The organism is Pseudomonas putida (genome assembly GCF_028682475.1).
Classification (GTDB): Bacteria; Pseudomonadota; Gammaproteobacteria; order Pseudomonadales; family Pseudomonadaceae; genus Aquipseudomonas; species Aquipseudomonas putida_AG.
Window position 1 is genome coordinate 55,913 of the sequence record NZ_JANHLE010000015.1, and the last position, 57,671, is coordinate 113,583.

At 59.4% G+C, this 57,671-nt stretch carries 50 protein-coding genes, 1 tRNA gene and 1 pseudogene (1 of these 52 cut by a window edge); 41 read left to right on the forward strand and 11 right to left on the reverse strand.

Features of this window, described 5'->3' with window-relative positions; genetic code table 11:
* Positions 1–275: 275 nt before the first annotated feature.
* The 4 genes from NPS47_RS14385 (at position 276) to arsH (ending at position 2,039) form a co-directional block, all read left to right on the forward strand.
* Positions 276–352, forward strand: a tRNA-Arg gene (locus NPS47_RS14385).
* Positions 353–484: 132 nt separating this feature from the next.
* Positions 485–832, forward strand: a complete 348-nt coding sequence (locus tag NPS47_RS14390) for a metalloregulator ArsR/SmtB family transcription factor (protein ID WP_274295551.1) — start codon at positions 485–487, stop codon at positions 830–832.
* A 22-nt stretch (positions 833–854) separates the two neighbouring features.
* Positions 855–1,325: an arsenate reductase ArsC gene (locus NPS47_RS14395; RefSeq protein WP_274295603.1), complete on the forward strand. Its 471-nt coding sequence runs from the start codon at positions 855–857 to the stop codon at positions 1,323–1,325.
* A 12-nt stretch (positions 1,326–1,337) separates the two neighbouring features.
* Positions 1,338–2,039, forward strand: coding sequence for an arsenical resistance protein ArsH (gene arsH, locus NPS47_RS14400; RefSeq protein ID WP_274295552.1), 702 nt, complete (start codon positions 1,338–1,340; stop codon positions 2,037–2,039).
* A gap of 81 nt (positions 2,040–2,120) precedes the next feature.
* Here the strand turns inward: arsH and NPS47_RS14405 are convergent, their stop codons facing one another.
* Positions 2,121–2,702, reverse strand: a complete 582-nt coding sequence (locus tag NPS47_RS14405; protein WP_274295553.1) for a hypothetical protein — start codon at positions 2,700–2,702, stop codon at positions 2,121–2,123.
* Positions 2,703–2,939: 237 nt separating this feature from the next.
* Here NPS47_RS14405 and NPS47_RS14410 point away from each other — a divergent pair, with 237 nt between their 5' ends.
* Entirely contained in the window at positions 2,940–3,953 is a 1,014-nt protein-coding gene (locus NPS47_RS14410) for a sensor domain-containing diguanylate cyclase (protein WP_274295554.1), read from the forward strand.
* 40 nt (positions 3,954–3,993) lie between these two features.
* On the opposite strand, the pseudogene NPS47_RS14415 reads toward NPS47_RS14410, so the two are convergent.
* Both NPS47_RS14415 and NPS47_RS14420 read right to left on the reverse strand, forming a co-directional pair.
* Positions 3,994–5,040 (reverse strand): annotated as a pseudogene (locus NPS47_RS14415) (LLM class oxidoreductase).
* 24 nt (positions 5,041–5,064) lie between these two features.
* Positions 5,065–5,700: a glutathione S-transferase family protein gene (locus NPS47_RS14420; RefSeq protein ID WP_274295555.1), complete on the reverse strand. Its 636-nt coding sequence runs from the start codon at positions 5,698–5,700 to the stop codon at positions 5,065–5,067.
* Between the two features lie 132 nt (positions 5,701–5,832).
* Between NPS47_RS14420 and NPS47_RS14425 the strand changes: the two genes are divergently transcribed.
* Complete coding sequence (locus NPS47_RS14425) at positions 5,833–6,732, forward strand: LysR substrate-binding domain-containing protein (protein ID WP_274295556.1); 900 nt, start codon at positions 5,833–5,835, stop codon at positions 6,730–6,732.
* A gap of 89 nt (positions 6,733–6,821) precedes the next feature.
* Here the strand turns inward: NPS47_RS14425 and lpdA are convergent, their stop codons facing one another.
* From lpdA to NPS47_RS14445, 4 genes are read right to left on the reverse strand one after another with little or no spacing between them, the layout of a single operon-like run.
* Positions 6,822–8,207, reverse strand: a complete 1,386-nt coding sequence (gene lpdA, locus NPS47_RS14430; RefSeq protein ID WP_274295557.1) for a dihydrolipoyl dehydrogenase — start codon at positions 8,205–8,207, stop codon at positions 6,822–6,824.
* A gap of 2 nt (positions 8,208–8,209) precedes the next feature.
* Complete coding sequence (locus tag NPS47_RS14435; RefSeq protein ID WP_274295558.1) at positions 8,210–9,490, reverse strand: dihydrolipoamide acetyltransferase family protein; 1,281 nt, start codon at positions 9,488–9,490, stop codon at positions 8,210–8,212.
* On the reverse strand, positions 9,491–10,549 hold the full coding sequence (locus NPS47_RS14440; protein WP_191833297.1) for an alpha-ketoacid dehydrogenase subunit beta: 1,059 nt from the start codon (positions 10,547–10,549) through the stop codon (positions 9,491–9,493).
* 1 nt (position 10,550) lies between these two features.
* Positions 10,551–11,783 carry a 3-methyl-2-oxobutanoate dehydrogenase (2-methylpropanoyl-transferring) subunit alpha gene (locus NPS47_RS14445; protein WP_045189128.1) on the reverse strand — a complete coding sequence of 411 codons (1,233 nt, stop codon included), beginning with the start codon at positions 11,781–11,783 and terminating at the stop codon, positions 10,551–10,553.
* A 202-nt stretch (positions 11,784–11,985) separates the two neighbouring features.
* On the opposite strand from NPS47_RS14445, the gene bkdR reads away from it, so the two are divergent.
* The 3 genes from bkdR (at position 11,986) to NPS47_RS14460 (ending at position 15,441) form a co-directional block, all read left to right on the forward strand.
* Positions 11,986–12,471, forward strand: a complete 486-nt coding sequence (gene bkdR / locus NPS47_RS14450) for a Bkd operon transcriptional regulator BkdR (protein ID WP_038613431.1) — start codon at positions 11,986–11,988, stop codon at positions 12,469–12,471.
* Positions 12,472–12,765: 294 nt separating this feature from the next.
* Entirely contained in the window at positions 12,766–14,007 is a 1,242-nt protein-coding gene (locus NPS47_RS14455; protein WP_274295604.1) for a glutamine synthetase family protein, read from the forward strand.
* 93 nt (positions 14,008–14,100) lie between these two features.
* Positions 14,101–15,441 (forward strand): MFS transporter, encoded by a 1,341-nt coding sequence (locus tag NPS47_RS14460; RefSeq protein WP_274295559.1) that lies wholly within the window; start codon positions 14,101–14,103, stop codon positions 15,439–15,441.
* A gap of 125 nt (positions 15,442–15,566) precedes the next feature.
* Here the strand turns inward: NPS47_RS14460 and NPS47_RS14465 are convergent, their stop codons facing one another.
* The 4 genes from NPS47_RS14465 to flgA form a co-directional block, all read right to left on the reverse strand.
* Positions 15,567–16,310 carry a flagellar brake protein gene (locus NPS47_RS14465; protein WP_274295560.1) on the reverse strand — a complete coding sequence of 248 codons (744 nt, stop codon included), beginning with the start codon at positions 16,308–16,310 and terminating at the stop codon, positions 15,567–15,569.
* Positions 16,311–16,390: 80 nt separating this feature from the next.
* Complete coding sequence (locus NPS47_RS14470) at positions 16,391–16,858, reverse strand: flagella synthesis protein FlgN (RefSeq protein ID WP_274295561.1); 468 nt, start codon at positions 16,856–16,858, stop codon at positions 16,391–16,393.
* A 45-nt stretch (positions 16,859–16,903) separates the two neighbouring features.
* Entirely contained in the window at positions 16,904–17,218 is a 315-nt protein-coding gene (gene flgM / locus NPS47_RS14475) for a flagellar biosynthesis anti-sigma factor FlgM (RefSeq protein WP_274295562.1), read from the reverse strand.
* 168 nt (positions 17,219–17,386) lie between these two features.
* Positions 17,387–18,139, reverse strand: a complete 753-nt coding sequence (gene flgA / locus NPS47_RS14480) for a flagellar basal body P-ring formation chaperone FlgA (protein ID WP_274295563.1) — start codon at positions 18,137–18,139, stop codon at positions 17,387–17,389.
* A 70-nt stretch (positions 18,140–18,209) separates the two neighbouring features.
* Here flgA and NPS47_RS14485 point away from each other — a divergent pair, with 70 nt between their 5' ends.
* The 32 genes from NPS47_RS14485 to NPS47_RS14640 form a co-directional block, all read left to right on the forward strand.
* Positions 18,210–19,139 carry a chemotaxis protein CheV gene (locus tag NPS47_RS14485; protein WP_038613417.1) on the forward strand — a complete coding sequence of 310 codons (930 nt, stop codon included), beginning with the start codon at positions 18,210–18,212 and terminating at the stop codon, positions 19,137–19,139.
* Positions 19,140–19,190: 51 nt separating this feature from the next.
* Positions 19,191–20,018, forward strand: coding sequence for a protein-glutamate O-methyltransferase CheR (cheR, locus tag NPS47_RS14490; RefSeq protein ID WP_274295564.1), 828 nt, complete (start codon positions 19,191–19,193; stop codon positions 20,016–20,018).
* A 172-nt stretch (positions 20,019–20,190) separates the two neighbouring features.
* Positions 20,191–20,598 carry a flagellar basal body rod protein FlgB gene (gene flgB / locus NPS47_RS14495; protein ID WP_107025154.1) on the forward strand — a complete coding sequence of 136 codons (408 nt, stop codon included), beginning with the start codon at positions 20,191–20,193 and terminating at the stop codon, positions 20,596–20,598.
* A gap of 3 nt (positions 20,599–20,601) precedes the next feature.
* Entirely contained in the window at positions 20,602–21,045 is a 444-nt protein-coding gene (gene flgC / locus NPS47_RS14500; protein WP_028945514.1) for a flagellar basal body rod protein FlgC, read from the forward strand.
* Between the two features lie 15 nt (positions 21,046–21,060).
* The gene (flgD, locus tag NPS47_RS14505; RefSeq protein ID WP_274295565.1) at positions 21,061–21,789 is read left to right on the forward strand and encodes a flagellar hook assembly protein FlgD; all 729 of its coding nucleotides are present in this window, start codon (positions 21,061–21,063) and stop codon (positions 21,787–21,789) included.
* A gap of 30 nt (positions 21,790–21,819) precedes the next feature.
* Positions 21,820–23,145: a flagellar hook protein FlgE gene (flgE, locus tag NPS47_RS14510; protein WP_274295566.1), complete on the forward strand. Its 1,326-nt coding sequence runs from the start codon at positions 21,820–21,822 to the stop codon at positions 23,143–23,145.
* Between the two features lie 72 nt (positions 23,146–23,217).
* On the forward strand, positions 23,218–23,406 hold the full coding sequence (locus NPS47_RS14515; protein ID WP_274295567.1) for a hypothetical protein: 189 nt from the start codon (positions 23,218–23,220) through the stop codon (positions 23,404–23,406).
* 190 nt (positions 23,407–23,596) lie between these two features.
* The gene (locus tag NPS47_RS14520; protein ID WP_274295568.1) at positions 23,597–24,337 is read left to right on the forward strand and encodes a flagellar basal body rod protein FlgF; all 741 of its coding nucleotides are present in this window, start codon (positions 23,597–23,599) and stop codon (positions 24,335–24,337) included.
* 45 nt (positions 24,338–24,382) lie between these two features.
* Positions 24,383–25,168, forward strand: a complete 786-nt coding sequence (gene flgG, locus NPS47_RS14525; RefSeq protein ID WP_274071168.1) for a flagellar basal-body rod protein FlgG — start codon at positions 24,383–24,385, stop codon at positions 25,166–25,168.
* Positions 25,169–25,222: 54 nt separating this feature from the next.
* Positions 25,223–25,918, forward strand: coding sequence for a flagellar basal body L-ring protein FlgH (gene flgH, locus NPS47_RS14530; RefSeq protein WP_274295569.1), 696 nt, complete (start codon positions 25,223–25,225; stop codon positions 25,916–25,918).
* Positions 25,919–25,930: 12 nt separating this feature from the next.
* Positions 25,931–27,040, forward strand: a complete 1,110-nt coding sequence (locus NPS47_RS14535) for a flagellar basal body P-ring protein FlgI (RefSeq protein WP_274295570.1) — start codon at positions 25,931–25,933, stop codon at positions 27,038–27,040.
* Positions 27,041–27,050: 10 nt separating this feature from the next.
* Entirely contained in the window at positions 27,051–28,253 is a 1,203-nt protein-coding gene (flgJ, locus tag NPS47_RS14540) for a flagellar assembly peptidoglycan hydrolase FlgJ (protein ID WP_274295571.1), read from the forward strand.
* A gap of 10 nt (positions 28,254–28,263) precedes the next feature.
* The gene (gene flgK, locus NPS47_RS14545) at positions 28,264–30,300 is read left to right on the forward strand and encodes a flagellar hook-associated protein FlgK (RefSeq protein WP_274295572.1); all 2,037 of its coding nucleotides are present in this window, start codon (positions 28,264–28,266) and stop codon (positions 30,298–30,300) included.
* Positions 30,301–30,313: 13 nt separating this feature from the next.
* Positions 30,314–31,882: a flagellar hook-associated protein 3 gene (locus NPS47_RS14550; protein ID WP_274295573.1), complete on the forward strand. Its 1,569-nt coding sequence runs from the start codon at positions 30,314–30,316 to the stop codon at positions 31,880–31,882.
* A 65-nt stretch (positions 31,883–31,947) separates the two neighbouring features.
* The gene (locus NPS47_RS14555) at positions 31,948–35,514 is read left to right on the forward strand and encodes a glycosyltransferase (RefSeq protein ID WP_274295574.1); all 3,567 of its coding nucleotides are present in this window, start codon (positions 31,948–31,950) and stop codon (positions 35,512–35,514) included.
* A gap of 241 nt (positions 35,515–35,755) precedes the next feature.
* Positions 35,756–38,368: a glycosyltransferase gene (locus NPS47_RS14560; protein WP_274295575.1), complete on the forward strand. Its 2,613-nt coding sequence runs from the start codon at positions 35,756–35,758 to the stop codon at positions 38,366–38,368.
* 203 nt (positions 38,369–38,571) lie between these two features.
* On the forward strand, positions 38,572–39,342 hold the full coding sequence (gene rfbF, locus NPS47_RS14565; protein WP_157193515.1) for a glucose-1-phosphate cytidylyltransferase: 771 nt from the start codon (positions 38,572–38,574) through the stop codon (positions 39,340–39,342).
* Positions 39,333–40,397: a CDP-glucose 4,6-dehydratase gene (rfbG, locus tag NPS47_RS14570; protein ID WP_274295576.1), complete on the forward strand. Its 1,065-nt coding sequence runs from the start codon at positions 39,333–39,335 to the stop codon at positions 40,395–40,397. Before rfbF ends, rfbG begins: the two co-directional genes overlap by 10 nt.
* A complete protein-coding gene (gene rfbH / locus NPS47_RS14575) occupies positions 40,394–41,716 on the forward strand; it encodes a lipopolysaccharide biosynthesis protein RfbH (protein ID WP_274295577.1) in 1,323 nt (440 codons plus the stop codon). Before rfbG ends, rfbH begins: the two co-directional genes overlap by 4 nt.
* Positions 41,717–41,828: 112 nt before the next feature.
* Positions 41,829–45,413, forward strand: coding sequence for a glycosyltransferase (locus NPS47_RS14580; protein WP_274295578.1), 3,585 nt, complete (start codon positions 41,829–41,831; stop codon positions 45,411–45,413).
* 166 nt (positions 45,414–45,579) lie between these two features.
* A complete protein-coding gene (locus NPS47_RS14585; RefSeq protein ID WP_274295579.1) occupies positions 45,580–46,689 on the forward strand; it encodes an N-acetylneuraminate synthase family protein in 1,110 nt (369 codons plus the stop codon).
* Between the two features lie 2 nt (positions 46,690–46,691).
* The gene (locus NPS47_RS14590) at positions 46,692–48,536 is read left to right on the forward strand and encodes a thiamine pyrophosphate-binding protein (RefSeq protein WP_274295580.1); all 1,845 of its coding nucleotides are present in this window, start codon (positions 46,692–46,694) and stop codon (positions 48,534–48,536) included.
* Positions 48,529–49,665 carry an FkbM family methyltransferase gene (locus NPS47_RS14595; protein WP_274295581.1) on the forward strand — a complete coding sequence of 379 codons (1,137 nt, stop codon included), beginning with the start codon at positions 48,529–48,531 and terminating at the stop codon, positions 49,663–49,665. The genes NPS47_RS14590 and NPS47_RS14595 overlap by 8 nt, the downstream gene beginning before the upstream one ends.
* Entirely contained in the window at positions 49,662–50,633 is a 972-nt protein-coding gene (locus tag NPS47_RS14600) for an NAD-dependent epimerase/dehydratase family protein (protein ID WP_274295582.1), read from the forward strand. The genes NPS47_RS14595 and NPS47_RS14600 overlap by 4 nt, the downstream gene beginning before the upstream one ends.
* Positions 50,634–50,693: 60 nt before the next feature.
* On the forward strand, positions 50,694–51,611 hold the full coding sequence (locus NPS47_RS14605) for a class I SAM-dependent methyltransferase (protein ID WP_274295583.1): 918 nt from the start codon (positions 50,694–50,696) through the stop codon (positions 51,609–51,611).
* 234 nt (positions 51,612–51,845) lie between these two features.
* Entirely contained in the window at positions 51,846–52,781 is a 936-nt protein-coding gene (locus NPS47_RS14610; RefSeq protein WP_274295584.1) for a ketoacyl-ACP synthase III, read from the forward strand.
* A 260-nt stretch (positions 52,782–53,041) separates the two neighbouring features.
* Positions 53,042–53,890: a flagellin domain-containing protein gene (locus NPS47_RS14615; protein WP_274295585.1), complete on the forward strand. Its 849-nt coding sequence runs from the start codon at positions 53,042–53,044 to the stop codon at positions 53,888–53,890.
* Between the two features lie 72 nt (positions 53,891–53,962).
* A complete protein-coding gene (locus NPS47_RS14620; protein WP_274295586.1) occupies positions 53,963–54,319 on the forward strand; it encodes a flagellar protein FlaG in 357 nt (118 codons plus the stop codon).
* 69 nt (positions 54,320–54,388) lie between these two features.
* A complete protein-coding gene (fliD, locus tag NPS47_RS14625; protein WP_274295587.1) occupies positions 54,389–55,774 on the forward strand; it encodes a flagellar filament capping protein FliD in 1,386 nt (461 codons plus the stop codon).
* A 126-nt stretch (positions 55,775–55,900) separates the two neighbouring features.
* Positions 55,901–56,296, forward strand: coding sequence for a flagellar export chaperone FliS (fliS, locus tag NPS47_RS14630; protein ID WP_274295588.1), 396 nt, complete (start codon positions 55,901–55,903; stop codon positions 56,294–56,296).
* A gap of 9 nt (positions 56,297–56,305) precedes the next feature.
* Complete coding sequence (locus NPS47_RS14635) at positions 56,306–56,602, forward strand: flagellar protein FliT (protein ID WP_274295589.1); 297 nt, start codon at positions 56,306–56,308, stop codon at positions 56,600–56,602.
* A gap of 170 nt (positions 56,603–56,772) precedes the next feature.
* A protein-coding gene (locus NPS47_RS14640; RefSeq protein WP_274295590.1) for a sigma-54 dependent transcriptional regulator crosses the window boundary here: on the forward strand, positions 56,773–57,671 show its 5' portion. The gene runs 577 nt beyond the window's last position; only the first 899 of its 1,476 coding nucleotides appear in the window; its start codon is at positions 56,773–56,775; its stop codon lies beyond the right edge, outside the window.

Below are 57,671 nucleotides of genomic sequence, written 5' to 3' on the forward strand. Positions count from 1 at the left end.
CGGTTGCCGGGCGCTTTTTTATCGAATTGCACGCTGCATGCCAGCCGTTTTCTGGTTTTTTATTTTTTAAAATCAATTACTTATGTGGCTTTTGATGTGCGGTTTCCGTGCATTTTGCAATAATGGCTCACTGCCTTGTTGCAAAATGCACGATCCTCATCGCCAGCGCGCTAAAAGCTACAGCTAAAAAGCCCCACGGATGACATGACAAATGCCGGTATGCTGGTTAACATGCACGCCGTCCTCCGTCGTGCAACGCTCGTTGCCGGCTCTGTGTCTCAGTAGCTCAATTGGATAGAGCATCCCCCTCCTAAGGGGAAGGTTGGCAGTTCGAACCTGCCCTGGGACACCATCTTGATCAAAACCTCTTCGCCTTTGTGCTGGTGTCGGCAGACCGCAATGGATCAGCTCGAAATAAAACCTGTTGCCTTTAATATATGGATATCCGTATATTCGATTATCCATATATTAAAAGGTGTGCCGAATGCTCACTCCTCCCGAGGTCTTCAAAAGCCTGGCTGATGAGACCCGTGTCCGCGCCACTCTGCTGATCGCCAGTCAGGGCGAACTTTGTGTCTGCGAACTGATGTGCGCTCTCGATGACAGCCAGCCGAAGATCAGCCGTCACCTCGCTCAATTGCGCAGCAGCGGACTGCTGCTGGATCGCCGTCAAGGGCAATGGGTCTATTACCGCCTCAACCCCGATCTTCCTGGCTGGGTGCACGAAGTCCTGCAGGTGACATCCCAGGCCAACACCGACTGGCTGCAAAGCAACGCTTGCCGTCTGCAGAACATGGATGGACGTCCTGTGCGCGATGCGGTCTGTTGCTGAACCCCTACTGAGTGAATTTTCCATGCGAGTCCTGTTCATGTGCACGGCCAATAGCTGCCGCAGCATTCTTTCAGAAGCCATGTTCAATCACCTGGCGCCGGAAGGGTTTGAGGCGGTGAGTTCCGGCAGCTTTCCCAAGGGCGTGGTACACCCGCTCAGTCTGGCCACGCTGCAGCAGGCCGGCATTGCCATTGAAGGCTTGCGTAGCAAAGGCAACGATTGTTTCGAGGAAAACCCTGTGGATATCGTCATCACCGTCTGTGACAAGGCGGCGGGCGAAGCCTGCCCGGCGTACTTCGGCCCCGCGCTGAAATCCCATTGGGGTCTGGAAGACCCGTCCGATGTGAGCGGGGACAATGCTGTGGTTGCTGCCGCGTTTCGCGCCACCCTGGGCCACATCGAACAACGCTGCAAAGCCTTCTTCGAGCTTCCCTTTAGCAGCCTCAGCCGCGATCAGCTCAAGCGCGAGCTGGATCGAATCGGCACTCTCTGAGCAGGAGGACACATGTCAGAGCAACTACCCAATCTGGACCTTTCCCTGTTCGATGGTGCACCGGGCGCAACCTGTGCAAGCGATCACAAGCCGCGCATTCTGCTGTTGTATGGGTCAACCCGTGAGCGCTCGTTCAGCCGGCTGTTGGTGGAGGAGGCTGCACGACTCCTGGAGCATTTCGGTGCAGAGACCCGCATTTTCAATCCTTGCGGGTTGCCGCTGCCCGACGATGCTCCGGTAGAGCATCCCAAGGTGCAGGAGCTGCGTGACCTGGTGTTGTGGTCAGAAGGCCAGGTCTGGTGTTCGCCGGAACGCCATGGTGCGATGTCGGCAGTGTTCAAGGCACAGATCGACTGGATTCCCCTGGCGCTGGGCGCCATCCGACCCAGCCAGGGCAAGACGCTGGCAGTCATGCAGGTCTGTGGCGGTTCACAGTCGTTCAACGTGGTGAATCAGCTCCGGGTGTTGGGGCGCTGGATGCGGATGTTCACCATCCCCAATCAGTCCTCGGTGCCCAAGGCGTTCATGGAATTCGACGAAGCAGGCCGGATGAAACCGTCGGCGTACTACGACCGGGTCGTCGACGTGATGGAAGAGTTGGTGAAATTTACCCTGCTGCTACGCGATCGGCAGGAGTACCTGGTGGACCGCTACTCGGAACGCAAAGAGACCGCCGAGCAACTCACGGCCCGTGTAAACCAGCGCTCGATCTGAGGCTGACGCTGCCTTCACTACCATTGAAAGGCCCGCCTAACCGGCGGGTCTTCAGCTGGCTGATCGCTTTCCGATTTCCGCTCAAAGAAGGGGATCTTTATCCTGCGGATTGTCGGCGGTACCGGTCTGTGCCGAGTCCGTCGCCGCCAGCTTCGCCATCAGATTCGCCGACAATTCAGGCCCCTGAATATGAGCGTTGAGCGCGGCCAGCGATTGCAGTTCAGTTTCCTTCTTCTTCTGCTCGGCAATTTTCAGCTCGATCTTCTCCTGCTCTTCCGGTGGCATGGCATCGAATTCTTCTTGCGTGATGCCCAGTTCGTTCAGCAGTTTGAGTTTGATCTTCTCGGCAGGCGAGAGGGCCATGTAATCGCGAAACTCCTGGGCGACACTCGTGGTCGGGGTATCAGCGGCGCCGGCACTGGCCTGTTCACGGCGGGCAACGTCCGGGTTCTGCAGCTGCACCTTGAGCTTGGCGAAGGCTTCTTCGCGGGCATCCTCGGCGTTCTGCTGTGCGGTATTGCCGCGGTTTTGCTGTTGTGCGGCCGCGCCGCTGGTGGCAACCGGGGCGCGGAACTGTGCCTGCAGCTCGGCGCTTGCCTCAGACGTGCCGCGTAGCGGATTGATTACCTGCTGTTGCCAGCCGACTCCATTGACGATGTTCACCCGATCGATCTCCTTGAACGAATGCAGGAATACGATCCATCAAGGGCAAATCCTGTGCCAGCTGGTCAACGTCCCGCCAGGCTCTACTATATTAGGGGGTGCGCAGTGGTGCGGCCGACGCACCCTTGGAGCCTGTTTGCCGTGAAGGGGAAATTCCTTGCCGCCAACGGCAAACAATCAGCGAGACAGTGATAAGGCAAGACTGGGACGACGACGTCCGGACAAGGGAGAAAGTCCATGAGTCAAGCATCTGAATCGGCAGCATCCAGGGTTCCACCTGTAGCCTTTGAGGGCGTTCAGTTGCAAACCCTGCTGGACCTGATCAGTGACGGTATCTGGGATTGGAATGCCAACACCGGGTACGTATACCGCAATCCGGGTTGGTACAAGATGCTTGGCTATGCCAGCCACTCACTGGATAACACGGTGTTCACCTGGGAGAGTGTCATCCATCCCGACGACTATCCGCGGGTGATGGAGCATTTTGAGGCCTATATCACCCAGCGCGCTGAACAGTATCGGGTGCAGTACCGCTGCAAATGTCAGGACGGCAGCTACCTGTGGATTGAAGACAGCGGCCATGTCATTGCGCGTAACCCGGATGGTTCAGTGGCGCGGATGCTGGGCGCGCATCGCAACATCGACGCCAGCAAGCGTTTGTTGCAGCAACTGGAGCAGCAGAATCATTCACTCGAAGCGCTGGTCGCCGAGCGTACGCGCGAGCTGTCGTGGGTGAATCAGCAGTTGCAGCGCCAACTGGACGAGAACCGCGACCTGGCTGAACGTGATGCCCTGACCCTGATTGCCAACCGTTATCGCCTGGAAAAAGTCCTGCAGCAAGAATGTGAGCGCGCCCGGCGTTTTCGTCAGCCACTGTCGCTGATCGTTATGGATCTGGATGACTTCAAGCCAATCAACGATCGCTACGGTCACGCGCGCGGTGACAGCGCCCTGGTCGACCTGGTGGGGCTGATCAGACGCTGCCTGCGTGAGTCGCAGATGCTGGCCCGTTGGGGCGGCGATGAGTTTGTCGTGGTGCTGGTTGATGCGTCGCTTGACGATGCGCGCAGGTTGGCGATGACCATTCGCCAGGCGCTGGAGCAGGCGCCGCCGATAGGCGAGTGCCAACTGACCATGAGCTATGGCGTGGTGCAGCGCCTGGAAGGAGAGGGTCAGGCGCAAATGCTGGCGCGGGCTGATCAAGCCCTGTATCGGGCCAAGGCGGCGGGCAAGGACCGGGTGGGTGAGTGAAAGCCCACTGCGATGTGCGCAGTGGGGCTCCGGTCTGTGATTACCAGTGTTGCGCCAGCGGCTGGGGCCCGTCGTGAGCGGGGAACAAGGGCAGGACGTCTTCGCCCAGCTCTTGAATGATGTCTAGCGCAGGGCGTCGCGCCAGTTGGATGCCCAGCGCTGCGTGATTCACCCCGGCAGCGCGCCACTCACCGAGCAACTCGATCAGGCCCTTGCGACCGGTCTTGAGCACATAGCCGCCGCGCAGCGCGGTACGGGGATAGTTCGGATCCTCGTCCAGGTCAATCCACTCGTTGGTCACATGGGGACGGAATCCTCGGTCTGGAATATGGCTGCGCCAGGCGCGGATTTTCTCGGCCAGCTGTCGCGGGCCGATGCTGGTTTGCGTTGATTGCGGGTAGGTCAGCCAGCCATCGGCATGATCTCCCAATCACTGCATCGATTGGCGCGACGAGCCGGTGACCAGCAATGGAATCTTGCCAGTGGCGGGCTTTGGCAGTAATTGAGCTCCGCTCAGGTGGCCGAGCGGGGAGGCGATCGAATGCTCTCCCTCCTGCAGTAGCTGACGAAAATAGCTCACTGCTTCGGCAAAGCGCTCGCCGCGTTCACTGTGCTCCAGGCCATACGCCGGAAACTCCACAGGACGGTCACCGGAAGCGATGCCCATGACCAGACGTGCGCCAGACAGTCGGTCGATGGTCGCAGCCGCTTTGGCCAGGTCGATCGGATGGCGCAGGGAAAAAATCGCGCTGCCGGCGGCCAGGCTGATGCGTTGCGTCCTGGCGGCCAGATAGGCCAGGTAGGTGAAGGGGTCGAAGACTTGCCCGGCATCGCCGAAGTACGGATCGAACAACGGCACGTCCCTGACCCAGACAGCAGCGAAACCGAGGCGGTCGATCTCGCTGACAAGCTCGGCCTGTCCGGCCAGGATGTTCATATCGCCTTGATAGAAGCGCAGAGGCAGAAAGATGCCCAGCGTCAGTTGATCTGCCGCGAACATCCGGTTGTAGCCAGGGTGCCCGGCAAACGCGGGTGCGCTGGCGCCTCGGGTGGTTGCGTGGGCGGTGCGTATCACAGTCTCGTTCATGCCGATTCTCTTCTGCGTCAGGTGTCAGGGGCCGGTCGCCGGTTGCGGCAGGTTGATGCCGCGTTGCACCGCGGGGCGCTGGCTGACCCGGTCAAACCAGGTGCTCAGGTGGCTGAAATCGTTGAAATCGAAATCGATGATGCGGGCGATGTGCATCCAGCCGAAGGTGGCAATGTCGGCGATGCTGTACTCCGGGCCAGCCAGCCAGTGGCTGTCTTTCAGGTGGCTGTCCAGCGTGGCGAAGGTGTCTTCGGTGAGGCCTCGAAAGCGTTCGGTAACCGCTGTGTTGGGTGGGCTTTCGAACAGTTCGTAATGCACCCGTTGACCAAGGATCGGTCCCATGCTCGAGGTGTGAAACATCAACCACTTGATGGCTGACCAACGCATGTGCGGATTGTCTGGCAGCAGGCGGCCGGTTTTTTCCGCCAGGTACAGGAGGATGGCCGCAGACTCGAACAGCGTGATGCCTGTGGTTTCATCGACCAAGACGGGAATGCGCCCATGGGGATTGAGCTTGAGGAACTGCGCGCGACGGTGGTCGCCCTGCTCGATACGGACATGCCTCAGGGTATACGGTATGCCCAGCTCTTCCAGGGCGATGGTGATCTTGAATCCATTAGGAGAGCTATCGGTGTAAAGGATCAGTCCAGGGTCGTTCATATTTCGCATCCTGCGTGGCTAAAGCTGCTTTGTAGTTGACGCTCTGCCAACTATCCTAGAGCGCTGCAATGACCTTGAGAAACGATGATTTCTCTCTTATGGATTTAGAATTACTAAACTGAGGTTGGGCCTGTGGGAGCCGTTTTACCGTTGCTGGCGTTGCGCGCCTTTACCGAGACAGGACGCCTGGGCAGTTTGAAGGCGGCGGCCGAACGGCTGGGGGTCACGCCTGGCGCGGTTAGCCAACAGATACGTTTGCTGGAGGAGCGGGTGGGCGTTGCGCTGTTTGTGCGTGGGCATCATGGGGTGTACCTCACTGAAGCCGGTGCGCGGGTGCACGCCAGTTTGCTGCGCGGTTTTGACCTGATCGAAAAATCCTATTCAACGCTGGAAAACCTGACCCTGGAAAAAAGCCTCACCATCAGCACGGTCCCTTCGTTTGCTGCGGCTTGGCTGGTACCGAGGATCGGTCGTTTCAGTGCATTGCATCCACAGATCGAGGTGCGCGTCGAAGCTTCGGCGACGCTGGTGGACTTCAAGCGCGATCGGGTTGACGTGGCCCTGCGCCATGGCCTGGGCACTTATCCTGGGCTGGAGTCGATTCGGCTGATGGCGCCGGTGTTGTTGCCGGTAGTCAGCCCAGCGTTACTGGCCCAGGGTCCGCTCATTGATGAGCCGGCCGATTGCCTCAAGTACCCCTTGTTGCAAGATGGCGATCGCGCTGACTGGGTGCTCTGGTTACAGGCCCATGGTGTACAGGTGGGGGACGAGGGGCGGCGCGGGATGAGTTTCGAAGAGGACCTGCTGCTGTTGCGTGCCGCGGCAGCGGGGCAGGGTATTGCCCTGGTTCAGGATACGCATGCGCAGGAGGATATCGACGCCGGAAAGCTGGTCGTGGCCCTGGATAAACCCTGGCCTTCACGATTCGCCTACTACCTGGTCAGTCGTCCTGAGACGGTGCAGCGTCCCGAGGTGCAGGCGTTCATTGATTGGATCAGGGCCGAAGCCGAGAGCAGCCTGCCGGTACGTTGAGTCCTGTCCAGTTGTGCCGGCCCGAGGCAAAAAAAGACCCGCTGCACTTGCGCGCAGCGGGTCAAATCGGCCGCAGCCGCTTCAGTGTGTTACAGGTGCAGGGCGTGACCGAGTGCCCGCAATGCCGCTTCCTGGACCGCCTCACCGAGGGTCGGGTGAGCATGGATGGTGCCGGCCACATCTTCCAGGCGAGCGCCCATTTCCAGGGACTGGGCGAACGCCGTCGACAATTCCGAGACGCCAACGCCAACGGCCTGCCAGCCGAGGATCAGGTGATTGTCGCGACGCGCGACCACGCGCACGAAACCGCTTTTTGATTCCAGGGTCATGGCCCGGCCATTGGCGGCGAACGGGAACTGCGCAACGATGCAGTCCAGGCCTTCCTGTTCGACGTGCTCCGGGGTCTTGCCGACCACCACCAGTTCCGGGTCGGTGAAGCACACCGCGGCAATGGCCGTGGGTTCGAAGCGCCGGGTTTTGCCGGCGATGATTTCAGCGACCATTTCGCCCTGGGCCATGGCCCGGTGGGCGAGCATCGGCTCACCGCTGAGATCGCCGATCGCCCAGACGTTGCGCATGCTGGTCTGGCAACGTTCGTCGATGGCGATCGCCGCGCCGTTCATCTTCAGCGCCAGGCTTTCCAGGTTGAAGCCCTGGGTGCGCGGTTTGCGACCCACGGCGACCAGGACCTGGTCGGTGTCCAGTTGCAGTAACTCGCCGTCCGGGTTGCGTACCTGCAGGCGCTGGCTGCCGGCATCAAAGCCTTCGACGCTGTGTTTGAGGTAAAGCTTGATCCCGAGCTTTTTGATCGACTCGGCTACCGGTGCGGTCAGCTCGCTGTCATAAGTCGGCAGCACCCGCTCACGGGCTTCGACCACGCTGACCTCGACGCCGAGCTTGCGGTAGGCAATACCCAGCTCCAGGCCAATGTAGCCGCCGCCAACCACTGTCAGGTGCTTGGGCAGGGCCTTGGGCGCCAGCGCTTCGGTGGACGAAATGATCGCGCCGCCGAGCGGCAGCATCGGCAGTTCGACGCTGCTGGAGCCGGTGGCCAGCAGCAGGTGTTCGCACTGGATGCGTTGGCCATCGACCTCGACGCTTTTGCCATCGAGGATCTTCGCCCAGCCATGGATCACCTTGACCCCGTGCTTTTTCAGCAAGGCGGCGACTCCGCTGGTCAGGCGATCAACGATGCCGTCTTTCCAGGCCACGCTCTGGCCGATGTCCAGGCTCGGTGGCGAGACCTTGATGCCCAGGTTCGACTGCTGGCTGTGCAACTGGGTCTGGTGGAACTGTTCGGCGACATGGATCAGTGCCTTGGACGGAATGCAGCCGATGTTCAGGCAGGTGCCGCCCAGCGCCTGGCCTTCGACCAGCACGGTGGGAATGCCCAGCTGGCCGGCGCGAATCGCCGCGACATAACCGCCAGGGCCGCCACCAATGATCAGCAGGGTGGTGTTGAGAGTCGCTTGCATGGTCACTCCACAAACAGGCTGGCAGGTTGTTCGAGCAGGCCGCGGATGGCCTGGATGAAGAGTGCCGCGTCCATACCGTCGACCACCCGGTGATCGAACGAGCTGGACAGGTTCATCATCTTGCGGATGACGATCTGGCCGTTGATCACCATCGGCCGTTCAACCATGCGGTTGACGCCGACGATGGCCACTTCCGGGGTGTTGACCACCGGTGTGGAAACGATGCCGCCCAAGGCGCCGAGGCTGGTCAGGGTAATGGTCGAGCCCGACAGCTCTTCACGGCTGGCCTTGTTGCCGCGCGCGGCGTTGGCCAGGCGCACGATTTCGCCAGCGTTGCTCCACAGGCTGCCGGCTTCGGCATGACGCAGTACCGGCACCATCAGGCCGTTGTCGCCCTGGGTAGCGATGCCGACATGCACCGCACCGTGGCGGGTGATGACCTGGGCTTCGTCGTCGTAGGTGGCGTTGATCTGCGGGAATTCGCGCAAGGCCACGACCATGGCGCGCACCAGAAACGGCAGCAGGGTCAGCTTGCCGCGGCTGTCGCCCCACTTTTTGTTCAGGTGCAGGCGCAGTTCTTCCAGGGCGGTGACGTCGATCTCTTCGACATAACTGAAGTGGGCGACGCGGCGCTTGGCATCCTGCATGCGCTGGGCGATTTTGCGGCGCAGGCCGATGACCGGGATCTGCTCGCTGTCGCTGCGCTTGGCGTAACCGCCCGGTGCGCTTTGGCTGCTGAGGGTCGGCTGGGTCAGGAAGGCATCCAGGTCTTCATGCAGGATGCGCCCGGCCGGGCCGCTGCCGTGTACGTAACGCAATTCGATACCGGCATCCAGGGCGCGCTTGCGCACGGCCGGGGAGGCCAGCGGGCGCTCGTTGGCTTCGCGCGGGACGATTGCGGCGGGTTGGTGTGTGGAAGGGACAGGTGTGGTGGGTTTGCTGGCCTCTTCGCGGGGCAAGCCCGCTCCCACAGTCGGTTCTGCAGCAGGTGCTGGGGTGGGTTCGGCAGCTTTGCTGGTGCTTTCCTGGAGGTTGCCGGTGCCTTCGACTTCGATGCGGATCAGTTCGCTGCCCACGGCCATGACTTCGCCCGGTTGGCCGCCCAGCGCGAGCACTTTACCGCTGACCGGTGAGGGGATTTCCACCGTGGCTTTGTCGGTCATGACATCGGCCACGACCTGGTCTTCGGTGACGGTGTCGCCGACTTTGACGAACCATTCCACCAGTTCAACTTGTGCGATGCCTTCACCGATATCCGGCATCTTGATAACGTGCGTGCCCATTCAGACCTCCATGACCCGTTTCAATGCCGCGCCCACCCGTGAAGGACCGGGGAAATACGCCCATTCCTGCGCGTGCGGGTAGGGGGTGTCCCAACCGGTAACGCGTTCGATCGGGGCTTCGAGGTGATGGAAGCAATGTTCCTGAACCAGCGAGATCAGCTCGGCGCCGAAACCGCAGGTGCGGGTGGCTTCGTGGACGACCACGCAGCGCCCGGTCTTTTTCACCGAGGCGACGATGGTTTCCAGGTCCAGCGGCCACAGGCTGCGCAGGTCGATGACTTCGGCGTCGACACCGGTTTCCTCGGCCGCCACCTGGGATACGTACACGGTGGTGCCATAGGTCAGCACGGTGACGTCATTGCCCGGGCGGGTGATGGCGGCCTTGTCCAGCGGCACGGTGTAGTAGCCGTCCGGCACGGCGCTGGCCGGGTGTTTCGACCACGGCGTTACCGGGCGGTCGTGGTGGCCGTCGAACGGGCCGTTGTACAGGCGTTTGGGTTCGAGGAAGATCACCGGGTCGTCGTTTTCGATCGAGGCGATCAGCAGGCCTTTGGCGTCATACGGGTTGGACGGCATGACGGTACGCAGGCCACAGACCTGGGTGAACATCGCCTCAGGGCTCTGGCTATGCGTCTGGCCGCCGTAGATGCCGCCGCCGCAAGGCATGCGCAGGGTCAGCGGGGCGACGAACTCGCCCGCTGAGCGATAACGCAGACGGGCCATCTCGGAAACGATCTGGTCGGAGGCCGGGTAGAAGTAGTCGGCGAACTGAATCTCGACCACCGGACGCAGGCCGTAGGCACCCATGCCCACGGCGGTGCCGACGATGCCGCTTTCGGAGATCGGCGCATCGAAGACCCGTGATTTGCCGTACTTGGTCTGCAGGCCTTCGGTGCAACGGAACACGCCGCCGAAGTAGCCAACGTCCTGGCCATAGACGACCACGTTGTCATCGCGCTCAAGCATGATGTCCATGGCCGAGCGCAGGGCCTGGATCATGGTCATGGTGGTAGTCGCCATGGCGGTTTCCAACTGGATAGTGGTGGTGTGATCGTTCATGTCAGATCCCCAGTTCCTGGCGCTGCCGGCGCAGGTGCTCCGGCATCTCCTTGTAGACATCCTCGAACATGGACGCTGGGCTTGGCATCTGGCCGCCGGCCAGGGTGCCGTACTGCTCGGCTTCTTTCTGCGCCTTGATGATCTCGGCCTCAAGCTCGGCGGTGACCGCCTGGTGCTCTTCCTCGGACCAGTGGCCGATGGCGATCAGGTGCTGTTTCAGGCGGGCGATCGGGTCGCCGAGCGGGAAGTGGCTCCAGTCGTCGGCGGGGCGGTACTTGGACGGATCGTCGGACGTCGAGTGCGGGCCGGCGCGGTAGGTGACCCACTCGATCAGGCTTGGGCCCAGGCCGCGGCGGGCGCGTTCGGCAGCCCAGCGCGAAGCGGCGTAGACGGCGATGAAGTCGTTGCCATCAACCCGTAGCGAAGCGATGCCGCAACCGACGCCGCGACCGGCGAAGGTGGTCGACTCACCACCGGCGATGGCCTGGAAGGTGGAAATCGCCCACTGGTTGTTGACCACGTTGAGGATCACCGGCGCGCGGTATACGTGGGCGAAGGTCAGGGCGGTGTGGAAGTCGGATTCGGCGGTAGCGCCGTCACCGATCCAGGCCGAGGCGATCTTGGTATCGCCTTTGATCGCCGAGGCCATGGCCCAGCCGACGGCCTGGACGAACTGGGTTGCGAGGTTACCGCTGATGGTGAAGAAGCCGGCTTCGCGCACCGAATACATGATCGGCAGCTGGCGGCCTTTGAGTGGATCGCGCTCGTTGGACAGCAACTGGCAGATCATCTCTACCAGCGACACGTCGCGGGCCATGAGAATGCTTTGCTGGCGGTAGGTGGGGAAGCACATGTCCGTACGGTTCAGGGCCATGGCCTGGCCGCTGCCGATGGCTTCCTCGCCCAGGCTCTGCATATAGAAGGACATCTTCTTCTGGCGCTGGGCGACCACCATGCGGCTGTCGAACAGCCGGGTCTTGAGCATGGTGCGCATGCCCTGGCGCAGGATCTCCGGGCTGATGTCCTCGGCCCATGGGCCCAGGGCATTGCCTTTATCGTCCAGCACGCGGATCAGGCTATAGGCGATATCCGCGGTATCGGCGGCTTCTACATCGACGGGAGGTTTACGGACCTTGCCAGCATCGTTCAGACGCAGGTAGGAAAAATCAGTCTGGCAGCCTGGCCGGCCGGTAGGCTCGGGCACATGCAGACGCAGGGGGGCGTACTCGTTCATGCTTTTTTACGCTCGCTCTGTCTTGTGTTTTTGTTGAGCTTTGAAGCGGTCGCTGCTGACACCCCGGCTTGTGACCAGGGAGTCAGTCTTGTCCTACATGATATTCGGGCGCCTGAAGAATATTTCTCTCAAGTTGATTGCCTTTGTTCGGGCTTGCGGATAAACATTCTTTATAAAGACAAAAAACAGGTGAAATTTTCTCATGCGCAAACTGGATCGCACGGACATCGGTATTCTCAACAGCCTTCAGGAAAACGCGCGGATCACCAATGCCGAGCTGGCGCGTTCGGTCAACCTGTCGCCGACGCCCTGTTTCAACCGGGTCAAGGCCATGGAAGAGCTGGGGGTGATTCGCCAGCAGGTGACCTTGCTGGCGCCGGAAGTACTGGGGCTGGACGTCAATGTGTTCATTCATGTCAGCCTCGAAAAGCAGGTGGAGCAATCCCTGCACCGTTTTGAAGAAGAAATTGCCGAACGCCCGGAGGTCATGGAGTGCTACCTGATGACCGGGGATCCGGATTACCTGTTGCGGGTGTTGCTGCCGAGCATTCAAGCGCTGGAGCGCTTTCTTGATTACCTGACGCGCCTGCCGGGTGTGGCCAACATCCGCTCCAGCTTTGCCTTGAAGCAGGTGCGATACAAGACTGCCTTGCCGTTGCCAGCCAATGGCATGACCTTGCCGGGGTAACCGGTAAGGGCATCGCGGGGCAAGCCCGCTCCCACAGGAAAGTTGCTCACCGGTGGGAGCGGGCTTGTCCCGCGATCAGGCCTGTAGAAAATTTCGATCATGCCGCGCCTGGGTGCTTGAAATTCCGAACGCCTGGTGCCTATGTTGTAGCTATCGCCTTTCACGGCATGCGAAAACAATAAGGATAGTGTCATGACCACCAGTGGCCAGTGTGCGCTCGCGGAGCGATTGAGCGGCATTGATGAGATCGAGTGCGTTACGCCGGATCTCAACGGCGTACCGCGCGGCAAAGTAATGACCGCTGCGGGATTTCTCGAAGGCCGGCGCTTGCAGATGGCCCGTGGGGTGCTGTTGCAGTGCATCATGGGTGGCTATCCGCCGGCGCGCTTTTACGGCAGCGACGATGGCGACCTGGCCCTGGTGGCTGATCAGCAGCAGATCCATCGCCTGCCCTGGAGCGACGAGCCGCGTGCCCTGGCTATTTGTGATGCGGTCGAGCTCAGTGGCGCAAGCTCCGGTCTGTCCACCCGCGGTCTGCTTAAATCGGTGATTGCACGCTATGCGGCCCGCGGCCTGGCACCGGTCGTGGCGACCGAACTTGAGTTTTTTGTCTTCGCGCCGAACACCGACCCGCACCAGCCGTTCCTGCCGCCGCTGGGCAAGGATGGTCGCCGCGAAGAAGGGCATTCGGCGTTCAGCGTCAGTTCCAACAATGGCCTGCGACCATTCTTCAGCGAGGTCTATCGCTGCATGGAGGCCCTGGGCTTGCCGCGCGACACCTTCATGCATGAAATGGGTGTCAGCCAGTTCGAGATCAACCTGCTGCACGGCGATCCTTTGTTACTGGCCGACCAGACCCTGCTGTTCAAGCATCTGCTCAAAGAGGTTGCGCTCGAGCATGGCCTGACCGTGGTGTGCATGGCCAAGCCCTTGGCGCATACACCGGGCAGCTCGATGCATATTCACCAGAGCCTGGTAGAGATCAACGGTGGGCGCAACGTGTTCAGCGACGCCGACGGCAAGCCGACTGCGACTTTCCATCATTTCATCGGTGGCCTGCAGGCCTGCATGGCCGACTTCACTGCGCTGTTCGCGCCGAACGTCAATTCCTACCAGCGCCTGTGCCATCCTTACGCCTCGCCCAACAATGCCTGCTGGTCAGAAGACAACCGCGCTGCCGGCTTGCGTATCCCGGCCAGTTCTCCTGTGGCGCGGCGGGTCGAGAACCGTTTGCCCGGTGCCGACACCAACCCTTATCTGGCCATCGCCGCCAGCCTCGCCGCCGGTCTGTATGGTATCGAGCAACAGCTCGAACCTGCGCCAGCGATCCAGGGTGAGTTCGAGGTGCCGGAACATTTGAGCCTGCCATGTACCTTGCATGCGGCCCTTGAGCGTCTGAAGCACAGTGCGCTTGCACGGGAGTTGTTCGGTAGCGAGTTCATCGAAGGCTACATCGCCACCAAAACCCTGGAGCTGACCAGCTTCTTCGATGAAATCACCCCGTGGGAGCGTCGCGTGCTGGCGGCTCAAGCCTAGTGTTTTTTTAGTCCCAGGACCTGCAGTACGGTTATTTTCACTTATGCTTTCAAGCAGTTTTTTCACCTGCTCAAGGGGCCGTTCGGGACGCTGATGCGACAGATCTGGAAGTCTTTTCGCTCGCTGTATTTTGCGGCGCTGATGATGTTGATTGGTTCCGGCTTGTTGAGTACTTACCTGGCCTTGCGCCTGGCTGCCGATCATGTCGACAGCCTCTGGGTCGGTGCGCTGATGGCGGCCAACTATTTCGGTCTGGCCCTGGGCGGCAAGATCGGTCACCGGCTGATTGCCCGGGTCGGCCATATCCGTGCCTACGCCACTTGCGCCGGGATTGTCGGTGCAGCGGTACTTGGGCATGGCCTGGTCAGTTGGCTACCGGCGTGGGTGGTGCTGCGGGTGATTGTCGGTCTGGGGATGATGTGCCAGTACATGGTCATCGAAAGCTGGCTCAACGAGCAGGCCGATGCCAAGCAGCGCGGGGCGGTGTTCAGCGGCTATATGATCGCTTCCTACCTGGGACTGGTGCTCGGTCAGCTGATCCTGGTCGCGCATCCGCAGCTGGGGCCGGAGCTGTTGATGCTGGTGGCTATGTGCTTTGCCTTGTGCCTGGTGCCAGTGGCGATGACCCGGCGCATTCACCCGGCACCGTTGCGGCCGGCACCGATGGAGCCGCGCTTCTTCATCAAGCGGGTACCCCAGTCGTTGAGTACGGTGCTGGGCTCGGGACTGATCGTTGGCTCCTTCTATGGCCTGGCACCTTTGTACGCTTCCAAGCAAGGGTTGAGCACCGAATACATCGGTCTGTTCATGGGCTGCTGCATCTTTGCCGGCCTGCTGGTGCAGTGGCCGCTGGGCTGGCTCTCGGATCGCTACGATCGTGCGGTGTTGATCCGCAGTGTGGCCGTGGGCCTGGCGATTGCCGCGTTGCCCCTGGCGATCATGCCGACAGTGCCGCTGGTAGTCCTGTTCGTTGCCGGCTTTGCCGTGTCGTTGCTGCAGTTCTGCCTGTATCCGCTGGCGGTGGCATTCTCCAACGACCATGTGGAAAGCGAGCGACGGGTGTCGCTGACCGCCATGCTGTTGGTGACCTATGGTGTCGGCGCCAGTATCGGGCCGTTAGTGGCGGGGGTGCTGATGAAGATGTTCGGCACCCAGATGCTCTATGCCTTCTTTGTGTTCTTTGCCCTGGTGCTGGTCTGGCGGATTCGTCCGAAGGCCGTTACCGGATTGCATCAGGTTGAGGATGCGCCGCTCAATCACGTGGCCATGCCGGCGGCGGGCTCGCCCTTGTCGGCAGCGCTCGATCCGCGGGTTGACGAGCAGAGCGTGCAGGATCAGATGCAGGCGCCGGTGGCGGCTGAGGATACCGAGGAGGATAGCGATCAGGAGGGGGGTGAAGCGGCGGGGTCGGAGGAGAAGCCGGCGTCGGTGTAAATCAGTGCCGCTTTTCGGCCCTTTCGCCGGCAACGCCGGCTCCCACAGGAATCAGGGTAATCGAGGTCATTGTGGGAGCTGGCTTTGCCGGCGATTGGGCTGCAGGGCAGCCCCAGGCGTTCAACTCAATAATCGTCTTTATCGAAGCGTCGCGCTTCACGCTGCAGCTGGTAGACGAAGGTTTCAATCTTGCGCTGCATCTGTCCGTTCAGGTTGTGAAAGCGTACGCCTGCAAAAGTGGTGTTAACCCGCTCTTCGAAATGCAGATGACGCAGCTCCACCTCGACCTGGGACAAGCCCAGCGGTGCGCCGGAGGCGAATTTTTCGTAGACCTGGCCCAGTTGCAGGCGCTCCTCGATATTGCCTTCGAAGCGCAGCTTGCAGCCGGTAGCCGAGATGTCCAGCAATTTGCCGCGCAATTCACCATTGCCCTTGAGCTTGTCGCCGTCGAGCTTGATGTCGACCAGTTGCGACAGTTTCAGTGCGGCGCGAAACGCATTGCGCCGCTGATGGTAGGCCACTGCGCTCGGCAGTACGCCGCGGTAGCAGCGATGACCGTCAACTTCGCTGATGCTCAGCGGGGTATTGCACTCCCAGGCGATACGCACACCCTCATGAAAGCCCTCGACCCGGAACGGCTCGCCGTTCTCCAGGTAGCGCTCACCGTCGCGCGGGACCATTTCATCAAGCGCCAGGCGATTGCTTTCGCGGTCGACCTCGACCACATAGCTCTGGAAGCGCTGGCTGCGTTCGTGGAAGGTGATGATCAGCGGGTCATGGCTCTCTTGCAGCGACCGCAAGTTGGCGGCGATTTCCAAAGGCGTGGTGAGCACCTTTGGCGGCTGCGGAGCTTCTGCTTCATTGAACACGGGTAATCAATCTCCAGGCAAAAACGACACACGCAAGTAACGGCATTTTGCCAGTATGTTCCGTGCCTTGATACAGGGAATCAAGCCTGGCTGAGCGCCCGTGGCTTGGCAAGGGGCGAGGTCGACCCCCGGGCGTCATACAGCGACGGTGATTCGCCGCCCATGAGGATTCTGATCTGATTGGCTGTGGTGCTTTGCTGAAGCTGGATCGAGCGGCCATTGCGCTCGTTGACGGTCTGGCAGTCGGCAAGCAGTTTGCCCAGTACGTCCAGCTGTTGCAGCAGCAACTCGCCCAGCGACGACTGGCTGGCCAGTTGTGCGACGCCTTCGCGGTCCTGGCTCAGGCCAAGGCTTGCCAGCAGTTCACTGCGCCGCCGACCTTGCTGATCAAGAAGGATTACCAGCGATTGCTTGCGCGCCAGAATGTCTTCCAGCAGCGGCATGTCACGGCCGTGCAGGGCGACCGCTTCGGTCTGCAGCAATTCAAGCAATTGTTGCGCTGGAGCAAAATCATCTTCGATCAATTGCAGCAAGGTAGTGTCGTGCATGGCTGGCTCTTTGGTTCAAGCGTCCTGAAGTCAGCGCGCCAGGGGCTAGCGCTGGGCTTCGAAATTAAGCAGTTTGCTGGCGACGCGGTTGCTGTCGACCTGGTAGCTGCCGTCGGCGATAGCCTGCTTCAACTCCGCCACCCGGGCGCTGTTGACAATAGGCTGGTCGCGCAGCTTGTCGCTGACCTTTTGCAACTGCTGGGCCTCGTGGCTCAGGTGTACGGCTTCCCCGCTGGTACCGCCCTGGGCGACTGCGTCGGCCTTGGCTGCGGTGTTGCTGGCGGTGCTTTCCTGGCTGTTGCCAGTGCGCACGCCGGCAACCGACGGGGAGTTATTCAAACGACTGAAGTCGATGACCATGATCAGAAAACCTCTGGGTATAGGGACGCTTGCCTTGTTTTCGGCCAACCCGAAAGAAACTTTAGGCGCAATTGCAGTGCAGACTGCGCAGCAGCTTCCGGGCCCCCAATGGGGCACAGTTTAGGAAAAGCGCTTGCTGATCGCCAGAGTTCTTCGTTGTTCTGCCGTTTACATGGCCACTTCGACCTGGCCTGGCCCGGTTACCCTGGCCTTGACCACCCGTTTGGAATTGAGATTGCGCACCCGGATCTGTTCGCTCAGGCCGCCTTTGCTCAGGGCTTCGCCTGGCATGCGTACGCTGAGTGTGCCGCTGCGGGCGGTGATGACCACCTGATCACCCTTGCGGATGACTTCGGCCTGTTCCAGGTGTTGAGGGGTCAGCACCTGATCCATGACCGTCGGTCGGATAACCTTGAGCCCGATCGCCTGTTCCAGATCGCTCAGAAACCCCTGGTTCAGCGTGCCGACATCGCGTTCGCGCAGGCTGACGTCCTGCTCGCCGACAATGCTCTCGCGTTTGAGCGGGCGCACCACGGTGACAACATTGCGAAACAGACGTACCTGGGCGGGCACGAACACCGTCCACGGTGAACTGCCGTTGCAGCGAACCTTTACGGTTACGCGGCCCAATGGCTGTGCCGGGCTTTCCAGATTGGCGTCCAGTTGCCGGTTGCACAGCGGCATGCGCAGGCGCGGGTCGAGGGTGTTGACCTGGATTTCGTAGCGGCCAGGGGTCTGGCTGCTGGCCAGGTAGTCTTCAACGGTGAATTCAAGAAACCCCTGGGTGACGCCGATAAGCTGTTCAGGCAAGGTGAAAGCGTCAGCCAGAAGTCGAGTGCCCGGCATCAGCAGGCACAGCGCAGCAAGATAGCTGCAGAGGTGGCTGGTCAGGCGTCGGAAAAATGTCGTTTTCGTGTTCATACGATTAAAAAAGCAAAGCGCGTGCCGAGACTGGGTACGAAGTTCGAAGCGTTTGGTGAAGGAGTCTTGCATGGCTGGTGTAATGGATTCGGTGAACCAGCGCACGCAACTGGTGGGGCAGAATCGCCTGGAGCTGTTGTTGTTTCGTCTCAATGGCGAGCAGCTCTACGGGATCAACGTGTTCAAGGTGCGGGAAGTGCTGCAATGCCCACCCTTGACCGTGATGCCCAAGTCCAATCCGGTAGTGCGCGGTGTCGCGAATATACGTGGAGCAACCATCCCGATCCTCGATCTGGCGATGGCGACCGGTATGCCCGGTCTGAGTGAAGATGTCAGCAAGAGCTTTGTGATCATCACCGAGTACAACACCAAGACCCAGGGTTTTCTGGTGCACTCGGTGGAGCGCATCGTCAACATGAACTGGGAAGAGATCCATCCACCACCCAAGGGCACCGGGCGTGATCACTACCTGACGGCGGTGACCCGGGTCGACAACAAGATGGTCGAGATCATTGACGTGGAGAAGATCCTCGCCGAAGTGGCGCCGACGTCCGAGTCGATCTCTGCCGGTGTGGTCGATGCCGAGGTGCAGGACAAGGCGGTGCTGTTGCGGGTGCTGACGGTCGATGACTCATCGGTGGCGCGCAAGCAGGTCAGTCGTTGCCTGCAGACGGTCGGGGTGGAGGTGGTGGCGCTCAATGACGGCCGCCAGGCACTCGAGTACCTGCGCAAGCTGGTGGATGAGGGCAAGCGTCCGGAAGAAGAATTCCTGATGATGATCTCTGATATCGAGATGCCGGAGATGGACGGCTACACCCTGACGGCCGAGATCCGCAGCGACCCGCGCATGCAAAAGTTGCATATCATCCTGCATACTTCGCTTTCCGGGGTGTTCAACCAGGCGATGGTCAAGAAGGTCGGGGCCGATGATTTCCTGGCCAAGTTCAAACCGGACGACCTCGCCCAGCGCGTCGTCGATCGCATCAAGGCCACGCACTAACGGCCAGGGGCTGTGCCCCTGGCGGTTCACATGATTTAAGAGGCGGCATCATTGTCTACGGGTAATTTGGATTTCGAACAGTTCCGGGTCTTCCTGGAAAAAGCCTGTGGCATCCTGCTGGGCGAAAATAAGCAGTACCTGGTCTCCAGCCGTCTCAACAAGCTGATGGAGCAGCAGGGCATCAAGTCCCTGACCGAACTGGTGCAGCGTATCCAGAGCCAGCCGCGCAGCGGTTTGCGCGAGCAGGTGGTGGATGCCATGACCACCAACGAAACCCTGTGGTTTCGCGACACTTACCCCTTTGAAGTGCTGAAGAACAAGGTGCTGCCTGAGCAGATCAAGGCCAATCCTGGGCAGCGTCTGCGTATCTGGTCGGCCGCCTGTTCCTCGGGGCAGGAGCCGTATTCGATCTCGATGGCGATTGATGAGTTCGAGCGCAGCAACATCGGCCAGCTGAAGATGGGGGCGCAGATTGTTGCCACTGACCTGTCCGGCGCCATGCTCAATAACTGCAAGAGCGGTGAGTACGACAGCCTGGCGATTGCCCGTGGATTGTCCCAGGAGCGTCTGCAGCGTTACTTCGATGTCAAGGCGCCCGGACGCTGGGCGATCAAGGTGCCGATCCGCAGTCGTGTGGAGTTTCGCTCGTTCAACCTGCTCGACAGTTACGCCAGCCTGGGCAAGTTCGACATCGTGTTCTGCCGCAACGTGCTGATCTACTTCTCGGCCCAGGTCAAGAAAGACATCCTGTTGCGTATTCACAGCACGCTCAAACCAGGGGGTTATCTGTTCCTCGGGGCGTCCGAAGCGCTCAATGGCTTACCGGATCATTATCAGATGGTGCAGTGCAGCCCGGGGATCATCTACCAGGCCAAGTAAGTCCCTTCCATAAATTGCCGCTTTGCTGGCGCCGAGCGGAAATCCTTTGCCGCTTTTCTGGCATTGCCGCCAGCGGCAAATCTCTCAAAGCCCCGTATTTACGGGGTTTTGTTTTTTGGCATGGCTCTTGCTCTAGCTCAGTCAACGAAAAACCTTCGAAGGTTTCCCCGACATGAGCATCAGCTTCGACAAAGCGCTTGGCATCCACGAAAAGGCATTGGGCTTTCGCGCCCAGCGCGCCGAGGTGCTGGCCAACAACATCGCCAACGCCGACACGCCGAACTACAAGGCGCGTGACATGGACTTCGCTTCGGTCCTGGCGGCCCAGGCCGAGAAGACCAGCAAGGGTCATTTTGCACTGGACCGTACCAACGCCCGGCACATCGAGGCTGAAGGCCTGAGCATGGGTGATGAAACCCTGCAGTACCGCACGCCGATGCAGCCGTCGATCGACCAGAACACCGTCGATGCCCAGCTCGAGCAGTCGAGCTACGCGGAAAACGCCGTAGGCTTCCAGGCCAGCTTCACGCTGCTCAACAGTAAATTCAAAGGGCTGGTATCGGCCCTGCGCGGAGAGTAAGTCATGTCCCTCGCCAGTGTCTTCAACATTGCCGGTAGCGGCATGAGTGCGCAGACCACGCGTCTGAACACCGTCGCATCGAACATTGCCAACGCCGAGACGGTTTCGTCGAGCATTGATCAGACCTATCGCGCTCGTCACCCCGTGTTCGCCACTACCTTCCAGCAAGCCCAGGGCGGTGTCAGCCAGTCGCTGTTCCAGGATCAGGGCGAGGCCGGTCAAGGTGTTCAGGTGCTCGGTGTGGTGGAGGACCAAAGCAACCTTGAGGCGCGCTACGAGCCGAACCATCCGGCAGCGAACAAAGACGGTTACGTCTATTACCCGAACGTCAATGTGGTCGAGGAGATGGCTGACATGATCTCTGCCAGCCGCTCGTTCCAGACCAACGCCGAGCTGATGAACACGGCCAAGACCATGATGCAGAAGGTCCTGACCCTGGGTCAGTGATAAAGGACGAAGCCAATGGCAAGCGTTAACGATACCACCGCCGGTGTAAACCTGAACGACGTGCTCAAGGCGTCGGTCAAGAAGACTTCCGATACCAATCCCACTGGCGTTGCTACGGCGACCAACAGCAAGACCGGCAATCAGGCGCTGGGCAAGGATGCGTTCCTGCAGATGCTGGTTACCCAGATGCAGAACCAGAACCCGCTCGATCCTCAGGACAACAGTGAGTTCGTTGCCCAGTTGGCGCAGTTCAGTAGCCTGGAAGGCATCACCACGCTCAATGAGACGGTGACGGCGATTTCCGGCAACTTCAAATCGTCCCAGGCGCTGCAGGCGTCGTCCCTGGTCGGTCGCTCGGTGATCGTCCAGACCGACAAGGCCATGGTCGACACCACCAAGAGCTTCACGGGTTCCGTGGTGGTGCCGCAATCGCTGAGCAACGCCTCCGTCACCATCACCGACAAGGATGGCAAGGTGGTCAAGACCATCGATATGGGTGAGCAGAAGGCCGGCAATTCCGAGTTCGTCTGGGATGGTACCAATGATGCGGGTGAGAAGGTCGATCCGGGTACCTACACCTTTGCCGCCAAGACCACCATCGAAGGCAAGCAGCTGGATATGTACACCTTGTTGCCGGCCACGGTCAGCAGCGTAACCCTCAGTCAGACCGGCGGCGAGATGATGCTCAATCTTGCCGGCCTGGGCAGCATTGCACTGTCCAAAGTCCAAACCATCGGTATATAGAGCCGGCTAACGCGGCACAAGGAGTGAAAGATGTCATTCAATATCGGCCTTAGCGGTCTCTATGCAGCCAACAAACAACTGGACGTAACCGGCAACAACATTGCCAACGTTGCCACCACCGGTTTCAAATCGTCGCGTGCGGAATTCGCCGACGTCTACTCGGCCAACAAGCTCGGCGTCGGCAGCCAGAGCGTCGGTAACGGTGTGCGCCTGGCCTCGGTCTCGCAGCAGTTCACCAATGGTGATATCACCAACACCGGCAACGTGCTGGACATGGGTATCCAGGGTCAGGGCTTTTTCGTCCTGAGCGACAACGGCTCGCTCAGCTATACCCGTGCCGGTGCGTTCCAGACCGATAAAGACAACTACGTGGTGACCTCCGATGGCCTGCGTCTGCGTGGCTATGGTGTGGATGAGAACGGCAAGATCATCAATGGCGTGCTGACCGACCTGAAGATCGACACTTCGGCGCTGGCGCCAAAGTCCACCACCTCGATCGATCAGGGTATCAACCTGAACTCGTCGGACAAGGTCATCCCGGGCACCACCACGTTCGACCCGACCGACGACACCACCTGGAACAAGACCTTCGCCACCAAGATCTATGACAGCCAGGGTAACGAGCACGTCATGGATCAGTACTACGTCAAGACCGACACCAATGAGTGGAAGTCCTACACCCTGATCGATGGTCGCAACCCGCTGGATCCTGCCCAGGAGCCGCCGCAGCCGCTGGAAGGCACCATTTCCTTCAACCCTGATGGTAGTGTCGATACCATGACTGCCGGTGCTGCTGGTTCTGGCTACGAAGTGGTGAACAAGGTCTTCAAGCTGACCGGTTGGATACCTGCCACCGTTACCGATCCGACTGCCAAGCCGCCGGTATGGGGTTCCAATGGCTCCGAGGCCAGTGCCGGTGGTATCGCCATCGACATGACCAAGACCACTTCCTACAACACCCCGACCACGCGTCTGTCGCAGAGCCAGGATGGTTACGCTACCGGTATTCTGTCGAGTCTGAGCATCGACTCCAGCGGTGTGATGTTCGCCAGCTTCAGTAACCAGCAGTCGCGCGCTATCGGTCAGGTTGCCATTGCGTCCTTTGCCAACGAGCAGGGGCTGCAGCCTATGGGTGGTACGCGCTGGGCCGAGACTTACTCGTCGGGTATTCCGGGTATCGATGCGCCGAAGACCGGCACCCTGGGCGCGATCGCCTCCAACTCGCTGGAGGCTTCCAACGTCAACCTGACCACTGAGCTGGTCGAGCTGATCAAGGCGCAGAGCAACTACCAGGCCAACGCCAAGACCATCTCCACCCAGAGCACCATCATGCAGACCATCATTCAGATGACCTGATGCCGCTGTGAGGCGATAGGTGTGGACGGACCCCTTTCTCGGAAGGGGTCTGTCGTTTCAGAGGTATCGATCATGTTGCAACGATTGGCGTTAGCGGTGTTCGCGCTGCTGCTGATGGCTCAGGTCCGGGCTGATGCCGCACCTTGGTACCGTTGGGAAAGCCAGGCGGATGGACGCCTGGTCTGTGCCCAGTTTTCTCCGGGAGATGGCTGGAAGCGCTTTGCCGGTCCCTTCAACAACGCGGCGTGCCGCGACTACTGAGGCTTGCCGCTAGCGGCAAGCTGGCGCCGTAATTTCGACGGCGTTTCTCCCTGTTGCATATCTGTACAGCGACCAAGCCCTTGTCTGGCGGGGCTTTTGGCTACTTCTGCAAAGTTGGTTTGAAACTTGCTTCAAGCACTGCAAAGCAGCGGCGAGCGGCAAGTGTTCGCCAGCGCAGGGGAGAAATACTGTGGACAAGATGCTGTACGTGGCCATGACCGGTGCCAGCCAGAACGCGCTGGCGCAGAAGGCGCATGCCAACAACCTGGCGAACATTTCCACTACCGGTTTTCAGCGTGACCTGGAGCAGGCACGCTCGATGCCGGTGTTTGGTGACAGCTTTCCGGCGCGTGCCTACGCCATGACCGAGCGCCCGGCGACGGATTTCTCGCCAGGTTCGATGCTGGAAACCGGGCGTGACCTGGACGTGGCTGTGGGGGGTGACGGCTTTATCGCCGTGCAGGCACCGGATGGCAGCGAAGCCTATGTGCGTACCGCGAGTATGAACATCGATGCCCTGGGTGTGCTGCGTGCCGCCAACGGCATGCCGATCATGGGTAACGGCGGGCCGATTGCCGTACCGCCAGAGCAGAAGGTCGAGGTCGGTGAAGACGGCACCATCACCATCCGCGCCATGGGCGAGGGGCCAGAGGTAATGGCTGAAGTCGACCGGATCAAGATGATCAATCCTGATCTCAAGACCATGACCAAAGGCCTGGACGGTTTGATCCATACCAGCAATGGCCAGCCCGCGGTGGCCGATGCCAACGTCAAGCTGGTGTCGGGCTTTCTTGAAAGCAGCAACGTCAACGCCGTCGAGGAAATGACCTCGGTGCTGGCGTTGTCACGTCAATTCGAACTGCACATCAAGATGATGACCACAGCCAAGGAAGGCGACGAAGCCATGGCTCGGGTTTTGCAAATCGGCTAATTACACAGACGTAGCGCCGTAAAACAGGCGCGCGAGGAGAACAGCATGCTTCCGGCTCTTTGGGTCAGTAAAACCGGTCTGTCCGCCCAGGACATGAACCTGACCACCATTTCCAACAACCTGGCCAACGTCTCGACCACCGGCTTCAAACGTGATCGTGCCGAATTCCAGGACCTGCTGTACCAGACCCGTCGTCAGGCCGGCGCCCAGTCGACCCAGGACAGCGAGCTGCCTTCGGGCCTGCAGCTGGGTACCGGTGTGCGCATTGTCGGTACCCAGAAGAGCTTCACCGCCGGTAGCCTGCAGACCACCGAGAACCCGCTGGACATGGCGCTTGATGGCCGCGGATTCTTCCAGATCCTGCAGCCTGATGGCACCGTCTCCTACACCCGTGACGGTACCTTTCACCTGAACTCCGATGGCCAGATCGTCACCGCCAGCGGTTTTGCCCTGGAACCTGCGATCGTCGTGCCGCCTGAGGCGCAGACCTTCACCGTGGGCCGTGACGGCACCGTGTCGATCACCACCGCAGGCAACCCGGCGGCGCAGGTGATCGGCAACATCCAGACGGCCGACTTCATCAACCCGGCCGGCCTGCAGGCAACCGGTGGCAACCTGTTCCTGGAAACCGCTGCCAGCGGTGCGCCGCAAGTCGGTACGCCAGGCCTGAACGGTTTCGGTGTGGTCCAGCAGCAGACCCTGGAAAACTCCAACGTCAGCACCGTGGAAGAGCTGGTCAACATGATCACCACCCAGCGTGCCTACGAGATGAACTCCAAGGTCATTTCCACCGCCGACCAGATGCTCTCGTTCGTTACCCAGAACCTGTAAGTGAAGTCTTCGAGGTCGCTTGTACGGCGCCTGTTACACCGTGAGGTCAGAGTCATGAGTCGTTTGTTTTGCGTACTTGCCCTGAGTGGGATCAGCGTGCTGGCCGGCTGCGTGGCGCCGACGCCCAAGCCCAATGATCCGTACTACGCGCCGGTATTGCCGCGTACGCCACTGCCGGCAGCGGCCAACAATGGCTCGATCTACCAGGCCGGTTTCGATCAGAACCTGTACAGCGACCGCAAGGCATTCCGGGTCGGTGACATCATCACCATCACCCTCAACGAGCGGACCCAGGCGAGCAAGAACGCCAACTCGCAGATCGCCAAGAACAGCAAGGCCGATATCGGCCTGACCTCGCTGTTCGGCTCGTCGATGACCACCAACAACCCGTTCAGCGATGGCGACCTGAGCCTGAGCGCCGGCTACAGCGGTGACCGTGCAACCAAGGGCGACAGCAAGGCCGGGCAGGGCAACAGCCTGACCGGCTCGATCACGGTGACGGTGGCCGACGTGCTGCCCAACGGCATTATTGCCGTGCGTGGCGAGAAATGGCTGACCCTCAACACCGGTGATGAGCTGGTGCGCATCGCCGGGATGATCCGCGCCGACGACATTGCCACCGACAACACCGTGCCTTCGACCCGGGTTGCCGATGCGCGCATCACCTACTCGGGAACCGGCTCGTTTGCCGATGCCAGTCAGCCGGGCTGGTTCGACCGTTTCTTCCTCAGCCCGCTTTGGCCTTTCTAGGTTCGGATGACCATGTTCAACTTCAAGCAGCTGATCACCGCCGCGCTTCTGCTGTCCGTCGCGTTCGCCGCACAGGCTGAACGCCTGAAGGACATCGCCAGCATTTCCGGCGTGCGTAGCAACCAGCTGATCGGCTACGGCCTGGTGGTGGGGCTCAATGGCACGGGTGACCAGACCACCCAGACGCCGTTCACTCTGCAGACCTTCAACAACATGCTGTCGCAGTTCGGTATCAAGGTGCCGCCAGGCTCGGGCAACGTGCAGCTCAAAAACGTCGCGGCGGTGTCGGTGCATGCCGACCTGCCGGCGTTCGCCAAGCCGGGGCAGGTGGTGGACATCACCGTGTCCTCGATCGGTAACTCCAAGAGTCTGCGCGGCGGCAGCTTGCTGATGACGCCGCTCAAGGGTATCGACGGCAACGTCTATGCGATCGCTCAGGGCAACCTGGTGGTGGGCGGTTTTGACGCCGAAGGCCGCGACGGCTCGAAGATCACCGTCAACGTACCATCGGCGGGGCGTATTCCTGGCGGTGCTTCGGTAGAGCGTGCGGTGCCGAGCGGATTCAACCAGGGCAACAGCCTGACCCTGAACCTCAATCGCCCGGACTTCACCACCGCCAAGCGTATCGTCGACAAGGTCAACGAACTGCTCGGCCCAGGTGTGGCCCAGGCCCTGGACGGTGGCTCGGTGCGCGTCACTGCACCGCTCGATCCGAGTCAGCGTGTCGATTACCTGTCGATCCTCGAGAACCTGGAAATTGATCCGGGCCAGGCGGTGGCCAAGGTCATCATCAACTCGCGTACCGGCACCATCGTCATCGGCCAGAACGTCAAAGTGTCGCCTGCGGCGGTCACCCATGGCAGCCTGACCGTGACCATCACCGAAGACCCGATCGTCAGCCAGCCGGGGCCGTTCTCCAATGGCCAGACCGCGGTGGTGCCACGCTCGCGGGTCAATGCCGAGCAGGAAGCCAAGCCGATGTTCAAGTTCGGCCCGGGCACCACGCTGGATGAAATCGTCCGTGCGGTGAATCAGGTCGGCGCTGCCCCGAGTGACCTGATGGCAATCCTCGAAGCCCTGAAGCAGGCCGGCGCGCTTCAAGCCGACCTGATCGTGATCTGAGGACTGGCGCATGGATATGCCGAAAAACCCGATGACCTCCATGGCTGACAGCGGTGCCTACACCGACCTCAATCGACTCAGTTCGTTGAAGGTCGGTGACCGCGACAGCGACGCCAACCTGCGCAAGGTGGCCCAGGAATTCGAATCGCTGTTTCTCAACGAGATGCTCAAGTCGATGCGTTCGGCCAGCGATGTGCTGGCCAAGGACAATCCGCTCAACACCGAAACCACCAAGCAGTACCAGCAGATGTACGACCAGCAGCTGGCGGTGAGCATGTCCCGCGAGGGCGGCGGTATCGGTCTGCAGGAAGTGCTGATGCGTCAGCTGTCCAAGCAGAAAGCGGCGTCTGTGAGCAACAGCAGCCCGTTCCCACGCTTCGACATCCAGGCGCGGCCATTGGGCGCGACGGCAGTCGGCGTACCGGAGCGGCCACAGGAAACTGCGGTCACACGCAACGATGTCGCAGCGCTCAACTCCCGTCGTCTGGCGTTGCCAAGCAAGCTCACCGATCGCTTGCTGGCGGGCCTGGTGCCGGCGGCCGGTGTTGTCCCGGCCAGCACTAATACGACGCCGATTCCCGGGCGCTCGAGCCTGGCAGGCGACGCCGTGGCCAAAGGTGACTGGCAACCGGCGCAAGCCTTTGCCGCACCCGGCAGCCTGCGCATTTACGGTCGCGCCATGGCCCAGCCGCCGTTGGCACCGGCCAAACGTGCCTTCAGCTCTTCGGATGATTTTGTCGCCACCATGCTGCCGATGGCCGAGCAGGCCGCCAAGCGCATCGGTATCGACCCCCGTTACCTGGTGGCGCAGGCGGCGCTGGAAACCGGTTGGGGCAAGTCGGTCATGCGTCAGGCCGATGGCCGCAGCAGTCATAACCTGTTTGGCATCAAGGCCACCGGCAACTGGCAGGGCGAACAGGCGCGGGCGATCACCAGCGAGTTTCGTGATGGTCAGTTCGTCAAGGAGACGGCGGCGTTCCGTTCCTACGATTCCTATCAGGACAGTTTCCATGACCTGGTGAGCCTGTTGCAGAACAACGCTCGCTATAAAGAAGCGGTCAAGGCTGCCGATAAACCGGAACAGTTTGTACGCGAGCTGCAGCGGGCCGGTTATGCAACCGACCCGGATTACGCGAGCAAGATCTCGCAGATCGCCAGGCAAATGAAATCCTACGAAAGCTACGCAGCGATTGGCACCACTACGCAACTATAAGGTTTGAACCATGGCGAGTTTGATCAACATCGGAATGTCGGGGCTCGGCGCCAGTCAGTCGGGCCTGTTCACTACGGGTAACAACATTACCAACGCCGATGTCGCTGGTTATTCGCGCCAGCAGAACGTGCAGCGGGCCAATGGCTCGCAGCAGAATGGCAACGTGTTCATCGGCACCGGTACGACCCTGTCCGATGTGCGCCGGGTATACAACAGTTACCTGGAAAGCCAGTTGCGTACCACCACGTCGTTGAGCAGCGATGCGGCGGCGTACCTAAATCAGGTGGCACCGATCGACAGCCTGCTTTCCGGTGCTGACACTGGCATTACCGCCGCGTTGCAGAGCTTTTTCACGGCCATGCAAAGCGCATCCGCCAAGCCCAACGAGGATGCCTCGCGCCAGTTGCTGCTGACCAGTGCGCAATCGCTGAGCAAGCGCTTCAACACCATCGCCAGCCAGCTCAACGAACAGAACAGCAACCTCAATGGCAACCTGTCGTCGATGGTCGACCAGGTCAATAAACTGTCGGCAACCATTGCCCAGTACAACGACCAGATCTCGCAGATGCAGGGCACTCCGAACGACCTGCTCGACCAGCGCAACGAAGCGGTGCGTCAGCTGTCCGAGCTGGTCGGTACCCAGGTGGTTGAACGTGAAGGCAACCTGGACATCTACCTGGAGAACGGTCAGCCGCTGGTGATGGGTAAAACCATCAATACCCTGCAGACCGTACCGAGCAAGAACGATCCGACCCGGGTCAGCATCCAGCTCAACCGTGGCAGCACAGTCATGGACGTCACCTCCAGCCTCAACGGCGGCGAGATCGGCGGCCTGCTGCGTTATCGCAGTGAAGTGCTCGACCCCTCGCTCAACGAACTGGGGCGTGTGGCCCTGGTCATGGCCGATCAGATCAACCGCCAGCTGGCCCAGGGTATCGACAAGAACGGTGAGTTCGGTGCCGCGCTGTTCAACGACATCAACAGCCCCGAACTGATCAGCCAGCGCAGCATTGCCAAAGCCGGCAATACCGGTAACGGCATGCTCGATGTGGTCATCAAGGACACCGGCAAGCTGAGCACCAGCGACTACCAGGTGACCTTCACCAGCGCCACCGGCTACAGCGTCAAGAAGCTGCCGGAGGGTACCGACATGGGTACCTTCGATATCAACGACGATCCGCCGAAGGTGATCGATGGTTTCACCCTCAAGCTCAACAGCGGTGGCATGAGCGCCGGTGACAGCTTCAAGATCACCCCGACCCGCAATGCCGCGAGCAACCTGGATACCGTCCTCACCGACCCCAAGCGCCTGGCGCTGGCATCGCCGCTGACCTCTACCAGCGGTTCGGGCAACCAGGGCACTGGCATCATCGGCCAGCCCAATCTGACCTCGTCGCTGGATATCTACGATCCGGCCCAGCGCCTGGATCTGCAGAACGGCCTGAAGTATTCGACACCGGTGAAGCTGGTGTTCGGTGATGAAAAAGCCAACCCGCAGACTTACAAGCTGCTCGATGCCAAAGGTGATCCGCTGGGCACCGGCACCATCATCCCGGGCCAGGCCAACAAGCTGCAGTTCTCGGTGCCGATGGTCGACTCCACCGGAGCGCCGATCAACGATGCCAACGGTGTTCAGAAGACGTTCACCTTCGAGATGGAAGTGTCCGGTTCGCCCAAGGAAGGTGACAACTACACCATATCCCTGACCGGCCCGGGCTCGGACAACAACCGTAACGGCCAGGCGGTGATCGACCTGCAGACCAAGGGTACGGTTGAAGTCGGTGCCAACGGCAAGGGCCTCAGCCTCACCGACGCCTACGGCAAACTGGTGGAGAACGTCGGCGGCAAGACCGCCCAGGCGAAGATGGACTCGGATTCGACCACGGCCCTGCACACCTCGGCCAAGGCTTCGCGTGATTCGCTGTCGGGCGTCCAGCTCGATGAAGAAGCCGGCAACCTGATCAAGTACCAGCAGTACTACACGGCCTCGTCGCAGATCATCAAAGCGGCGCAGGACATCTTCTCCACACTGATCAATGCCCTTTAAGGAGTGGTAGACCGTGCGTATTTCTACTTCCCAGTTCTACCAGACCAGTGCGTCGAACTACTCGAACAACTTCTCCAATGTGGTCAAGACCAGCCAACAGGCCAGTGACAACATTCGTGTGCGCACCGCTGCCGATGATCCGGTAGGGGCTGCACGCTTGCTGCAACTGCAGCAGCAGAGCAATCTGCTCGATCAGTACAACGGCAACATCACCAGCGTACGTAATAGCCTGGGCACCGCCGAGTCGACCCTGAACTCGATCACCAACGTGCTGGCGCGGGTCAAGGAACTGGCCGTCGGTGCCGGCAACGGCGGCTATACCGATGCTGACCGAAAAGCCAATGCCCAGGAGCTGACCCAGCTCGAAGAGCAGCTCTACAGCCTGATGAACAGCCGTGACGAGAACGGCAAATACATTTTCTCCGGTTCGCGTGGCGATACCCAGCCCTACGTGCGCAACGCAGATGGCACTTACAGCTACCAGGGCGACCAAAGCACCTTGAGCCTGCAGGTGGGCGACATGCTCAGCATGGCCACCAACGACAGTGGTTACAACGTATTCGAGCAGGCACTGAATACCAGTCGCAGCCAGACGACCCTGACCTTCCCGGCCGTGGACGATGGCCGGGTCAGCCTGTCCAACGGGCAGGTGTCCGGCAGCACCCAGTACAATGATCGTTTCCGTGGCGGTGAGCCGTACACCATTACCTTCACCAGCAACACTGAATTCAAGATCACCGACGCAGCCAACAATGACGTGACCCTGGAGGCCACCGGCGGTGGCACCTTTGATCCGGGCAAGGACGGCAGCATCAGTTTCCGTGGTGTCGAGATGCGCCTGGACGTCAACCTGAAAGAGGGTGACGATCCGGATACCGCAATCGCCGGATACACCTTCAATCTGGCCTCCAAAGCCGATGAAGTCAGTGGTTCGCGTAGCCCGGGCAATACCTCGTCGGCGCAAATCAACAGCGCCACCATCACTGACAAGTCGGCCTACAGCGATGCGTTCCCCGGTGGCGGTGCGATCATCAAGTTCACCAGCGCCACCGACTTTGAAGTCTATGCCCAGCCCATGCTGCCGGATGCCCGTCCTGTGGCCAGTGGTGCCCTGACCGGCACGCCTGCGACCAAGGCCACCATCGCCGGTGTCGATTTTGACTTCTCCGAGCCGCCAGCCGGGGGGGACCAGTTCTCGGTCAAGGTCGATACCCACCAGACCCAGAACATACTGGACACCATTTCAGAGTTCCGTAAAGCGCTGGAGATGCCGGTCGACACTGATCTGGCGTCGCGCCAGAAGTACCAGGCCGCGCTCGACTCGGCGATTGGCAATCTGGAAAGCGGGGCCAACAAAGTCGCCGAAGCCATCAGCTCGATCGGTGCTCGCGGTGCCGCTCTGGATGTCCAGGCGGAAACCAACGAGAGCCTGAAAATGGCCAACACCAAGACCCAGAGCTCGATCCGTGATGCGGACCCGGCCGAGGTGCTGATTCGATTGAACCTGCAACAGACCATGCTGCAGGCATCGCAGCTGGCTTTCTCGAAAATCTCCTCGCTGAGCTTGTTCAACCAGCTTTGATTGACTCGGCGCTTTGACAGGAGGCGGTAGTTTCTGGCAAAGCGCCTCCCTCCGGGTTTCCCATCGTGAACCACCTTGCATTAGTCAGTATTGCCATCCCGGCTTTCAATCCCGAGTTCTTTCGCCGGGCACTGCTCAGCGCAATCTCACAGGATTACGGGTGTCTTGAGGTCATCGTCTGTGATGACAGTCTCGGGGATGAGATCAAAGTAATCTTTGACGAACTGGCCGTTCAGGCAGTCTGTGAACTGCGCTATGTGCGCAATGCCATGACTCTGGGGTTCTCACGTAATTTGCTGGTGTGCCTGGAGCAATCCCGGGGCGAGTACATCAAGTTTCTCTGTGATGATGATTGGTTGCTGTCGACCAGCATCCGTCATCAAGCGCAAGTCTTGGCAGACTGTCCCGATGTCAGCATGGTGACCAGTCACCGTTTTTTGTGTGATGCCAACGACTCCTTGCTGCCACCACGTGCAACCAATTGCTTTATCGCTACAGAAAGCGCGGTACTCAACGGTGGCGACCTGTTGGAGGCTGTGGCTACCAATGCGCCGAACCTGTTTGGAGGCATAAGCCACGTTCTGTTGCGTAGGGCGCTGGTGGAGCAGTCGCTGGCGATGTTGGTACAGGATGGGCAGGGATTTAGTGCTCGCCTGGACATGGCGCTGTACATTTGCCTGTTGCGCCGTGGGCACCTGGGATACCTCCAGCAAATGCTCAGCATCGAGCGGATGCATGCCGGTCGCTTGAGTCACCACACCAGCATGGAAATGGCCTTCAAGGTAGAGACCGAGTGGCTGTTGCAGATGCTTGCTTCGCGAACAGGTGAGCCGGCACCGGCTTTCGGCTGGGTGCGCCATGTAGCGTTCGAGCAGTATTGTGAGGGGCCGGACAAGGATTGGCAGGAGTATGAGCTGTCTCGATTGTATTCCGGGCAAATTGCCAACTACCAGCAGCAGGTGGGTAGCGACAGTCTGAGTTTTGCCGAGCTTTATGCTCAGTGGCTGGAGTGCAGAACTTTGTCTGCTGCACAGATTCGTCTGATGTCCAGGCGGGTCGAGCAATGGCCGAGCACACCACGCATTGTTCCGGTGGTCATGGATCCCACGGGAGATGCGCTGGCATTGAAGGCTACGCTGGAGAGCATTGCGCTGCAGTCCTACGCAGCCGGCCAGGTGTGGGTGCTTTCCCGTACCCCGGCGCAAGTGCCAGACGCTGCCAATGTGCAGACCACTACCTTGCGTGGGGACGGCTTCGAGCAGGTCAATGCACGACTGCAATCAGCAGGTGACGTTGACTGGATCTTCCTGCTGCGCGCTGGCGACCGCTTGCATCCGCATGCATTGGTAATCATGGCTGAGCGCATGGCGTTGTATGCCGACAGGAACTGCTTCTACACCGATGAAGGGGCGAACGACAATCTGCAGGCCGCCAGCCCGATTTTCAAGCCGGACTTCAATCTCGACCTGATGCGTAGTTTTCCCTATGTCGGACGCATGCTGGCTTTCAAGCGCGAGGCCTTGTCCCGTTTAGGTGGTTTTGCTCCGGAGTTTGGAGCGCTGGCGCCCCATGATCTGCTCTGGCGGATGGTCGAGGCGGATGGTTTGCAAGTCGTCGGGCATATCGCTGAGCTCCTCGTGCAGTGCAAGGCCAGTTACGCGGATTGGTTAATCGAGCCTGACTGTGTGCTTCAGGCGCCGCAAATTTTAAGGGCGCATCTGCAGCGTCTGGGCGTGCCGTTCGAGCTCGCTTCAGCGCAAGGCACCATGCTCTCGCGCGTTCGCTATCAGCATGATGAGAGGCCAGGGGTGTCGATCATTATTGATGCTGGCCATGACCTGCGGTTACTGCGCCGTTGCGTCGAGTCGATATTCGAATACACGGCCTACGCCCCGTACGAAGTCCTGGTCGTGACCGGCGGTAGTGAGCCTGAGCCGATGAAGGACTGGTTTGCCGCCATGCAAGAGTTGGGCAGTGAGCAACTGAGAATTATCGAGGTTGCGGGGCGCAGTGCCGCGCAACGGATAAACCTGGCCAGTCATGAAGCGCTGGGTACCTATCTGCTGTTGCTTGACCCCGGGTGCATGATTTTTGACGGTCAATGGCTGAACGAGCTGATGATTCAAGCCCAACGTCCGGAGGTCGGGGTAACGGGGCCGAAACTCTGCGCTCATGACGGCACCGTGGTGGGCGCAGGTCTGGTGCTGGGCCTTCAGGGGCCTGCCAGCAGTCCATTCGTCGGGCATTCGGCTGATGCCAGCGGGTACATGAATCGCTTGAGTGTTGTGCAGAACTGGAGCGCAGTCAGTGGTAACTGCCTGGTGGTGCGTCGAAGCATATTCACCGAGTTGGGTGGCCTTGAGGAGGACGCTTATCAGGATCAATGGTTCGATGCGGACTTCTGCCTGCGGGTTCGCGATCAGGGTTATCTGATTGTCTGGACGCCTTTTGCCATGGTCGCTCGATTGAGTGAGGTGCAGGCAGGACAGGTCAAAGCTGGTCGGGATCAAGAGGCTTTTTATCAGCGCTGGTTGTCTCGTGTGGCCAGTGATCCCGCCTACAATCGTAATCTCAACCTGAAGATGTCCAGTTTCACCCTCGACCCCGGCTTGCGTACCGGCTGGGATCCGTTTGTCAGTCGAGCGTTACCCTTTGTCCTTGCTTTGCCAATCAACACGTCGGCGGTAGGGCACTATCGGGTGGCACAGCCATTTTTTGAGCTGGAAAGCGCAGGCTGGATCCAGGGGCGATTGACGTACACCACGCCGGGGCACATCGAGATGGAGCGCGACAAGCCGGATGTGGTCATCCTGCAATGCCGCTATACCCCCAACGCACTCGAGGAAATAGAGCGCATCAAGCGCTTCTCCAATGCTCGGCGTATTTACGAGATTGATGACTACATCCTCGATGTGCCGAAAAAGAATGCTCACGGCCGCAACCTCCCAATCAACATGCGTGAAATGGTGACGCGAGGCATTTCCCTTTGCGATCGGCTGGTGGTCTCTACTGAGCCGCTGGCTGAAGTGTTGTCGAGCATGAACCAGGATATTCGCGTGGTTCCGAACATGCTGGCTTCACAGTTGTGGCACGGATTGCACAGTCGTCGCCAGACCTCGCTCAAGCCGCGGGTGGGTTGGGCGGGGGGCACCAGTCACCGTGGCGATCTCGAGCTGATTGTCGATGTCGTCAAGGAACTGGCGAACGAGGTCGAGTGGGTCTTCTTTGGCATGTGTCCGGATTTGCTTCGTCCTTATGTCCATGAGTTTCACCCGGGGGTATCGCTGCTTGAATACCCGCGCAAGTTGGCCAGTTTGGACCTGGATCTGGCGCTGGCACCGCTGGAGTCCAACCTGTTCAACGACTGCAAGAGCAACTTGCGATTGCTTGAGTATGGTGCCTGTGGTTATCCAGTGATCTGTAGCGATGCCAGGGCCTATCGAGGTTACTTGCCTTGTACGCGCGTGGTCAGCAACACCACTCAGGAATGGTTGCAAGCAATACGTATGCACCTGGCCGATCCCCGAGCCAGCTATCGACAAGGTGATGAGTTGCGTGAAGTGGTGTTGCGCGACTATGTGCTGACGGCAGATAAGTTGCAGCACTGGGCAAATGGCTGGCTGGCTGATTGATCACACCCGATCGGTAATCGGCGCCTGCCCGAATTCGAATTTTATGAGTACTAGGTGCGCTATGGGCGAGAAAGCGGTTGAGTTGGCGACATCACTGAACAACGTAACGGTTGTCTTGCTGGGCGTGAGCGCCCCTGATTATCAGGGACGTGCACGCTATTACTACAAACAGCACTTTTGCCAGTTGCTGAGCGTCGACATTGCAAGCCGACCAGCATCTTCTCAAATATGGCAGGAGCAGTTGCTTGCTGCGCTTGAGCAAATCGAAACGCCATTCGCGGTCCTGACGCCGGACAGTGACTTTCTGCTCGCCGATACCTTGGCTGCGCAGGTGGACTTTCTCCAGAGTCACGCCGATTTCACCATGGCACAGGGCTATTCAATCGGGTATTCGGCAGGTGGCGACGAGGTCGACTATTACAAGCTTGGATCGGCCCGCAACCATAACGCTTATGCCGTTGATCCCTGCGAGCGTGTTGCGTTGCACGCGCACCTCGGCTTGCAGGCATGGCGCTCGCTGGTAAGGGTCGAAGCCTTGAAGACTGCCGTGCGTAATGCGCCTGCAGATTTGCCATTCGAAGGCTGGTGTGTGGCAATTGCCTATGCGCTGCTGAGGCAGGGGGCGTGTCGGCTTTTGGCGCAGACCAGTGCCGTGGTCGAGTATCGACCGAGCCAGCAGAACCCTGTTGCTTATGAGGAATGCCTCAATCAGACCGTGCGCAGCTTGCATCAATGGGATGCTGAAACAGGGCTGGCGGGCCAAGGCAACATCGACTTCGATGTGCTGGGTAGATTTGTTCGTAACACTCACGAGGGGCGTGAGGCGCAGTTGTTGTTCAAGTCATGCTGGGGAGGGGTGTTGAAAGACCCGGAGCGGACCTTTGAACCGCGTCAGTTCGTCGAAATGCCTTACTACAATGCTGTGGTGTTTGAGCAACTGCATGCGTTGGAGTTTCTGTTGCATGCCTGGCCAGCGGGGCAGCGGCAGATCCAGGCCCTTGAAGGAAGCTGGGTTCGCCAGCAGGCTCTGCTCGAGGTTCACCCAAACGATTCGGTGGACACTCTCAAGGATCGTTACTGGCAAGCGCTGTCCCTGGGTCTGTTCAATAGCCAGGTATGCCGGCGTCTGGTCGAAGTGCTGGATGGCAAGGACGACGCAGTCAAGGCCCGCGAGCTGGAGGGATGGCTTGAGCGGCTCGATATACCCGGTAGGGCTTCGGTGCAGGAGCGCTTGGCATCTACCCCGTCAGGCAGGATTCTTGCGGCCATGGCCGCAGCAACGCCTGACGCCGCCGCCAGAAAACGTGTGCTCGCTCACCTGAGCAAAAAACGCCTGCCGCAGATCGCTTTCGTGCTGATGGATCTCGATAACGATGATGCTGCCCTGCAGGGCACGTTCGACAGCTTGTTGGCCAGTGGGCTGCGGGACTTCAAGATTGTCGTGCTCAAGGCCGGTGAGCTGCCGGCGATTACCACGCCACGGGATACCTTGCATTTTATCAAGGTCACTGCCGGCAACGTGGTTGCCCACCTCAACCAGGTGGTACGTCAACTGTCCAGTGACTGGTTGATGTTGCTTGAGGCGGGAGATGTCTTGGCCCCGGGTGGATTGCTGCGTTTGCAATCTGAACTGGAAGGGGCAGAGGGTTGTCTGGCGATTTGTGCCAATGAAGTACAGCGTGCGGGAGATGGTCGTCTGGTCAGCGTTGTCCGGCCTGGCGCCAACCTGGATCTGTTGCGCAGTCGTCCCGATCTGATGTCTCGGCATTGGTTGCTACGCCGTGAGAGCGTGGTTGGCCTGGGGGGATACAGTGAGGCGTATCCACAAGCCCTTGAGTTCGACTTGCTGCTCAGGTTGATTGAGCAGCAAGGTATGGGGGGGCTGGCGCATCTGGACGAGTATCTGGTCGTTGGTCAGCAAAGGCGCGAGGCCATGTCGGTGGACGCGCTGGCTACGCTCAAGCGTCACCTGGTCGGGCTTGGTTACAATGGACAGGTCAGTGAGAGTGTCGACGGGGCCTTCCAGATTGATTTTCGTCACCCTGTGACACCGCAGGTCAGCATCCTGTTGCCGGTCGACGGCGACCTGGCGCAACTCAGGGCTTGCCTGGCGAGCATCGTGCAACGTACCCGCTATCCTCGCTACGAGGTGATCGTGGTCGATGATGGGAGCAACGCAAAAACACTGGCGAATGAGATTGCCGGGGGGCGGATCAGCGTGCTGGCAGGCGAGCCGGGGATGTCTCGCTCGCAGTTGATCAATCAGGCGGCCGTACAGGCTCGCGGTGAATACCTTGTACTGATGTCCAGCCGCAGCCAGGTGGCCTCGGCAGCCTGGATCGAGGCGTTGCTCAACCAGGCGCTACGGCCTGAAGTGGGCGTGGTGGGTTGCCTGATGCATGGTCGCGAGGAGAAGGTGACCCATGCCGGTTACGAGTTGCTGGTTTCCGGTCAAGTCCAGGGTGCATTGCTGGGCGTGTCCAGGTTTGCGCCTGAGTCGGTCCTGGGCTTGGCACAGGTGCGTAGCTGTCAGGCGGTGTCCGGCGATTGTCTGATGGTGCGCAAGGACCTGTTCAGCCAATGCGACGGCATGCAGGCGTTTGCCGGTTCCGATATCGACCTGTGCCTGAAAGCTGCGCAAGCGGGTCTGCTGGTGATCTGGACGCCACAGGCGCAAATGCTCAATGACGCTGTTCCGGTGCTTGAGCAGCAGCAACAACAGGCATTGTCAGCGCGCTGGCCCTCGGCGTTCACGACGCGAGTGGCGGCCTGCGATCCATCTGGTGTGGACGTATCGAGGGGTGCGGATTCAGGCCAACCGGTGGTGCTCGAGTGGGTCAGCGAACTGGCTTGACGCAGGTGTAACGACAAGGCCGGGCTTAATGCCCGGCCTTGTCGTTTCTGCGTCACTGCCGAGGCAGTGGTCGGCTTGGCGCTTCTCATGATTCTTGCTTTTTACAAGTTGGCAACATTCTTGCTTTTAGTCCGCTCAGCCATTGCTTTGGTCAGTAAATTGTCGGCTCGGATCGTGGCAAAAGCCCTTAAGGTAAGCAGATAATGAAAACAGTCATTCTGGCCGGCGGCCTGGGTACGCGTATCAGCGAAGAATCCCACCTGCGGCCGAAACCGATGATCGAGATAGGCGGCAAGCCGATCATCTGGCACATCATGAAGATCTACTCGCACTTTGGCATCAACGACTTCGTCATCTGCTTGGGCTACAAGGGCTATGTGATCAAGGAGTACTTCGCCAACTATTTTCTGCACATGTCAGACGTCACTTTTGACATGGCAGAGAACCAGATGTGCATCCATAACCGCCATGCCGAGCCCTGGCGCGTAACCCTGGTAGATACCGGCGAGAACACTGCCACTGGTGGTCGTCTGAAGCGCATACGCGACTATGTGGGGGACGAGACTTTCTGTCTGACTTACGGCGACGGCGTTGCCGACGTCAATATTCCTGCACTCATCGACTTCCACCGCAGCCATGGCAAGTTGGCCACAGTCACTGGTGTACAGCCGCCAGGACGTTACGGTGCCCTGGATATACGCGGGGAGCAGGTCCGAGGATTTCAGGAGAAGCCCCTGGGCGATGGCGGCTGGATCAACGGTGGCTTCTTCGTGTTGGAGCCCGGCGTATTCGACTTCATTGACGGTGATGACACCACCTGGGAGTCCGAGCCGATGCGTGCGCTGGCCGGGCAGGGTGAACTCATGAGCCACCTGCACCGAGGCTTCTGGCAGGCTATGGACACCCTGCGCGACCGCGTCCTGCTGGAAGATCGCTGGAAGACTGGCCAGGCGCAGTGGCGGCTATGGTCGTAAGTCCATCGTTCTGGTCAGGACGCCGGGTGCTTCTGACCGGACACACCGGTTTCAAGGGTGGCTGGCTGGCGTTGTGGTTGCGCGAGCTGGGTGCTCACGTTCACGGTTACTCGTTGCCGGCCAATACCGAGCCTGCATTCTGGGATGTCGCTGCGCTTGCCGGACGAGTTCCTGGCACCTTGGCCGACATCCGTGATGTGCAGCGTTTGAGTGAAGCCTTGAATGCAGCCCGGCCCGAGATTGTTCTGCACCTGGCAGCCCAGCCGCTGGTGCGTGAGTCTTACCGCACACCGTTGGATACCTATACGACCAATGTGATTGGCACGGTCAATCTGCTTGAAGCGGTACGGCAGTGCGAGTCGGTGCGTGCGGTGTTGGTAGTCACCAGTGACAAGTGCTACGACAACCGTGAGTGGCTCTGGCCGTACCGCGAAACAGATGCCCTCGGTGGTCATGACCCCTATAGCAGCAGCAAGGCGTGTGTAGAGGTGCTGTGTACCTCGTGGCGCGAGTCTTTCCTGCGTGAGTCGGGTATCGCCCTGGCGACTGCGCGGGCGGGCAATGTCATTGGTGGCGGCGACTGGTCCGGCGACCGGTTGGTACCCGACATCCTGCGTGCCTGGCAGGCGGGGGAGTCGCTGACCTTGCGTTATCCACAGGCTATCCGTCCTTGGCAGCACGTGCTTGAGCCGTTGCAGGGCTACTTGCATCTGGCTCAGGCATTGGTAGAGCGCGGCGATGCCGTGGCGTCGGCCTGGAACTTCGGCCCGGACGCTGATGGCGTGGCCACAGTAGGTGAGCTGGTCGAGCAGCTTGCCCGGCTCTGGCCTGGTGACGCGCACTGGCAAGTCGATGCGGCAGGGCAACCGCATGAAGCGGGATTGCTGTCGCTGGACTCCAGCAAGGCACGTCGACAACTTGGCTGGAGGCCGCGTTGGACGTTGGCACAAGCCCTGGAACAAACCCTCGACTGGCACCGTGCCTGGCACGCCGGTCAGGACATGCATGCATTCAGCCGCGCGCAGATCGCGGCTTATCAAGGCGAGACCCCATGAGTGAACACACGGCGCAACAGCTGCGCCAGCAGATAGCCGAGCTGGTAGGCCGCTATGCGGAACTGGAATTGGCCACCTCGCCATTCGTAGCAGGCGAGGACGCAGTGCCTCCTTCCGGCAAGGTCATTGGTGCACCCGAGTTGCAAGCCATGACCGAGGCGGTGCTGGACGGCTGGCTGACGACCGGGCGTTTCAATCAGGCCTTCGAAAAACGCTTGTCGCGCTACCTTGGGCGGCGCGGTGTATTGACCGCCAACTCTGGGTCATCTGCCAATCTTCTGGCATTTTCGGCATTGACTTCGCCACGTTTGGGCGACCGTGCGATTGGCAAGGGCGATGAAGTGATTGGCGTGGCCGCAGGCTTCCCGACCACGGTCAACCCGATCCTGCAGTTCGGCGCAGTACCTGTGTTCGTCGATATCGAACTGGGGACCTATAACATCAATCCAGCCCTGATCGAAGCGGCGATTGGTCCGCGGACCAAAGCGATCATGTTGGCCCACACCTTGGGCAACCCGTTCAATCTCAAAGTGGTGCGCGAGCTGTGCGACCGTTACGGTCTGTGGCTGATCGAAGACTGTTGCGACGCCTTGGGTGCGACTTACGATGGTCGTCAGGTAGGCAGCTTCGGCGATCTTGGTACCCTGAGCTTCTACCCGGCCCACCACATCACCATGGGTGAGGGCGGTGCTGTGTTCACCGATTCGCCGCTGCTCAAGCGCATCGTCGAATCGTTCCGCGACTGGGGTCGTGACTGCTATTGCGGACCGGGCGAGGACAATACCTGCAGCAAGCGTTTCTGCTGGCAGCTGGGTGATCTGCCGCAAGGCTACGATCACAAGTACACCTATTCACACCTGGGTTACAACCTCAAGATCACTGACATGCAGGCCGCCTGCGCGCTGGCGCAGATGGACCGGGTCGATGACTTCATCGCTGCACGCAAGCGCAATTTCGACTGGCTTAGCGAGCGTCTGAGTGGTTGCACCGATCAATTGATCCTGCCGCACGCCACCGCCAACAGTGACCCGTCCTGGTTCGGTTTTCCGCTGACCCTGCGCGATGGTTGCGGTGTCGAGCGCCTGGATCTTCTGCGTCATCTGGATGCACAGAAGATCGGTACGCGACTGCTGTTCGCAGGCAACCTGACTCGCCAGCCTTACATGAAGGACCAGCAATACCGAGTGGCGAGCGAGCTGACGGTGACCGACAAGGTAATGAAGGACACCTTCTGGATCGGCCTGTGGCCAGGACTTTCCGAACAGCACCTCGAGCATGCTGCCTGCAACATAGAAAGCTATGTGCGCAGGTTGCGCTGACAGGTGCTCAATGCTGTTCAGTGGCCTTGGTGTGCGTTCAAACGCTGTGGACTCAAGGAGCCCGCGCGCAGCCACCGAGGCCAGGTCTTGAGTAGTCCACCCGACACGTCGAATGTTCTGCGTTAATTCAGGGTTTCAGAAGTCTATGGCCAATCAATCCTTTCCACCTCTGTTTGTTGCGCCTACGCGCCCCTACTACCTGCTCGCTCCAGACTATCGCCGCAACTCGGCAGGCATTCGTGTGATGCACATGCTCTGCCATCTGCTCAATCGGTGTGGTCAGGATGCCTATATGTTTCCCGCTCAGACCAATCCGCTGTGGCATACGCCGCTGCTGACGGGGGATCTGAAGCAGCAACACGCAGAGGCGGGGCGTCGGCCGATCGTGGTGTACCCTGAAGTGGTCCGGGGCAATCCTGCCAATGCACAATCGGTGGTGCGCTATCTTCTGAACGTACCGGGTCTGCTCGGTGGCGATACGGAGTTTGCAAGCACGGACATGATTTTTGCCTACGCGCAGAATTTGTTGCCGGAGGGCGAAAGTCCGGATCAACTCCTGTTTATGCCTCCCATCGATACCTCGATTTACAACAACCTGGCTAATCCCTATGACCAGCAGCGCAAAGGGTGGCTGTTGTATCCGGGACGACATGTCGATGCCCTGAAGGAACACCCTGAACTTGCAGCAAAGTGCACCGTCATTACCGGTGAGTGGCCTGCGACTCCACAGGAAATGGCCGAGCTTTTCCGAAGAAGCGAGCGGGTGTACTGCTTCGCCTCCACGGCCATTGCCCTGGAGGCAATATTGTGTGGCTGCCCTGCCGTTGTTCTGAAGTCGCCGTTCTTCGACGGTGTTCCGCTTGGTATCGAAGAGTTCGGTACGCATGGGTTGGCATTCGAGGATACGCCAGCGGCGATTGAGCATGCGATGGCCGGGATACCCATCGTCAGGGAAAAATATACAGCTTTGCAGAATCGTTTCTGGGAGCAACTAGGCACATTCATCGAGAAGACCCAGGCGATGCCCAGCACAACCTTGGGGTTGGATAATCCAAAGGTTGACGGGGCAGAATCCGCTGAGCAACAGCGCATCCGGGAACGTAGCCTGTCCATTGAGCATTGGCTGCGGCAACGGTTCCCCACCGAAGGGCAAGCGGCACTGATGACCCGGCGTCTTGAGGAGCGCAGGCATGATTTGCCGCACTTCAATTTCATCATTGTGCCGGATGGGCAACCGGCCACCACCGAAACCACACGGCAGAGTCTGCAGGCACAAGGTTATCAATTTATCGATATCCATGTTGCCGCTGATGCAGAGGTTGCAACGCTCAATGATCTGGCTTGGCAAATAGTCGACGGCCAGTGGCTGTGCTTTGTGCGGGCGGGCACTACATTCACTCCGTTTGGGTTGTTCGTACTGGCACTGGAGCTGCTCGATGCGCCAAGTGTCCGAGCGGTGTATGCGGACGAGATCGTCCGCACGCCCACAGGTGAGCTGGATACCCTGCTGCGGCCTGATTTCAATCTGGACATGTTCCTGTCCTGTCCGGCGAACATGGCTCGTCACTGGTTCTATCGTCGGGATGTTTTTCTGGATGCGGGTGGACTCGACCCGGAATGCGCCGGGGCCGTTGAGTTCGGGTTGCTGTTGCGGCTGATCGAAGAGTCTGACGGGCTGGATGGTCTGGCACATATCAGTGAGCCTGTGTGCATCAGTGCCGCGGCCGATCTGGTTCACAACCCCCAGGAACAGGCTGTTCTGGAACGCCACCTGCATCGGCGCGGCTATCTTCAGGCCCGGGCCCAGATGCATCGGCCCGGTATTCATCGTATCCACTACGGCCATTCGGATACGCCGCTGGTGTCGATTGTCATTGCCGTCAGAGGGCGAGGCGACCGGGTGCGCAGTTGTGTCACCTCTCTGATGGAACAAACCACCTACCGAAACTATGAAATCCTTTTGGTGGACAACGGCAACACTGACCCGGCCACTCGTGCCTGGCTTGACGGCATGGCGGCGCTGGAGGCATCTGGTATTTGCGTGCTGCGCTCTCCGTCCGAGTTCGATTACGGTGCTGTCAACAACCTGGCGGCTCGTCATGCCCGCGGCGATTATCTGGTGCTGTTGCATAGCGATACCGTCATTGTCCAGGACGACTGGCTGGATGCTTTGCTCAACCACGCGCAACGTCCGGAAGTGGGCATCGTGGGTGCCAAGTTGCTGCACCCCGACGGCACGGTCGCATGTGCAGGAGTGGTACTGGGGTTGAACGGTCCGGCACATGGGGCATTTGCTGGCCAGGCTGACAGCGGCGGCTTTATGCAGCGTCTGGAAATGGATCAGAACTACAGTGCTGTTTCCGGAGCCTGTCTGATGATTCGCCGAGCGCTTTATGAGTCGTTGGGTGGTATGGACATGCCACAGTTGCAAGAAGCGTATGGGGATATCGACCTGTGCCTTAAGTCAGGCCAGGCTGGCTATCTCACGGTCTGGACACCGCACGCCGTTGTGTTGCAGGAGGGGGGCGCCGTTCAGGAGCAGTCCGCGCCCTCGTCTCAAGAGGCTGGTACCGCTGAACAGGACGCAATGTACCGCAAATGGCTGCCGCTCATTGCCCGTGATCCGTCCTATAACCGGAACTTGTCTCTCCAAGGGGCGGGTTTCGAGCTGGAAACCGATTCGGGGCTGACCTGGAGTCCGCTTGCATGGCGGCCGTTGCCAGTGGTGCTGGCGATGCCTAGCGATCTCGAAGGGAGCGGATACGGCCGTATCATTGATCCAGCGCTGTCCATGAATATCAGCAGTGTGGCCGATGTGCGCTTGAGTTTGCGTGACTACTTGCCTGCACAGCTGGAGCGGCTGCAACCAGATGCCTGGGTGTTGCAGGGGCAGATCACTGACGCGCGAATTGAATCGCTACGCCGCACTGCCCAGTTCTCGAGCGCGTTCAAAGTGGCAGAGGTGGACGCTTACCTTCCCGCTTTACCCGAAGGCCATGTGCTGCGTGCCAGCGTATCTGGAGATATCCAGGCTGCGTTGCAACGCTTTGTGGGGCTGGCTGATCGGCTGGTGGTGCCCACTGAAGCCTTGGCCGAAGTGCTACGAGGCTCGAATCAGGACATTCGCGTGCTGCCCGATCGTCTGCATCCTGCGCGCTGGGGTGCCTTGGAGTGCCGCCGGACGCCGGGTGGGCGCCCTCGCGTTGGATGGGTTGACGAACTCAGTGATCCCGATGTGCAGGCGCTGATGATGGATGTCGTTGAGGCACTGGCCGGGGAAGTGGACTGGGTATGCCTGGGCAACTGTCCGGAGCAGATGCGCCCCTACGTGTGTGAGCTGCACGATCCTGTGTCATTCGATCAGTACCCGCAGAAGTTGGCGTCGCTGCACCTTGATCTGGCCCTCGCTCCGTTGGGGCACGGTCTGTTCGACGCATGCAAAAGCAATGTGCGGCTGCTGCAATACGCTGCTTGCGGCTATCCGGTGGTGTGCAGTGATGTGCAGCCCTATCAGGGCTTGCCTGTGACCCGTGTAAAGAACATCGCCAGAGATTGGCAGAACGCGATCCGCATGCACGTTGCTGACCTTGATGCCAGCGCAAGACACGGGGATGTACTGCGTCAAGCGGTACTGAGCCAGTGGATGCTGGATGAGCAGTATGTGGAGCAGTGGTTGAAGGCGTGGCTTCCTGATTGAAGCGTGTGCCGGAGTAGCAGCGTATTACCGAACATTCATACCGCGCTTTTCGGGATAGGCGTGCGGCCATTGCTGCGGCCTGAAATGCGGATTTGCGGCGGCCAGGGCCGGAACCTGTCCTGGCGCCAATTTCAATTGAGCAAGGCAAAAGAGCACGGAGTATTCAATGAAAACCATCAGCCAGCGTGACAAAGATTTATTTGAAAACCTGTTCGTACTGGAACTTGCCAACAACCACTGGGGCAGGCTGGAACGCGGGCTGAAAATCATCCGTGATCACGGTGCGATTGCGCGTTTCAACAACGTCAAGGCTGCCATCAAGCTGCAGTTCCGTGATGTCGATGAATTCATTCATCCTGATTTCAAAGGCAACTCTGACCTTCGCTATATCAAGAAAACCGAAGACACCAAGCTCAGCAAGGCTGAGTTTGCGCGCATGGTCGAGGAAATCAGGAATCTGAGTTGCATTCCCATGGCCACGCCGTTCGACGAGGCATCTGTTGATCTGTGTGTCGAATTCGACATGCCCATCCTCAAGATTGCCAGTTCCGACATGAACGACTGGCCGCTGATCGAGAAAATTGCATCTACGCGCCTCCCGACCATCATCTCCACCGGTGGGGCATCGGAAAAGGATCTGGATGACGTTGTCCGCTACTTTGAAAAGCGCGATATCCCGTTGTCCATCAACCACTGCGTTTCGCTCTACCCCAGCGAGGACGACGAGCTGCATCTCGATCAGATCGACTACCTGCGTAATCGCTACCCTGGCCATGTTATTGGCTTGTCCACCCACGAGTACCATGACTGGCATTCGTCCATGTTGATCTCCTACGGCAAGGGGGTGCGCACCTGGGAGCGGCACATCGACATCCAGTACGAAGGCGTCCCGGTTTCCAACTACTGCTCGTTACCGGAACAGTGTGACGCCTGGTACAAAGCCTTCCACAAGGCCAAGGAAATGTGCGGTGGCGTCAGTGCCAGCCGACGCATCATCTCGCGAAAGGAAACCGAATACCTCAATGCCCTGGTGCGTGGCGCCTATGCGCGCCGTGACTTGGAGCCTGGCTATGTGCTGGGCAGGGATGATTTCGAGAAAGACTTCTACCTCGCTATTCCCCTGCACAAGGGGCAACTGTCTTGTCGCGAGGTGATGAACGGTGAACGGCTGTTGCAGCCGATCAAAGCCAACGAACGTCTGACCATCGAGCATATCGACGGTCCTTACAGCGAAACTCCCGCCCTCAAAAATCTCATCCTGAGCCGGGGGCTCTGACCATGACGCGTGTCGCCGAGCAAATCGCACAATGGCTGGTGCAGCAAGGGGTCGAGCAGGTTTTCACTGTCACCGGCGGTGGTGCCATGTTCCTCAATCAGGCGCTGGGAGGGCATCAAGGGCTGCGCTGCACTTTCATGCACCATGAGCAAGCTTGTGCGATGGCTGCCGAAGGCTACGCGCGCATTACCGGAAAACCGGCGGTGGTGATGCTGACCACGGGGCCAGGGTCTATCAACGCGCTCAACGGCGTGCATGGTGCGTTCACTGATTCCATCCCGATGATCGTCCTCTCGGGCCAGATCAAGCGAGAAACCTGCACCTCCTTCCGTGATGTACCAGGGCTGCGGCAACTGGGTGATCAGGAAGGCCCCACCATCGCGATGGCCAGTCCGGTCTGCAAGTACGCGCAGCTGGTGCGCTCTGAAAAAGACCTGGAAGTGATGTTGCCCAGGGCCTATGCCGAAGCAGTCGGTGGCCGCCCGGGCCCCGTGTGGCTCGACATTCCTCTGGATATCCAGCAATCCACGACTGCCATTGCCATACCCGCACCTGACTTGTCCAAGCTGCCTGCAGCCGAAGGTCTGCGCGCCGCCTGCCGGGATATCGCCGGCAAGTTGCTGCAATCGCATCGTCCGCTGATCCTGGGGGGCACGGGGGTGCGGCTTTCGCGTACCGAGAAGCGCCTTCTGGCGTTGATCGAGCGCTACCGTATTCCACTGGCCACGGCCTGGACGCACGATCTGATCGCCTCGGACCACCCGCTGTTCGCCGGTCGGCCTGGGACCATTGGCACGCGAGCGGGCAATCTCTGCCTGCAGGCTGCCGACTTCGTCCTTGTATTGGGATCCCGACTGAACGTGCGCCAGACCAGTTACAACTGGCAGGCCTTCGCCAAGCATGCGTGGATCGCCCAGGTGGATATCGATGCGGCCGAGCTGGCCAAGCCCACCGTCCAGCCGCACTTGGGAGTGGCTGCCGATCTGGGTGATTTTCTCGATGTGCTAGAGCAAGAGTTGGCGCGTATGTGCCTTCCTGATTTCGGTGCGTGGGTAGAGTGGTGCCAACACATCGGTGCCACCTATCGTGCTGCGGCAGAGCATCGTCAAATAGCAGGCGCTGCGCTCAACCCTTATGTGATGGTCGAGCGCATCTTTGGACAGATGCGCCCTGATGACATTGTCGTATGCGGTAATGCGTCTGCCTGCATCCTGCCGTTCCAGGTGGGTGGTCTGAAAAAAGACCAGCGTTTGTTCAGTAACTCAGGCTCTGCCTCCATGGGCTACGACCTGCCTGCCGCCATTGGCGCCGCGACGGCCGCTCAAGCGCAAGGGGGGCAGCGCGTGATCTGCTTTGCGGGGGACGGCAGCCTGCAAATGAACATCCAGGAACTGCAGACGCTGAAAACCATCGGCGTCAATGTGATCGTGATCGTGCTCAACAATCGCGGTTATCTGTCGATCTGGCAGACCCACGAGAACTTCTTTGGCCGGGTCATCGGTGCTACGCCGGAGTCGGGGGTGGAGTTCCCCGACTTTACCGCTGTGGCCCGTGCCTATGGGCTGCGTGCCGAGTCCATAGCATCGGAAGACGATCTGGGCAGGCTGGATAGCCTGCTGGAAACCGACGGGCCACTGCTGATCGATCTGCATGTCGATCCACGACAGGAGTTCGTGCCACGCATCAAGTCTCGTGTCGATGCACAAGGCGCTTTCGTCACCCCGGAACTTGACGATATGCACCCGTTCCTGGAGCAGACCGTGCTGGAGCAGATCCGCAGTGAGGCCCTGGCGATACGCGCGCGTTCCTGTTCAACAGACGATTCCGAGGCCCGCACCAATGGCTGACACGACGACATATAGCGCCACTGATTTTTTTACCCTGCGTGACCAGGCAAGTGACTTGCCGCGCGTCCACATCGAGCCGGGCCGGCGCATCTGGATTTTCGGTGCCGGGAACTTTGGTCGCAGCCTTGCAACGGCTATGCAGGCACAGGGTGTTGTCGTTGAAGGTTTTGTTGAAACGTCTCCTCGCGTTACTTCGGCACTTGGTTTGCCAGTGTTGAACTGGAACCAGCTTGCGAATGAGCATCCACAGGCGCAACTCGCGCTCGGTATCTTCAATCGTGACACCCCTTACAACGAGTTGTTAAGCCTTGTAGCCCGTGCCGGTTTTGCTCCGCCATTGATGCCCTGGATGCTCTATGAGCAATTCTCCCAGGCGCTGGGGTGGCGCTTCTGGTTGAGTGCTCGCTCCTTTCTTCTGGAGGCGATGGGTAGAATTGCCAGCGTTGCCGAGGCATTGGCGGATCAGGAAAGCAGGAAAACGCTGTATCGCATGTGCGCTTTTCGCCTTGGACTGGATATCGAGTACTCCAGCTTCTTGTCCAGTGATACCTGGTATTTCAATGAGCTGACCTTGCCCGCCTTGCGGGGGCGCGACATTACTTATGTGGATTGTGGCGCCTACGATGGCGATAGCTACGAAGAGTTGATCGGACACCCGCAGATCTCTTGCAAGCAGGCTTTTCTGCTGGAGCCCGATCCGCAGAATTTTTCCCGTCTGGTTAGCCAGGTGGCGCTCAAGCAAAGCAATGCGGTGTGCTTGCCGATGGCGGCCGCCGAGGCCTACAGCATCCTGACATTCAATGCCGGGCAAGGGGAGGCCTGTTCCATCAGTCATGAGGGCGGTGGAACGTCCATTGCGGCGGTGGCGCTGGATCAGCTGTTGCCCGGCATGCCCGTTGATCTCATCAAGCTCGACGTGGAAGGTGCGGAGGCCCAGGTATTGCGTGGAGCCGAACAGATCATCCGGCGCAGCCGCCCGGTGCTGATCGTGTCGCTGTACCATAACCCGCAGGACCTTTGGGTGTTGCCGGAGTTGCTGTTCGATCTCTGCCCCGACTACCGGTTTTATATCCGGCAGCATGCTCCTAACACGTTTGAATCCGTCTTGTACGCAGTGCCCAATCCATGAACGTGCTGCTGACAGGCGGGACTGGCTTTTTTGGGCGAGCGCTGCTGCGCCATTGGCTGGCATCGGTCGAGGCGGGCGAACAAGTACCTGCGGTCACGGTGTTGAGCCGGTCACCGCAGGGTTTCCTGGCGCGGTACCCCGAGTTTGCCGGTCAGCCGTGGCTGTGCCTGCATCAGGGCGACATCCTGGAGCCGGCTTCGCTGCCCGGGACGGGCGGTTTTACGCACGTGCTTCACGCCGCTGCGGATTCTACGGCAGGTCCGAAGCTTAGCCCTCTGCAGCGGTATACCCAGATCGTTGACGGTACCCGTCACCTGCTGGACTATGCCGCCACTCATCGAATCCCGCGCTTTCTGCTGACCAGTTCCGGTGGTGTCTATGGCCCCCAGCCAGCGGACATGGACGCCATCTGTGAGCATTACAACGCGATTCCGGACCCGCTCGATGCAGCGCATGCCTACAGCGTCGCCAAGCGCTGCGCCGAGCATCTGTGTGCCCTGTACCAGCAACAGTATGGTCTGCAGGTCGTTATTGCCCGCTGTTTCGCCTTCGTGGGTCGCGATCTGCCGCTGGACGCGCATTTCGCCATCGGCAACTTTATCCGGGATGCTATCGCCGCACCGTCTATCACGGTCAATGGCGACGGAACGCCGGTGCGCTCCTACATGGATCAGCGCGATCTGGCCCACTGGCTCGACGTTCTCCTGCGCCATGGTCAGGCCGGACAGGCCTACAACGTCGGCTCGGACGTGGCTGTCACGATTGGCGAGCTCGCGCATCTGGTGCGCGACATATTGGCACCGCAAAAGCCTGTACGCATCGCCTGCGGCGTGGCGGCGGCCGGGAGTTTCCGTAATCGCTATGTACCCTCCATTCACAGGGCACGCATCGAACTGGGGTTGCGGCTGCAATATACCCTCGCAGAGTCGATCCGAAATGCTGCCGGGCAGGCACGGCCCGTTGGCTGAGTCGCCGCCGCACAGCCCATGGACATTCCATCATTCATCCGGTGTTTCAGGAACGAAAACATGATCAACGACTTTCCGTCCTCGCTGCAGCGTGAACACATCGCAACGCAATGTGTTTGCTGTGGCAGCACCGCGTTGCAAAAGTCTCCGGCCATCCTCATGCCGTTTGTTTCACACCGGGCTCTGGGTTGGCCGCCTGTGGTTATCGACGCCGAATGGGGGCTGCAAACCATTCCTCAGGGAATGGCTTACTGCGTGTGCAATACGCTTCACTGCGTGCGTTGCGAATTTCTGTTTCTTGATATCCGCTTCAGTGATCGCGAGATGCAGCAGTTGTATGACGGCTATTACGGTGAAAAATATGAGGCGCTACGTGAACATTATGAGCCTGGATTTCGCGAGCGGAATAAAACACTGACAACGCCAAGTGAGTATATCGAGCTGACAAGGGGCTTCATTCTTCAGCATGCGACGCCGACCCGCATCCTGGATTGGGGTGGGGGAGATGGCATGAATACCCCGTTCAAGGGGCAAGGGTACGACACGGATATCTTCGATATCGACAAAAAGCCAACCGTGCCGGGCACTCGTGGCGTGTCGAAGGAAGAGCTCGGCACGTCCAATTACGACTTGATCGTTTGTCGCCATGTTCTTGAACATGTTCCCTATCCGTCGGATGCTCTAGGGGAAATACATCAATGTATGCGCGATGACACCTTGCTTTACATCGAGGTGCCGCATGAAGCGCTGATGGTGGGTCTTGACGAACTCTCAGCCGGGAAGAAGCGACATTGGCACGAGCACATCAACTTTTTTTCGATTGAAGCCCTCAATAATTTGTTTGGCGCCTGTGGGTTTACGGTCTTGAACATTCAGTCAACCCCGGTCGTGAGTGATGCAAGGTTGAGCTCGGCATCCCGCATCCTGCAAGCGGTGGTGAAAAAAGCCAAGCCAGCCACTCAGGCAGATATCAGGTAGCCAGCAGTCGTCGAGCCAGGCACGGGTCTGGCTTGATGCCGGGTGAGCGGAATGGGAGAAAAGCGGGCGTTACGTTGCCGTGTCGGCCACTTTGGCCGTATAACCGTGACTTAGCAGTCGGAAAGTGCATCTCTTATCTATCGAGTCAGCGGGCAGCCACGTCGACGAGGCTTGCCAGGCCTGCGCAGCAGGGCCTGATCCCGCAATATCCGCTATGTCTACCGGGAAGCGACAATGATTGGCATTAAAAGCATCGCCAGTTTCGTACCTGTGGAGGGTGTCGACAACTACGCCCAAGGTGCGAAATTCGGTAAGGATCAAGAATTCATCTTCGGCAAGATCGGTTCCACGTTCTTGCCGCGCAAGGACGCTACCCAGGAAACCTCCGATCTCTGTGTCGAGGCAGCTAAAGCGTTGTTCGCCGCCAACCCATCGCTGGACATGTCGTCAATCGATGCGCTGATCGTCGTCACCCAGAATGGCGATGCCGAAGGGCTGCCGCACACCGCAGCCATCGTTCAGCAAAAGCTCGGCCTGCCGACCCATATTGCAGCGTTCGATATCTCTCTTGGCTGCTCCGGATATGTGTACGGCATCTACGCGATGAAGGGCTTCATGGAAGCTGCGGGCTTGAAAAACGGCCTGCTGATCACTGCTGACCCCTACTCGAAGATCGTTGACCCGGAAGACCGCAACACCACCATGCTGTTCGGTGATGCCGCCACTGCGACCTGGATGGGTGAGGGCGCGCCTTGGCAATTGGGCAAGTCACTGTTTGGCAGCGATGGGGCGGGGGCGGAGCACCTGCGTACGACCGAGGGCAAGTTCTTCATGAACGGTCGCCAGGTCTACAACTTCGCGCTGGTCAAGGTGCCGGCGCACCTGCAGCAGCTGCTCGAAGCCAGCCAGCTGCAACCTGAGGATATCGACCTTTATTGCCTGCATCAGGGGAGCGCGGCGATTGTCGATGCAGTGTCCCTGCGCTTCAATGAAGGCAAACAGCGGGAAAAGTTCGTCAAGGACATGGTTGAGACCGGTAATACCGTATCGTCCAGCATCCCGTTGCTGCTGGAGAAGCACGTGCTTGGTTCGCAGCACAAGCGCGTCGCCTTGAGCGGCTTTGGTGTGGGGTTGTCGTGGGGCTCTGCGATCATCGAGCGATGCGACTGACAGTCGTATGCAATGAAAAACGCCGCCGTTTCCCGGGCGGCGTTTTTATTTGTGGCTCATCTGCAGGATGCTCCTGCAGTAAAGGGGGAGGTCAGAAGCCCCCGATTTCATTGGGGTGGCAGGATGCCAGTAATTTTTTTTGAAAATCCGCTAAAGCAACCCGCCCTGACGACGATAACTACTACGAAGGTTCTCTGTGCCACCCTCGGCGAATTGCCAAGGCCGGAAGCCGTAGTACCCAATCCAACGAGGAATTCGTCATGGCTTTGACCGTTAACACCAACACCACCTCTCTGGGCGTTCAGAAAAACCTGAACCGTGCTTCCGATGCACTGAGCACCTCGATGACCCGTCTGTCTTCCGGCCTGAAAATCAACAGCGCCAAAGACGACGCTGCCGGCCTGCAGATCGCTACCCGTATGACCTCGCAGATCCGCGGTCAGACCATGGCAATCAAAAACGCCAACGACGGTATCTCGATCGCCCAGACCGCTGAAGGCGCGATGCAAGAGCAGACCAACATTCTGCAGCGTATGCGTGAGCTGGCTGTTCAATCGCGAAACGACTCCAACAGCTCCAACGACCGTGACGCGCTGAACAAAGAGTTCCAGTCGATGGCTGCGGAACTGACCCGTATCGCTCAGTCCACTCAGCTCAACGGCAAGAACCTGCTCGACGGTTCGGCCAGCACCATGACCTTCCAGGTTGGCTCCAACACCGGTGGCATGAACCAGATCGACATCGACCTGAGCGCCAAGTTCACCGCCAGCGACCTGGGTATTACCAGCGCCATCACCATCACCGGTGCTACCAGCTCCGCTGCCGAAGCCAGCTTCAGCGCCGCTGTTTCGGCGATCGACAACGCTCTGCAGAAGATCAACACCAGCCGTGCTGACCTCGGTGCTGCACAAAACCGTCTGACCAGCACCATCAACAACCTGCAGAACATCAACGAAAACGCCGAAGCTGCTCGTGGCCGCGTTCAGGACACCGACTTCGCTGCTGAAACTGCCCAGCTGACCAAGCAGCAGACTCTGCAACAGGCTTCGACTTCGATTCTGTCCCAGGCTAACCAGCTGCCATCCGCCGTACTGAAACTGCTTCAGTAATCGCCTGATGGTTATCGGCGGGGGAGTGCACCTGTTGCGCTCCTCCGCCTTTTGCATTGAGAGGTGGTAGACATGGATATGAGCGTCAAGCTGAACTTGTCTTATCCGGCCGCGCGCCCGGCCGAGCAGGCCACCGACAAGTCGGCGACACAGGTGGTTCAGGCGGCTAATGAAGCTCAGGCGCCTACCCGGGACAAAACGTCTGAAACTGAACAAGTGAAAACCGCGGTCAAGGATATCGAGAAGTTTCTCGCCTCGAACCGCCGCAATCTCGAATTTTCCACGGATGAAGAGTCCGGCAGAATTGTCGTCAAAGTGATCGCCAGTGAAACCGGTGAGCTGGTCCGCCAGATTCCATCGGAAGAAGTGCTGCGCATCGCCCACAGCCTCAGCGATGTGAACAGTCTGCTGTTCGACGCCAAGGTCTGATACCTTAAAGATTCAAATGTTCGCTAGAGTTGTTCGCTAGGGAGCAGCGCAACGGAGAGGGAGTTACTCATGGCAAGCCCAATTACAGCGAGCATCGGCACCGGTTCGGGAATGGACATTGGCGCTATCGTCAAAGTGCTGGTCGATGCTGATACCGCAGCCAAGTCGAGTCAGATCAAGCGCCAGACCGCCAACAACACGGCGATGATCTCCGGGGTTGCCTCGCTCAAGAGTGCGCTGTCGACCTATCAATCAGCCTTGAAAGGGCTCAGCAACAAGGACGCACCATCGTTCCTCGCCTTCGCTGCAACCAGTGGCAATGACAAGGCTGTCGCTGCAACGGCGAACAACACCGCAGTGCCGGGTAGCTATCAGGTTGAGGTGGTCAAGCTGGCAACTTCCTCGCGGGTTGCGAGCAAGGTGTTCTCGGGCGCTGATGCAGCGATTTCCCCAGGTACCCTGGAAGTCACCCAGAATGGCAAGGTATACAAGGTCGAAGTGGGTGCCAATGCCACCCTGCAGTCGGTGCGTGACAGCATCAACAATACGTTGGGCAAGGATGGCATCACGGCCAACATCATCGATGATGGTAAGGGCGCGCGACTGGTATTCGGTTCGACTACCACGGGCAAAGGGTCGGACATTTCTGTAGGCGGTATTCCCGAGCTGGTCATCAGCAATGGTACGCCAATGGCGGGTAGTGCGGCTGGCCGAGTGGGCGAACTGGCCATCGACGCCGAGGTCAAGATTGACGGTATGGCGGTTACCAGCAAGTCCAACAAGCTGGACAAAACGGTCAGTGGCCTGACCCTGGAACTAAAGGCCGAAGGTGAAAAGTCGACGGTGACAGTCGGGCTCAACAGCGACGGTCTGAAAAAAGACGTGCAGACCTTTGTCGATGCCTACAACAACCTGGTCAAGACGGTTAACAGCCTGACTTCCACCAGCAAGGATGAAGATGGTAATACCGTCCTCGGTCCTCTGACTGGCGACCCGACCACTCGCTCGTTGTTGGCGTCGCTGCGCTCCGAGCTGGCTGTTGCGCAAACCGGTGGTGGGTTGACCTCGCTAAGCCAGCTGGGTATCAACACCACCAAAGACGGTACTCTGGAATTCAACGACACCAAGTTCAAGGCGGCGTTGAACGACAAGAAGCTGGGCAGTGAAGTGCAGGCGTTGTTCACCAAAGACGATGGTGTGATTGCGCGAATGAACAAGGCCATTGATCCGTTCCTGCAATCAGGTGGTTCGCTGGATAAGCGTAATGATGCACTCAATCGCTCGCAGCGATACCTGGAGTCGCAGCAGCAGGCACTGAATTTTCGCATCGACAGTCTGACGACATCGCTGACCAAAAAATACATTGCCATGGATGTTGCTGTCGGCAAGCTCAAATCGCAGGCAGCTGGTATTACCTCGCTTTTCGAGGCCATGAACGCTCAAGCCAAGAAGTGACAGTGATCGCCAAAAGCCCGGCAGCATCCGTTGGATGCGCCGGGCTTTTTCTTTCCCTCTAAAGTTTTTTGACGCCCAGGCGATATAAGCGGTATACGAAACCTTTTAGTTGTGACGAGGTAGAACATGAACCCTATGTTGGCCCTTCGGCAGTACCAGAAAGTCAACGGTGTGGCACAGACCTCCGAGGCCAGCCCACATCGCCTGGTGCAAATGTTGATGCAGGGTGGTCTTGATCGCATTGCCCAGGCCAAAGGCGCCATGGCGCGCAATGATGTTGCCCAGCGTGGCATTCTTATTGGCAAGGCAATTGGTATTGTCGGCGGTCTGCGCGAAGGTCTGGACCTGGAAAATCATGCTGACTCGCTGGCCGAACTGGATAACTTGTATTCCTATATGAGCAAGCGTCTGGTCGAAGCCAACGTGAAAAACGATCCGGAAATCCTCAATGAGGTTGCCCGTTTGCTGATTACCGTCAAGGAAGGCTGGGACGCAATCGGCGATCAATCCGCCGACGTCTAGGAGGTTGTGATGAGTGTCGTGCTCGAGCGTATCGAACAAACCCGCGAAGCATTGCTGGGTGCCCTGGCCAGTCGCGACTGGGAGGCGATCAGCGAGCTCGACGTCAACTGCCGGTTGTGTGTCGATGATGTACTGGCCGAGGCATCGGTCAACGAAGAAGTGTTGCGTAGCAGTCTTGAAGAGTTGCTCAGGGTTTACCGGCAACTAATTGAGGTTGCAAGTGACGAGCGTCAAACAATAGTCGATGAGATGACGCAGATCCGGCAAGCCAAAAACGCGGCAAAGGTATACCATTTGTTCAGCTGAAGCTGGGCAAAACCAGAAACAGGGCGCCATAAATTTGACTCTGTGCGGTTTTTTGACTTAACTAGTGGCTGTTTTCAAATTTCAGACGTCCGAACACTGACCGTTCAGTCGGAATGATGTCGAGCTTGCCCACAATAGGGCGCCGAGATGACTAGGGAAGTTGCTATTGCATGTGGCGTGAAACCAAAATTCTGCTGATCGATGACGATAGCGCCCGCCGCCGCGACCTGGCGGTGGTTTTGAATTTTCTTGGCGAAGAAAATCTCACCTGCTCAAGCCAGGACTGGCAGCAGGTGGTTGAGTCGTTGTCATCCAGTCGTGAAGTACTCTGTGTCCTGATCGGGACCGTGAACGCTCCGGCAAGTCTGATGGGCTTGCTTAAGACAGTGGCTGCGTGGGATGAGTTCCTTCCTGTTCTGTTAATTGGTGAAATTTCTTCTGCCGAGCTTCCGGAAGAGTTGCGCCGCCGCATTCTTTCCAGCATTGAAATGCCGCCGAGCTACAGCAAGCTGCTCGATTCGCTGCACCGTGCCCAGGTCTATCGCGAGATGTACGACCTGGCCCGTGAGCGCGGTCGCCAGCGCGAGCCGAACCTGTTTCGCAGCCTGGTGGGCACCAGTCGCGCCATCCAGCACGTGCGCCAGATGATGCAGCAAGTGGCTGATACCGATGCCAGTGTGTTGATCCTCGGCGAGTCGGGCACTGGCAAGGAAGTGGTTGCGCGCAATCTGCATTACCACTCCAAGCGCCGCGAAGCGCCCTTTGTGCCGGTCAATTGCGGAGCGATCCCGGCCGAGCTGCTGGAAAGCGAGCTGTTCGGTCACGAGAAGGGTGCCTTTACCGGTGCCATCACCAGCCGTGCCGGGCGCTTCGAGCTGGCCAACGGCGGTACCCTGTTCCTCGACGAGATCGGCGACATGCCGTTGCCGATGCAGGTCAAGCTGCTGCGCGTGCTGCAAGAACGGACGTTCGAGCGGGTGGGCAGCAACAAGACCCAGGGTATCGATGTGCGCATCATCGCCGCGACCCACAAGAACCTGGAAAGCATGATCGAGGCGGGCACCTTCCG

Coding starts and splice junctions, on each gene's coding strand:
- NPS47_RS14390 (WP_274295551.1), top strand. CDS start 485: ATGCTCACTCCTCCCGAGGTCTTCAAAAGCCTGGCTGATGAGACCCGT.
- NPS47_RS14395 (WP_274295603.1), top strand. CDS start 855: ATGCGAGTCCTGTTCATGTGCACGGCCAATAGCTGCCGCAGCATTCTT.
- arsH (WP_274295552.1), top strand. CDS start 1,338: ATGTCAGAGCAACTACCCAATCTGGACCTTTCCCTGTTCGATGGTGCA.
- NPS47_RS14410 (WP_274295554.1), top strand. CDS start 2,940: ATGAGTCAAGCATCTGAATCGGCAGCATCCAGGGTTCCACCTGTAGCC.
- NPS47_RS14420 (WP_274295555.1), bottom strand. CDS start 5,700: ATGAACGACCCTGGACTGATCCTTTACACCGATAGCTCTCCTAATGGA.
- lpdA (WP_274295557.1), bottom strand. CDS start 8,207: ATGCAAGCGACTCTCAACACCACCCTGCTGATCATTGGTGGCGGCCCT.
- NPS47_RS14435 (WP_274295558.1), bottom strand. CDS start 9,490: ATGGGCACGCACGTTATCAAGATGCCGGATATCGGTGAAGGCATCGCA.
- NPS47_RS14440 (WP_191833297.1), bottom strand. CDS start 10,549: ATGAACGATCACACCACCACTATCCAGTTGGAAACCGCCATGGCGACT.
- NPS47_RS14445 (WP_045189128.1), bottom strand. CDS start 11,783: ATGAACGAGTACGCCCCCCTGCGTCTGCATGTGCCCGAGCCTACCGGC.
- bkdR (WP_038613431.1), top strand. CDS start 11,986: ATGCGCAAACTGGATCGCACGGACATCGGTATTCTCAACAGCCTTCAG.
- NPS47_RS14455 (WP_274295604.1), top strand. CDS start 12,766: ATGACCGCTGCGGGATTTCTCGAAGGCCGGCGCTTGCAGATGGCCCGT.
- NPS47_RS14460 (WP_274295559.1), top strand. CDS start 14,101: ATGCGACAGATCTGGAAGTCTTTTCGCTCGCTGTATTTTGCGGCGCTG.
- NPS47_RS14470 (WP_274295561.1), bottom strand. CDS start 16,858: ATGCACGACACTACCTTGCTGCAATTGATCGAAGATGATTTTGCTCCA.
- flgM (WP_274295562.1), bottom strand. CDS start 17,218: ATGGTCATCGACTTCAGTCGTTTGAATAACTCCCCGTCGGTTGCCGGC.
- flgA (WP_274295563.1), bottom strand. CDS start 18,139: ATGAACACGAAAACGACATTTTTCCGACGCCTGACCAGCCACCTCTGC.
- NPS47_RS14485 (WP_038613417.1), top strand. CDS start 18,210: ATGGCTGGTGTAATGGATTCGGTGAACCAGCGCACGCAACTGGTGGGG.
- flgB (WP_107025154.1), top strand. CDS start 20,191: ATGAGCATCAGCTTCGACAAAGCGCTTGGCATCCACGAAAAGGCATTG.
- flgC (WP_028945514.1), top strand. CDS start 20,602: ATGTCCCTCGCCAGTGTCTTCAACATTGCCGGTAGCGGCATGAGTGCG.
- flgD (WP_274295565.1), top strand. CDS start 21,061: ATGGCAAGCGTTAACGATACCACCGCCGGTGTAAACCTGAACGACGTG.
- flgE (WP_274295566.1), top strand. CDS start 21,820: ATGTCATTCAATATCGGCCTTAGCGGTCTCTATGCAGCCAACAAACAA.
- NPS47_RS14515 (WP_274295567.1), top strand. CDS start 23,218: ATGTTGCAACGATTGGCGTTAGCGGTGTTCGCGCTGCTGCTGATGGCT.
- flgG (WP_274071168.1), top strand. CDS start 24,383: ATGCTTCCGGCTCTTTGGGTCAGTAAAACCGGTCTGTCCGCCCAGGAC.
- flgH (WP_274295569.1), top strand. CDS start 25,223: ATGAGTCGTTTGTTTTGCGTACTTGCCCTGAGTGGGATCAGCGTGCTG.
- NPS47_RS14535 (WP_274295570.1), top strand. CDS start 25,931: ATGTTCAACTTCAAGCAGCTGATCACCGCCGCGCTTCTGCTGTCCGTC.
- flgJ (WP_274295571.1), top strand. CDS start 27,051: ATGGATATGCCGAAAAACCCGATGACCTCCATGGCTGACAGCGGTGCC.
- flgK (WP_274295572.1), top strand. CDS start 28,264: ATGGCGAGTTTGATCAACATCGGAATGTCGGGGCTCGGCGCCAGTCAG.
- rfbF (WP_157193515.1), top strand. CDS start 38,572: ATGAAAACAGTCATTCTGGCCGGCGGCCTGGGTACGCGTATCAGCGAA.
- rfbG (WP_274295576.1), top strand. CDS start 39,333: ATGGTCGTAAGTCCATCGTTCTGGTCAGGACGCCGGGTGCTTCTGACC.
- rfbH (WP_274295577.1), top strand. CDS start 40,394: ATGAGTGAACACACGGCGCAACAGCTGCGCCAGCAGATAGCCGAGCTG.
- NPS47_RS14580 (WP_274295578.1), top strand. CDS start 41,829: ATGTTCTGCGTTAATTCAGGGTTTCAGAAGTCTATGGCCAATCAATCC.
- NPS47_RS14585 (WP_274295579.1), top strand. CDS start 45,580: ATGAAAACCATCAGCCAGCGTGACAAAGATTTATTTGAAAACCTGTTC.
- NPS47_RS14590 (WP_274295580.1), top strand. CDS start 46,692: ATGACGCGTGTCGCCGAGCAAATCGCACAATGGCTGGTGCAGCAAGGG.
- NPS47_RS14595 (WP_274295581.1), top strand. CDS start 48,529: ATGGCTGACACGACGACATATAGCGCCACTGATTTTTTTACCCTGCGT.
- NPS47_RS14600 (WP_274295582.1), top strand. CDS start 49,662: ATGAACGTGCTGCTGACAGGCGGGACTGGCTTTTTTGGGCGAGCGCTG.
- NPS47_RS14605 (WP_274295583.1), top strand. CDS start 50,694: ATGATCAACGACTTTCCGTCCTCGCTGCAGCGTGAACACATCGCAACG.
- NPS47_RS14610 (WP_274295584.1), top strand. CDS start 51,846: ATGATTGGCATTAAAAGCATCGCCAGTTTCGTACCTGTGGAGGGTGTC.
- NPS47_RS14615 (WP_274295585.1), top strand. CDS start 53,042: ATGGCTTTGACCGTTAACACCAACACCACCTCTCTGGGCGTTCAGAAA.
- NPS47_RS14620 (WP_274295586.1), top strand. CDS start 53,963: ATGGATATGAGCGTCAAGCTGAACTTGTCTTATCCGGCCGCGCGCCCG.
- fliD (WP_274295587.1), top strand. CDS start 54,389: ATGGCAAGCCCAATTACAGCGAGCATCGGCACCGGTTCGGGAATGGAC.
- fliS (WP_274295588.1), top strand. CDS start 55,901: ATGAACCCTATGTTGGCCCTTCGGCAGTACCAGAAAGTCAACGGTGTG.
- NPS47_RS14635 (WP_274295589.1), top strand. CDS start 56,306: ATGAGTGTCGTGCTCGAGCGTATCGAACAAACCCGCGAAGCATTGCTG.